We start from the raw sequence: 54412 nt of genomic DNA, 5'->3' as shown, positions 1-54412 counted from the left end.
CCAGCACAGCGCGCTATGCTCGACCACCCGCCACTGCACCACCGCGCCACCGAACCCCATTCATGACCGCCCGCCTGATCCGTTTCAACAAACCCTATGGCGTGCTGAGCCAGTTCACGGCCGAAGGCAAATGGCAGGGACTCAAGGACTACATCGCCCTGCCCGGCGTGTACGTGGCCGGGCGGCTGGATGCCGACAGCGAGGGCTTGCTGCTGCTCACCGACGACGGCAAGCTGCAGGCCCGCATTGCCGACCCGCGCTTCAAGATGGAGAAAACCTACTGGGTGCAGGTGGAGGGCGTGCCGGATGAAGCCGCGCTGGCCGCACTGCGCAGCGGGGTGCAGCTCAACGATGGCCCCACCCTGCCCGCCAAGGCGCGCCTGCTGGAGCCACCGCCGGCGGTGTGGGCGCGCAACCCGCCCATCCGCGAGCGCAAGGCCATTCCCACCGCGTGGATCGAGCTCATCATCCGCGAGGGGCGCAACCGCCAGGTGCGCCGCATGACGGCCGCCGTAGGCCACCCCACGCTGCGGCTCATTCGCGCGGCCATCGGGCCCTACACACTGCAGGGGCTGGCGCCGGGCACCTGGGCGGACGGAGAGAATGAGTCGGGCGAACCGGCACCACTGGCCCGCCCCCCGCTGCCGCCCTATTCCACCGTGGGCTCACCCAGGACCAGATAGCGCTTGATGAGGTCGAAAAAACTGTCGTAGAAGGCATCCGAGGCAATGGTTTCGCTGCCCACCTTGACCAAGGCTTCGTCGCTGGACAGCAGCGGCAGCGACACCGAGCCCACGCCCCCCACGCCCAGGCTGGCGGAGTTGTTGCTCTTCTTGAGGGTGTACTGCTCCTGCACGGCGGTCACAAACCCCAGGCTGACCTTGCCCTGGGCGCTTTCGGGCACGCACACCACGCGGATCATCATCTGCAGATGGGCGTCGGCCTCGGGCTGAAAGTTCTTCTTGCCCTCCACCATCTCGGCCAGATGGGTGTTGATGATGTACCCCTGGCTCAGCAGGGCGCGCCGGGCGGCCTCGCAGGTCTGCGCGGGCGAGGCGTCGAACAGGCGCGAATAGGTGGCCACCGAACCAAAACTTTCCTGCGGTGAGAACACCTTGGACGGTGCGGAGCACCCGGCCAGCAGGGCCGACAGGGCCACAAGGCACAGAGCAATCATCGGGCTCCAGCGCGCCACGGGCGCATGGGCAGCGGTGTGAAAAGGGGTGCGTTGGGGCATCCAGGGCAGACTCAAAACCGGGCACTCCTCGGGGCGAAAATTGTCTCGGGCATCGCAGGATCATGCCACCCCGATTCTCAAAATCTGTTCTGACAGCAAAGCGGGGCTCCGGTTCCCCGCAACGGGGGCCCAGGCCCACGGCATCGCACAATGGCGCCTTTGCCCGGGCGGACTGGTGCAGCGGGGCAAGGTGCCGCCGCCACCAGTGCCCGCCGGGCTTCCGACAGAGAGGGTTCCATGAAGATTGCCGTGATGGGCGCGGGCGCCGTGGGTTGCTACTACGGCGGCATGCTGGCGCGCGCAGGCCACGAGGTCACCTTGATTGCCCGCGCGCACCACGCCGAGGCCATGAACGCCCAGGGCCTGCTGCTCGAAACGCAGGCATTCACGCAGCGGATGCGCGTGGCGGCCGGCACCAATGCCAGCGCCGTGCGCGGCGCGCAGTGGGTGCTGGTGTGCGTCAAGTCCACCGACACCGAAAGCGCGGGCCGCGCGCTGGCCCCGCACCTGGCCGAGGGCACGGTCGTGCTCAGCCTGCAAAACGGCGTGGACAATGCCGAGCGCCTGCAGGCGGTTATTGGGCGGCTCGTCATCCTGGCCGTGGTGTACGTGGCCACCGAGATGGCCGGCCCCGGCCATGTGCGCCACCACGGGCGCGGCGAACTGGTCATTGCCCCTTCGCCCGCCAGTGCGGATATCGCCACCACCCTGGGCGCAGCGGGCGTGCCCGTGCAGGTGTCCGACGACGTGGCGGTCGCGCTGTGGGCCAAGCTGGTGCTCAACTGCGCCTACAACGCCTTGTCGGCCATCACCCGGCTGACCTATGGCGAGATCATGGACAGCCCCCTTGACGTGCCCCGGGTGATGCAGGACATCGTGCACGAATGCCAACGGGTGGCGCAGGCCAGCGGCATCGCGTTGCCCGCGGACACCCTGGATGCCGTGCTGCGGCTCGCAGCCACCATGCCCGCGCAGATGTCCTCCACCGCGCAGGACCTGGCACGCGGCAAACGCAGCGAGATCGACCACCTCAACGGCTTCATCGTGCGCCGGGGCGAGGCGCTGGGCATTGCCACGCCCGTCAACCGGCTGCTGCACACGCTGGTGCGGCTGCTGGAAAAAAACCTGCCCGCCGCGCAAGGCGGTGCCGCATGAGGGCCGGCGCACGCCATCCGCACTGGCTGCACCGGGGTCTGGTGGTGGGGTTCTGGGCCCTGGCGCTGTGCGTTGCGGTGCTGTCGCTGATGCCCATTGCCTACCTGCCGCCACCGGTCTTCAGCCTGTGGGACAAGGCCCAGCACGCCCTGGCATTTGCCGCGCTGGCCGCACTGGGCCTGCTGGCCTATCCGCGCCGGCCCTGGCGCCTGGCCGTGGGCTTGCTGGCTTTTGGCGGCGCCATCGAACTGGCGCAGGCCGCCACCGGCTGGCGCTATGGCGAATGGGGCGACTGGCTGGCCGACGCCGTGGGCCTGGTGGTGGGAAGCGCGCTGGCCTGGCGCACCTGGCACCGGAGGGCCCCACCGCCCCGTTGCACCCCTGCAGCTTCGCCGCGGGGGGGTACGCCGGGCTTATAGTCACCGCCTCGTGCGCACTGCCTGCGCCGGCCACCACACGCCCATCGCCATGGGCCTGATCTGCTCCACCCACGTACCCGTGTCCGTTTCTGTCCTGCTCTGCCTGGTCGTCGCCATCAGCGACGGCGATACCCTCACCGCCCGCTGCGGTGCACCCGGTGCCTACCAACAGGTGAAGGTGCGCATCGCGGCCATCGACGCCCCCGAGCGCAAGCAGGCCTTTGGCCAGAAGGCACGGCAGCACCTGGCGCAGATCTGCTTTCGGCAGCGCGCCACGCTGCACCGCCTGTCACACGATGCCTATGGCCGCACCGTGGCCACCGTGCGCTGCGGCACCACCGATGCCGCGGCGGCGCAGGTCAGCGCCGGCCTGGCATGGGTGTACACGCCCTATGCCGACCAGCACCCGCACCTGGCGCCATTGCAGCAGCAGGCCCGCGCCAGCCGCAGGGGTCTGTGGGCGCAGCCACGCCCGCAGGCACCGTGGGCCTATCGGCACCGGCACCAGCGTTGATCGCGCCGCGCCATGCCTTCGGGCAGGTTTCAATCGGTGGCCCCAGGCCGGGCGTTAAAAACGCCGCTGAGCAGTTCGGTGAGCCGCTCGGCCCCCATCTTGAAACCACAGGCCTGCGCATGGCCACCACCGCCCATGCTTTCGGCCAGCGCAATGCAGTCGAAATTGCGCTGCGCACGCAGCCCCACCTTCACACCCTTGGCGCCCGCGCTCCACATCAGCGCAAAGGTGCCCGTCTTGGCCGACAGCATGTCGCCCACCAGGCTGTGGAACATGCCGGGCGCGTTGACCATCAGGCCCTCGATGCCGTTGAACACCAGGGGCTGCGCGCCCTCGGCCAGATCAGCGGCGAGCTTGCGGTATTTTTCATCCATGGCCGCGCCCCGCGCCATGAAGGCCGCGATCTGGTCGGGGGTGAAGGCGGCAATCTCGCGCCAGCGCACAAAGCTCTGGGGTTCCATGTCGAGGGCAGACAGAAAGGCCGCGCTTTCGGGGAACTCCCATTTCCAGATGTCGCGGTCCTCGATGTATTTCAGCAGCTCCGGAACCGGCTGGTCGGGGTGAAAGAACTCCCACGCCAGGCGCGCGCCCGACTTGCCCATGTCAAAGTGCACCACGCCGCAGCGGCAGGCAAAGCCGGTGAGTTTTTCGGCGGCGCTTTTGTGGTGGTCCAGCATCACCAGCTTGGCGGCACGCGCTTCGATGGCGCGCAGGATGCCGGCCTCGAATGAAAAATCGAGAATATAGACAGCGCGCCCGTCCAGGGCCGGCAGGTCCTCCACCGACTGGACCTCGCCATGGTCCAGCCCCCGGTATTCAGCGCCGTCGCCGTAGTACAGCCATGCGGCCAGCGCGGCGCCAAAACCATCGGGGCAATTGCGGCCGTGGTACAGGACCAGGGGCGCGGGGTCGTTCTTGTCGGGGGCAACCAGCAGTTGCAGGGGGAGAATGGTTTTCATGGTGCCTGCGATTGTCGCGTGCGTGCATGGCGAAAGCGCCATGACCCGAATGCACGCCACGCAGGCAGCACAATGCCCAGCCACCGCCTTGCCACCATGACAATCCCCATGACGCCCCCCTTGCACATCCTCTGGCGCGACGCGCACCTGGTGGCCGTCTACAAGCCCGCGGGCTGGCTGGTGCACCGCACGGGGCTGGACGCGGGCGAGACACGTTTTGTGATGCAGACCCTGCGCGACCAGCTGGGCCAGCATGTGTACCCCGTGCACCGGCTCGACAAGGGCACCTGCGGCGTGCTGGTGATGGCGCTGCACAGCGATGCGGCCCGCGCGCTGTCGCAGGCCTTCGAGCACGGGGCCACCACCAAGCGCTACCTGGCCCTGGTGCGCGGCTGGGCACCCGAAGCCATCGAAGTGGACCACGCGCTCAAACCCGACGATGCCCCTTCGGATGCCGCCGTGCAGGACGCCCACACCCGTTTTCGCCGCCTGGCGCAGCTCACGCTGCCCGAGGCCAGCGACGCACGCTTTGCCAGCACCCGTGCCTCGCTGGTGGAGGCGGTGCCCACCACCGGCAGACGCCACCAGATCCGCCGCCACCTCAAGCACCTGGCGCACCCCATCATTGGCGATGCCACGCATGGCAAGGGCCCGCTCAACCGCTGGTGGGCCGAGCGGCTGGGCCAGCAAAGGCTGTGGCTGCATGCCTGGCAGCTCACGCTGCCCCACCCGGTGACGGGCGTGGCCCTGGCGCTGGACAGCGGCCTGCAATGGCCCACAGGCAACCACCCCGGCGCGGCCTGGGAGCCCCTCCATGCGGAGCCAGCGCACGACGACGACGCCCCCACCGCCGACTGGCAACGGCTGCTGGCACGCCTGCCGTGGAAGCCGTCAAGCCGCGCGCGCTAGCCGGTCTGCGCAGGCCTTCCGGGAGCGCCTTCAACCTATCGCTACATATTTAAGAGCACGCAGCGCTTTATCATCCAGCGCTACAAGCATATTCGACCAAAATTCCCACACCATGCAAGCCGAAGACATCCTCCATTTCTGGTTCGAAGAACTCTCGCCGGCGCAGCACTTTGCCCAGGAAGACGCGATCGACGCCATGATCCGCGTGCGCTTCGGCCCCACCTGGGAGGCGGCGCAGCGCTGTGCGCTGTGGAGGTGGCGTGCCACGCCGCAAGGCCGCCTGGCCGAGATCGTGGTGCTCGACCAGTTCTCGCGCAACATCCATCGCGGCACGCCGCTGGCGTTTGCACAGGATGCCCAGGCCCTGGTGCTGGCCCAGGAACTGGTGGCCGGCGGCCACGATGCGGCCCTGCCCCCGGCGCAGCGCGCCTTTGCCTACCTGCCCTACATGCACAGCGAATCCAGCGCCATCCACGCCCAGGCCATGGTGCTGTTCGACCAGCCGGGACTGGAGTCCAACCTGCGCTTCGAAGTGGCGCACCGCGACATCATTGCGCGCTTTGGCCGCTACCCGCACCGCAACGCCACGCTGGGGCGCGTGTCCACGCCGGGCGAGCTGGCATTTCTGGCCCAGCCGGGCTCGTCGTTCTGAGCGGGCGCCCCAGCATCACGGCCGGCGCGTGAACGACTCCGAGTCCCACCCCCAAGGCCCACCAGCGACCGCCCCGGCACAGGCCGGCCCTGCCGTTTTGTGACGTACCATCACCCCGAGGGGTCCCATCCCGAGACCCACCCAGGAGAATCCATGGCCAAAGGACAAATGCACAACAACAAGATGGCAAAAAAGCCGAAGAAAGACACATCGCCCCCCAAGGAGGGCCACGGTTCCGACCGCCCCATGCCGCCTGTCACGGCGGTCATTCCCCGCGGCAAGGACAAGAACAAATAGGCGACCGCAGGCGGGCGGCTGATCAGGGTTCGCGGGTGCCGCTGCCCTTTTTCTTGCGGTTTTCCCGCGCCTGCTTCCTGGCCTCGCGCTCGGCCTCCAGCAGTGCAGCGGCGGCCCGCCAGGCCTCGAACCCGGCCGGCGTTTCCAGCGTGATGCGCCCCAGAATGGCGGTGCGAAAGTCCGTCATCACGATCTCGGCGGTTTTTTGCAGGTTGACGCGCCCGCCGCCCAGCATGGCGCCGCGCTTTCGCCCAATGGCTTCGAGCAGTTCCTCGTCGTGCATCTCGGCCACCACGCCCGCAGGCAGGCCCAACTTGTAGCGGGCCTCCAGCAGCGGTGCGTAATTTTTCTGCAGACGCCGCAGCAGCTCTAGCGCCACCAGTTCCTCGTCGTAGGCATTGCGGCCAATGGCGCCGCTGGCGGCCAGGTTGTAGCCGCTCTCGACCACGCTGATGCGCGGCCAGAGCATGCCCGGCGTGTCCCACAGGTAGAAATCGTCGGCCAGCGTGATGCGCTGCTCCAGCTTGGTGATGCCGGCCTCGTCGCCCGTCTTGGCCTGGCGCTTGTTGGTGAGCGTGTTGATGAGCGTGGACTTGCCCACGTTGGGCACGCCGCAGATCAGCACGCGCATGGGCTTGGCCATGCCACCCCGGCCCGGGGCCAGCAGGTGGCAGGCGTCGATGAGCTTGCGCGCGGGCGCCGGGTCGGATGCATCGAGCGGCACGGCGCGCGTATCGCTCTGGGCGTTGTACCAGTCCACCCACAGCGCCGTGCACTCGGGGTCGGCCACGTCCTGCTTGTTGAGCACCTTGAGCGTGGGTTTGTGGCCCGTGAGTTCGGCCAGCAGCGGGTTGGCGCTGGAGCCGGGCAGGCGTGCGTCCAGCACCTCGATCACCACATCGATGTCCTTGATGCGTTCGGTGATGGCTTTTCGGGTCAGGTGCATGTGACCGGGGAACCACTGGATGGCCATGCGAGGGGTACTTTCTTGGAGTTTCGGTGCGGACTGAGGGTGGCAAGGATAATCGCGTCCCGTCTCCTCACGTTCCACGCCTGCCATGCCCTCACCATCCCACCGCCCCGCCAGCCCCGCCGACAAGGCCGACAAAGAGCTTTTGTTCAAGGGGGTCACCTGCGCACTGATCGGCCTGGTGGTGCTGATCGCGCCCTATGTGGCGCGCTCGCCCGGCGTGCAGGACATCATGGCGCAGTCGGCACTGGTGGGCTGGTTTGCGCTGGTGCTGGGCGGCGCGTTCCTGGTGCGCTATGCCATGCGCCGGGCAGCGGCGGCCAAGGCACGCGGCCGGCAGTGACGGCGGCCCTTCAGATGCTGGAACCCGCCCGCGCCACCGACGGCCCCTCGGCCCGCGCCATGTTCGCGGCGCTGCAGCAGCAGGCCCGGGCCCAGGGCCTGGCGCTGCGCGCGCCCCCGCCCGAGCCCACCACCTGCTGCGGACGCGGCTGCAACGGCTGCGTGTGGGAGGACTACCTCGATGCGGCCGAATACTGGCGGCAAGAGGTACTGCTGCAGATCACGCCCGTCATTTTTTAACGGAAATGGCATCCAGCGCTTGCCGAACAAGCGCTTGCAGCCATCATTTTTGCAAACCACCAACACCCGGCCGGCACCCCTGCGCCCAGGGTGGACCAGCGGTTCAGCCCAAGCCCTGCGCCGCCATGTAGTGCTGGCGCCATTCTTCAAAGGGCAGCGTGTCGGCTGCCTCGATGGCCTTTTGCGCCGCCACGGATTCGTCGGCCAGTGCGGCAAAACGTGCCTGCTGGGCAGCGCTCCAGGGCAAGGCCAGCAGCGCATCGCGCGCCAGGGCCGACTGCTGGGTGCTGAAGCCGGTGAAGCTGTTGCCGTGCGCTTGCGCCATGCGTTCGAGCACGCGGGCCGAAGGCGTCTGCTCCGGGTGGGCCAGGGTGGCGCGGGCGCTGGCCAGCGCGGCGCTGTAGTCGCTGCTGTGGTGCGTGGCGTCCAGCGCGGCGGCCAGCGGCGCGCACTCTTGCAGCACCTGGGCGGCCCAGTCCACCAACGGCACGCTGCGCCCGTTGCGCAGCAGGCACAGGCCCGACTCGCGGCCGCGCGCGGCCGTGAGGTGCTGGTTGTGCTTGAGCTCGGTGATCTCTTGCGGCGTGTCGGGCGGGCTGTCGGACAGCAGGCAGTGCAGCAGGAACACGTCGAGCAGCCGCATGGTTTCAGCCGTGATGCCCACGGGCACGAATGGGTCCAGGTCCATCAGGCGCACCTCGACATATTCGACGCCGCGCTCGCGCAGCGCGTGCAGCGGGCGCTCGCCGGGCTGGATCACGCGCTTGGGGCGGATGGTGCCGTAGAACTCGTTCTCGATCTGCAGCAGGCTGGTGCCCAGCTGGTTGTAGTCGCCACCCGGGTTGACGATGCCCACGGCCTCGTAGGCGGGGTAAGGCTTGGTCAGCGCCTCGTGCAATGAGTCGGCATAGCCGCTGAGGCCGTTGTAGCTCACGGCCAGCGTGGCCTGCGCGTCGCTCTGGTAGCCCAGGCGGCCCATGCGCAGCGAGGTGGCGTGCGGCAGGTACAGCGCCTGTTCACTCAGGCGCTGCATGGCGTGCGGGCGTCCCTGCGCAAAGCAGGGGCACAGCGCGGGCGAGGCGCCAAACAGGTACAGCAGCACGAAGGCATGGCGGCGGAAATTGCGGATCAGCGCGAAATACTGTTCGCTCGTCACGCCGGGCATCGACCAGTTGTAGTGGATGCCGCAAATGGTCTGCATGCGCCGGCCATAGCGGTGGCCCAGGCCCATGCGGTAGACGCTCTTGGCACGCCCGACGTTGGAGCTGCCATAGCGCGCCAGCGGAATGGTTTCGTCGGTGGGCAGGCGGCACGGCATGCTCGACACCCACAGCATCTCGTCGCCCTGCTCGTGCAGCGCGCGCAGGGCGAACTGGTGGATCTCGGTGAGTTCGTCCAGGCACTGCTGCACGCCCCGGTGGGCGCCCGTGACCAGTTCGATCTGCGACTCGCTGTAGTCGGTGGTGATGTGGGGGTGGGTGAGCGCCGAGCCCAGCGCCGCCGGGTGCGGCGTGAGGGCCAGATCACCCGTGGGCAGCACGCGCAGGCCCTCTTTTTCGATGCCGCGGCGGATGCCGGCCAGGGCCTCGGGGGGGCAGGCGGTGATGTGTTGCTGCAAGGTGCTCATATCTTGGTTATCGATTTTCGGGGTCGGCCCGGAACTTAGCACGGCGCCGCGCCGTCCGCCTGCCGCCAGATCAAGCCCTTGCGGCCAGGGCCTTGCCCACTTCGTTGCTGCCCTGGGCCGCGCCGCTTTGTGGTATCAGCTCGCCAGTGCGGTCGGTCACCTCGGCCAGGCGCGCGGCCAGTTGCTCGGGAACATCGGCGCCCAGACCCAGATGAACGCCCTGCGTGAGCGTGATGTGCGCCGCCTCGAAGGTGCCCGCGCCCGCGCACAGGATGGTGCGCGTGGGCGCGCTCTCGTGCGCCAGCACCAGCATGGCGGGCACCACGGCCTCGGGCTTGAGCGCGGCCAGCACCTCTTCGGGCATCAGGCCCTCGGTCATGCGGGTGGCGGCGGTGGGTGCCAGGGCGTTGACATGGATGTGGTGCTTGGCCCCCTCGATGGCCAGCGTCTGCATCAGACCCACCTGCGCCAGCTTGGCCGCCCCATAGTTGGTCTGGCCGAAGTTGCCGTACAGGCCGGTGGACGAGGTGGTCATGACGATGCGGCCGTAGTCCTGCGCCACCATGTGCGGCCAGACGGCCTTGCAGCAATGGGCGGCGCCCATCAGGTGCACGTCCACCACGAGGCGGAAGTCCGCCATGTCCATCTTGGCAAAGCTCTTGTCGCGCAGGATGCCTGCGTTGTTCACCAGAATGTCCACCCGACCCCAGGCGTCAATGGCCTGCTGCACCATGGCCTGCACGGCGGCCAAGTCGGTGACCGAGGCACCATTGGCCAGCGCCTCGCCGCCGGCGGCGCGGATTTCATCGACCACCGACTGGGCCGGACTGACCGAGCCACCCTCGCCATGCACGCCGCTGCCCAGGTCGTTGACCAGCACCTTGGCGCCGCGCGCCGCCAGTGCCAGCGCATGCTGACGGCCCAGGCCACCGCCTGCGCCCGTCACGATGGCCACGCGGCCCTTGAATTCGATCGCCATGCTGCAATTACCCCCCTGTGTTGTGAATGTGCAAAATAGGGTTGCACTCTACGCCACAACGCCCCGCCTGCCAGTCCGGCCCGTGACTGCCAGGCCCACTGAAAGCCCCCCATGCAGCCTGCCGCACCCGTTGATTCCGAAACTCCCCGCGCCGCCGCCACCGTGGTGCTGCTGCGCGAGGCCGACACCGGCCCCGAGGTGCTGCTGCTGCGCCGCCACGCCAAGGCATCGAACATGGCGGGGGTGTATGTGTTTCCCGGCGGCAAGCTGGATGCCGAGGACTCCACCCTCGATGCAGCCACCCACCTCGACCAGCCGCACGCCACCTTGCATGCCAGTCTGAACGAACCCGACACCGACGGCCCCATCGCCGCCGGCCTGTACGTGGCCGCGCTGCGCGAGGCGCTGGAGGAATGCGGCCTGCTGCTGGCCGAGCCGCTGGATGCCGGCACCCCCCTGGATGCCGACCAGGCGCGTACGCTGCTGCGCGCGGGCCAGCCTTTTGCCCAGGTGCTGTCGGCACTGCGGCTGCGCCTGCAAACGCGCCACCTCGCGCCCTGGTCGCGCTGGATCACGCCGCTGGCACCCACCATGGGCACGCGCCGCTTTGACACCCGCTTTTTTGTCGCCCAGGCGCCCGCCGGCCAGACCGCACGGCACGATGACGAGGAAACCACCGACAGCGTGTGGCTGGCACCGCGCAAGGCGCTGGAGCAATACCGCGACGGCGCCATCGACCTGGCCCCGCCGCAGATCATGAGCCTGGCCCATCTGGCGCGCCACGCCAGCGTGGCCAGCGTGCTGAGCGCCGCACGCAGCCAGCGCCCGCCGCTCATCCTGCCCGAACCGTTTGACCACGACGGCGTGCGCGTGCTCTGCTACCCCGGCGATGCCATGCACCCGGTGCGCGAGCGCGCCCTGCCCGGCCCCACGCGGCTGCACTACCGCGCGCGCCGCTTCACCCCCGAAGCGGGCTTTGACGCGCTGTTTGACTGACGCGTGAAAAGGCACCAGTGGCGCAGGTCAAACTATTTCATTGATAGCTTCAAACGCTTAATCAACAAGCGATTCAACCCATTTTTACGGAGAAAGGATTTCCCATGAAAGCCAGCTGGAAGGGCGTGGTCGTTGCCGAGAGCGATGACACCGTGGTGGTGGAAGGCAACCACTACTTTCCCGAGAGCGCGCTCAAGCGCGAGTACTTCACCTTCAGCAACCACAAGACCACCTGCGCCTGGAAAGGGCAGGCCAGCTACCTGTCGCTGCTGGTCGATGGCGAGATGAACACCGACGCGGCCTGGTTCTATGCCGACCCCAAACCAGAAGCTGAAGAAATCCGCGGCCGCGTGGCGTTCTGGAAAGGCGTGCAGGTCACCGCCTGAGCCGCCGGCAAGCCGCGCCGGTTATCCCTGCGTGCGCTGGACAATCATGTGGATAAGTGTGGACAAGCCCTGTATGGCAACGCCAAGTGCTTGATTTGTAAAGCGATCCCCTGCGCCGCCTGTTTTTTAGGCAGCGCCGGCCGCAGCAATACCGGCTTATCCCAGCCCGCACTGGACAATGGTGTGGATAACTTTTGACAAGTCCTGTATGGCGCCGCCAAGTCCTTGATTCGTAAAGAAATCCATCGCATTGCCCGATTTTTAAGCAATCACCGCGTGCACCGCCCATCGCCATTCACACTCCTTTTTCAATAGCTATTACTGCTTGCTGGAAAAGCGCTGCAACCTCTTTTGACCCCAACCATGCCCACCGATGCCCGTGCACACAGCCCTGCCGCCGAGCGCAACAGCGGCCCCATCCTGGCGGTGCTGCAGGCCCTGCTGCCCCAGCAGGGCGCCGCGCTGGAGATTGCCAGTGGCACCGGCCAGCACGCGGCCTGCTTTGGCGCAGCCTTGCCCGGCTGGACCTGGCAGCCCACGGATGCCACACCCCAGGGTTTTGCGTCGATAGCCGCCTGGAGCGCCGACGCCCCGAACGTGCGTGCGCCGCTGCTGCTGAATGTGCTGTCCGATGGCTGGCCCGGCACCGGCCCCGCCTTTGCCGCGCCCTTTGACCTGATCTACTGCGCCAACATGCTGCACATCGCGCCCTGGGCGTGCTGCGCCAGCCTGATGCAGGGCGCCGCACGCCACCTGGCGCCCACGGGGCAGCTCGTCACCTACGGTCCCTATCTCGAAGACGGCGTGCCCACCGCCCCCGGCAACCTGGCGTTCGATGCCAGCCTGCGCGCACAGAACCCGGCCTGGGGCATCCGCGCCCTCGGCGACGTGGCCCGCCAGGCGCAACACGCCGGCCTGCACCTGGCCGCACGCCACGCACTGCCCGCCAACAACCTGCTGCTGGTGTGGCAACGCACCGCCCCCAGCCACTGACCTGCCCTGGAACCATGAGCGATTCTTTTCTTTCCCCCATGACCGCCCCCTTTTTCACGGCCCGCGTCGCGCCCGGCGGCGCGCAGTGCGATGCCTGGCCCGACCAGCCGCTGCTGGTCTCGCTCGAACAGGGTGGCATCGACTGGCCCAGTTCCTGCCGCAACGGCACCTGCCGCACCTGCCTCACGCAGCTGCGCCAGGGCAGCGTGCGCTACGAGATCGAGTGGCCAGGGCTGTCGGCCGAAGAAATGGCCGATGGCTGCGTGCTGCCCTGCGTGGCCTATCCCGTGAGCGATATCGAACTGCAGGCCAGCCCGGACTGAACTAAAATCGCCGGCTTCGGAGTTCTGCGCACCGCGCCGACCTCTGCACCGTGCGGCGGCGCCGCATCGCATGTTCTTTGGGGCGGGCCTAGCGGGCCCGCACAGCCGTCTGGCCTCGGGAACCTGCGCTGCCGCCCGACCGCTCACTGCGGCCCCCAACGAAAGCCCTCCCAATGAACACCCCCCTCACCCCCGCGCACATCTCACCGGTGCAAGACATCGTGGCCGAGATGCGCGCCGGGCGCATGGTCATCCTGGTGGACGAAGAAGACCGTGAAAACGAAGGCGACCTGGTCCTGGCCGCCGAACATGTCACGCCCGAAGCCATCAATTTCATGGCGCGCTTCGGCCGCGGCCTGATCTGCCTGACGCTCACCCGCGAACGCTGCGAGCACCTCAAGCTGCCGCCCATGGCCACGCGCAACGGCACCGTGTACAGCACGGCCTTCACGGTCTCGATCGAGGCCGCCGAGGGCGTGACCACCGGCATCTCGGCCGCCGACCGCGCGCGCACCATCCAGGTGGCCGTGGCCAAGGGCAGCCAGGCCGCCGACCTGGTGCAGCCCGGCCATGTCTTCCCGCTGCAGGCGGTGGACGGCGGCGTGCTCATGCGCGCGGGCCACACCGAGGCCGGCTGTGACCTCTCGGCCATGGCCGGCTGCAGCCCCGCCGCCGTGATCTGCGAGATCATGAAAGACGACGGCACCATGGCGCGCCTGCCCGATCTGCAGATTTTTGCCGCCGAACACGGCATCAAGATCGGTACCATCGCCGACCTGATCGAGCACCGCAGCCGCAATGAATCGCTGATCGAGAAGATGGGCCAGCGCACCCTGCAGACGGCCTACGGCGAGTTCACCGCCCACGCCTACCGCGACAAGCCCAGCCGGGCCGTGCACCTGGCCCTGGTCAAGGGCGAGTGGAGCGCCGACGACGTGGTGCCCGTGCGCGTGCACGAGCCGCTGTCGGTGCTCGATGCACTCGAAGTGAACCGCTCCATGCACTCGTGGGGCCTGGACACCAGCCTGCATTACATCTCCAGCCAGGGCCAGGGCGTGGCCGTGCTGCTCAATTGCGGCGAAAGCGCCGCGCAGTTGCTGGAGCAGTTCGAAGGCACGGCGCGTGCCTCGCAGGCCCCCGAGCGCGGCCGCATGGACCTGCGCACCTACGGCGTGGGCGCCCAGATCCTGCGCGAAGTGGGCGTGCACAAGATGCAGCTCATGGGCCAGCCGCGGCGCATGCCCAGCATGGCCGGCTACGGACTCGAAATCACCGGCTACATCCCGAAGGAATAAACCATGTTTGGCGCAGACAAAGGAACAGCGGACAAGCTCGATGGCAAGAAACTGCACATCGGCATCGTCCAGGCCCGCTTCAACGAAGGCATCACCAACGCGCTGGCCCAAGCCTGCCTCGACGAGCTGCGGGCCCTGGGCGTGCCCGAAAAGCACATCCAGCATGTGCTGGTGCCGGGCGCCCTGGAAGTACCCGTGGCCCTGCAGGCCATGGCCGAAAGCGACAGCTTCGACGCACTGATCGCCCTGGGCTGCATCATCCGCGGCGAAACCTACCACTTCGAACTGGTGGCCAACGAATCCGGCGCGGGCGTGACCCGGCTGTCGCTCGACTACCAGCTGCCCATTGCCAACGCCATCATCACCACCGAGAACCTGGAGCAGGCGATTGCCCGCCAGACCGACAAGGGCCGCGATGCCGCCCGCGTGGCGGTGGAAATGGCCAATCTGCTGGAAGAACTGTCATGAGCGATCCCACCACCCCCGCCGCGCCCCCGTCTGCCAGCCCCCCGAAACAGGCCCGCACCGGGCTGAAAAGCAATGGCGTGCGCAAGGCAGCCTCCAAATCCAACCGCAGCCGCGCCCGCGAGTTTGTGCTGCAGGCGCTGTACCAGCACCTCGTGGGGCGCAACGAGGCCGCGGCCATTGATTCGTTCACGCGCGACCTGGCCGGCTTTCACAAGGCCGACGCCGCGCACTACAACGCCGTGCTGCACGGCTGCATCAACGCCTCCGCTGAACTCGATGCCCTGATCACGCCGCTGCTCGACCGCAAGATGGCCGAGATCTCGCCCATCGAGCACGCCGCCATGTGGATCGGCGTGTACGAGTTCCAGCACTGCCTGGATGTGCCGTGGCGCGTGGTGCTCAACGAGTGCATCGAGCTGGCCAAGGAATTTGGCGGCACCGATGGCCACAAGTATGTGAATGCCGTGCTCAACGGCCTGGCGCCCCGCCTGCGCGCAGCCGAGGTGGCGGCCGACAAGGGCGCAGCGCCCGCAGCCGCCGGCACCAGCGCCAGCGCCTGAAACGGCACCCCAGGGGCCGCCTGCGGCCCGCCCTTTTTCGCCACGCCGCCCCGCGCGGGCAGGACCTCTCCCCATGAAGTTTTCCAGGCGCGCCGAGCGCATTGATCCGTTTTATGTGATGGAAGTGGCCAAGGCCGCACAGGCCATGGCCCGCGAGGTGGCGGGCAGCAGCCAGCCCATGATCTTCCTGAACATTGGCGAGCCCGATTTCACGGCGCCCCCGCTGGTGCAGGAAGCCGCCGCACGCGCCGTGCACGACGGCGCCACGCAGTACACACAGTCGCTGGGCTACGAGCCCCTGCGCGAGCGCATCAGCGGCTGGTACCAGCAGCGCTTCGGCGTCAACGTGCCGGCCCGCCGCATCGTGGTCACGGCGGGCGCCTCGGCGGCGCTGCACCTGGCCTGCCTGGCACTGATCGAGGCCGGCGACGAGGTGCTGATGCCCGACCCCAGCTACCCCTGCAACCGGCATTTCGTGAGCGCCGCCGAAGGCAATGCCGTGCTGGTTCCCACCACCGCCGCCGAGCGCTACCAGCTGAGCGCCGAGAAGGTGCAAGCGGCCTGGAACAGCAAGACGCGCGGTGTTCTGCTGGCCTCGCCCTCCAACCCCACGGGCACGTCCATTTCGCCGGGCGAGCTGCGCCGCATCCACGGCGTGGTGCAGGAGCGCGGCGGCGTGACGATGATCGACGAGATCTACCTGGGCCTGTCGTACGACGACGCCTTCGGCCAGACGGCGCTGGCCATCGACGACCACGTCATCAGCATCAACAGTTTCAGCAAGTACTTCAACATGACCGGCTGGCGCCTCGGGTGGATGGTGGTGCCCGATGCCATGGTGCCCGTGGTCGAGCGCCTGGCGCAGAACCTGTTCATCTGCGCCAGCACCGTGTCGCAACTGGCGGCCATGGCCTGCTTCGAGGCCGAGAGCATCGCCGAATACGAACGCCGCCGTGCCGAGTTCAAGGCCCGCCGCGACTACTTCATCCCCGAACTGCAGGCCCTGGGCCTGGCCGTGCCCGTGATGCCCGACGGCGCCTTTTATGCCTGGGCCGATTGCACCCGCGCCTGCGAAAAACTCGGCGTGCAGGGCAGCTGGGATTTTGCGTATGAAGTCATGCGCCGCGCCCATGTGGCCGTGACGCCGGGGCGCGACTTCGGCACTGCCGAAACACAGCGTTTCGTGCGTTTTTCCACCGCCAATTCGATGGCGCAATTGCAGGAATCGGTGGCGCGCCTGCGCTCGCTGCTGGGCTGATGACCACCATGGCGTTCGAATTCCCCATCCGCATCTATTGGGAAGACACCGATGCCGGCGGCATCGTTTTCTATGCCAACTACCTCAAGTTCTTCGAGCGTGCCCGCACCGAGTGGCTGCGCTCGCTGGGCCTGGGCCAGCAGCGATTGCGGGAACAAACGGGCGGGATGTTCGTCGTAACCGATGCCCGCCTGCGCTATCTGCGCCCGGCCCGCCTTGACGATGCACTCATTGTTACCGCCCATTTGCAGGAAACAGGCCGTGCATCCTTGACAATAGTGCAGCAGGCGCTATTGAATAATGAGCAAATATCCAGCCAACCACCCATTCTGCTGAGCGAAGGCACCATCCGTATCGGCTGGGTGGACGCCGCGAGCATGCGTCCCGCAAGAATCCCGAACACCCTTCTGGAACAACTTTCATGAATTCCCAAGACATGTCCATCGTCTCCCTGGTGCTGCACGCCAGCTGGGTGGTACAACTCGTCATGCTGCTGCTGCTGGGCGTCTCCGTCGCCAGCTGGGCCGCCATCTTTCGCAAGCTGTTCGCCCTGAAGCGCGTGAAGGCGCTCAACGAGGATTTCGAGCGCGACTTCTGGTCGGGCACCAGCCTCAACGACCTGTACGCCAGCGCCGCGCAGAACGCCAAGAGCGCCGGGCCGATGGAACGCATCTTTGCCAGCGGCATGCGCGAACACCAGAAGCTGCGCGAACGCCGCATCACCGACCCCGGCACGCTGCTCGACGGTGCCCGCCGCGCCATGCGCGCCAGCTTCCAGCGCGAGATGGACGTGGTCGAATCCAGCCTGTCCTTCCTGGGCTCGGTGGCCTCGGTCAGCCCCTATGTGGGCCTGTTCGGCACGGTGTGGGGCATCATGCACGCCTTCACGGGCTTTGCCGGCATGGAGCAGGTCACGCTGGCCACCGTGGCACCTGGCATCGCCGAAGCGCTGGTGGCCACCGCCCTGGGCCTGTTTGCCGCCATTCCCGCCGTGATTGCCTACAACCGCTTCGCGCGCGACATCGACCGCGTGGCCACCCACCAGGAGACCTTCATCGAGGAGTTCTCCAACATCCTGCAGCGCAACCTGGGCGCCCACCCCGGCTCGCCCTCGGGCCACTGAGCCTGGAGACCGACATGCCCGCAATGGCCTCGCGCACCGGCAGCCGCCGCCGCTCCATGAACGAGATCAACATGGTGCCCTTCATCGACGTGATGCTGGTGCTGCTCATCATCTTCATGGTGACGGCGCCCATGCTCACGCCCAGTTCCGTCAATGTGCCCTCCGTCGGCAAAGGTGCCAAGGTGCCCAAGACACGCGCCGACGTGATCGTTGAAAAGGACGGCAGCGTGCGCTTCAAGGCCGACGGCAACGAGCGCCCGGTGCCGCTGCAAAGCCTGGGCGCCACGGCCAGGAACTGGCTCAAGGACCAGCCCGAGGACACGCCCGTGCTCATCAGCGCCGACAAGAACGTTTCCTACGAATCGGTCATGAAGGCCATGTCGGCCCTGCAACAGGCCGGTGTGCCCCGCGTCGCACTGGCCGTCAAGAGCGGCGGCTGAGCACCGACCCGCCCCCATCGAAATCGCATGCACGCCCACGACGACCGCGACCAGTTTGCCCCACCCCGCCCGCCGGCCCGCCTGCGCGCCATTGCGCTGGCCGTGCTGGCGCACGCCATCCTGATTGGCGCCCTGACATGGGGAGTGAATTGGAAAAGCAGCGCCGACATGCCGGCCGTGGAGGCCGAACTGTGGTCGGCCGTCCCGCAACAGGCAGCCCCCCGCGCGGTCGAACCCCCGGCGCCCCCACCCGAGCCGGTGCCCGTGCCACCCCGGCCCACCCCTGCCCCGCCGCCACCTCCACGGCAGGCTGCACCGGACACCCGCGAAGCCGACATCGCCATCGAGCGCGAGAAAAAGCGCCTGGAACAAGAAAAGAAAGAGCGCCAGCAGCAGCTCGACCGCGAGAAGCGTGAGCGCGAACGCAAGGAAGAGGAACGCCGCGAGCGCCTGGAGCAAGAAAAAAAGGACCGCCTGCAAAAGGAGAAGGCCGAGCGCGAGAAAGAGCGGCTGGAAAAGCAAAAGCAGCTGGCCGAGGACAAGAAGCGCCAGGCCCAGGAAGACCAGCGCAAGCAGGAAGCCGCCGAAAAGGCCAGCGCCAAGGCCGCCGAAGCCCGCCGTCAGGAAAATATCCGCCGCATGCAGGGCCTCGCCGGAGCGACCGGAGGCGAAACCGCCACGGGCACCGCCAGACAGAGCTCCGGCCCCTCGGGCAGCTATGGGGGCAAGGTGGCCGCCAAGGTCCGGCCCAACATCGTGTACCCCGACGCCGTGGCAGGCAACCCGCGCGCCGTGGTGCAGGTGCGCGCCGCCCCCGATGGCACCATCGTGGGCACGAAACTGATCCAGTCCAGCGGCAACAAGGCCTGGGACGACGCCGTACTGCGCGCACTCGACAAGACCGGGTCGCTGCCCCGCGATGTGGACGGGCGCGTCCCGTCCACGCTGGATATAGGTTTTCGCCCACAGGACTGAAAAACCCGGCGCACGGGCTGTGGCGCCGCTTCGGCGCACCCCGACCCCAACCTGCCGTTTTGCTGAGCCAGCGCAGAGCCGTTTTCATGGCCTCGGCCACAATCGACACATGACCCTGAAAAGCCCCGAACTTCTGCTGCCCGCCGGCTCGCTCGCCAAGATGCGCGCCGCCTACGACTTCGGCGCCGATGCCGTCTATGCCGGCCAGCCGCGCTATTCCCTGCGCGCGCGCAACAACGAGTTCCGCCTGGAGCAGATCCAGCAGGGCATCGAGGAAGCTCATGCGCGCGGCAAGAAGTTCTTTCTCACCAGCAACCTGCTGCCGCACAACGACAAGGTGCGCACCTACCTGCGCGACATCGAGCCCATCATCGCCATGCGGCCCGATGCCCTCATCATGGCCGACCCCGGCCTGATCATGATGGTGCGCGAGCGCTGGCCCGGGGCGGAAATCCACCTCTCGGTACAGGCCAACACCACCAACTACGCGGCGGTGAAGTTCTGGCAGCAGGTGGGCGTCAAGCGCATCATCCTGTCGCGCGAACTCTCTCTCGACGAGATCGCCAGGATCCGCCAGGAATGCCCCGACATGGAGCTCGAAGTGTTCGTGCACGGCGCGCTGTGCATCGCCTACTCGGGCCGCTGCCTGCTCTCGGGCTACTTCAACCGCCGCGACAGCAACCAGGGCACCTGCACCAATGCCTGCCGCTGGAACTACGCCACGCAACCCGCAGCGGTGGACCCCAACACGGGCGAAGCCATGGCCCAGCGCATGGACGGCGACTTCCACTTTCAGCAGGCCCAGGAAGACGACAACGCGGCCTTTGCCGCCTGCGGCGGCGGCGCGCGCCACCCGCTGGCCGACCAGGTCTATCTACTCGAAGAAAAAGAACGCCCCGGCCAGCTCATGCCCATCATGGAAGACGAGCACGGCACCTACATCATGAACAGCAAGGACCTGCGCGCCGTCGAGCATGTGCAGCGGCTGGTGGAGATCGGTGTCGACTCGCTCAAGATCGAGGGGCGCACCAAGAGCCAGTACTACGTCTCGCGCACGGCGCAGATCTACCGCCGCGCCATCGACGATGCCGTGGCCGGCCGCCCGTTCAACCCCGAGCTCATCACCGAGCTCCAAGGCCTGTCCAACCGCGGCTACACCGCGGGTTTCCTGGAGCGCCGCCCCGCCAACGACTACCAGAACTACGAGACCGGCAGCTCCGAAAACCAGCGCAGCCAGTTCGTCGGTGAAGTCAAGGCCGTGCAAGACGGCTGGGCCGAGGTGGAGACCAAGAACCGCTTTACCGTGGGCGACATGCTGGAGATCATCCATCCCAGCGGCAACCGCACGCTGCGGCTCACGCAGATGCGGAGCCTGGATGGGGAGCCGATGCAAGTGGCTTTGGGCAACCCTCTGCGCGTGCGCATTCCGTTGGATGGCTCTGTGGTGGGAGCCTTGATCGCGCGCTTGCTGCAACCTGCCGGGCTCAACGCCGGGCAGGGCTGATCCGCACCCTCATTTCAGCGTCCGATCACTCTCCGCCATGGGCAAGAAATCCTGCCCCTCGCTCAAGGGCGCGAACCGGTAGCTGGCCGGCGTGCGTCCCAGCTTCACGGGAGCTCCCAGGCCCTGGTAGCCGTCCATGCGCACCACCATGTCGCGGTGCAGGGTATGCGGATGCTGCAAGGCCTGCTCCACGTTCAGCACCGGGGCGGCGGGCACGCCGATAGCCATCAGCGCATCGGCCAGCGGCACACCGTCGTGGGCCGCGAACGCCTGCTCCAGCAGGGGCTTGAGCACGGCGCGATGCACCGAGCGCTGGCCCGCCGTGGCGAAACGCTCGTCGTCGGCCAGCGCTTCCTGGTCGATGTGCTTGCACAGCAGCCGGAACTGCCGGTCGTTCCCAACCGCCAGGAAAATAGGCGCGCTGCCCGTACGGATCACGTCGTAGGGGTAGATATTGGGGTGGGCATTGCCCGTGCGCTGCGGGATCTTGCCGCTCATGAACCAGTTGGCCGCGTGCGGGTGCAAAAGTGACAAGCCCGAGTCGTACAGCGCGGCATCCACCAGCTGCCCCAAGCCGCTCCTGGCGCGCTCGTGCAGCGCCAGCAGCACGCCGATCACGGCGTTCAGGCCCGTGACCATGTCCACCACGGGCAGTCCCACGCGCAGCGGGTCGCCGTCGGCATCGCCGTTGATGCTCATGAGCCCGGCCATGGCCTGGATGGCGGCGTCGTAGCCCGGCAGGTTGCCCAGCGGGCCGTCGGCGCCGAAGCCCGTCACCCGGCACCAGACCAGGTGCGGAAAGTCATGCCGCACCTGCTCGTAGCCGATGCCCCACTTCTCCATGGTGCCGACCTTGAAATTCTCCACCACCACGTCGGCCTGGGCCATGAGCTCGCGCACGCGCTGCTGGCCTTCTGCGGCCGACAGATCGAGGAACTGGATACGCTTGTTGCGGTTCAGGCCGAAGTAGTACGACGCCACGCCGTCGCGGAAGGGCGGCCCCCACGCGCGCGTGTCGTCGCCCTGCGGTGGCTCCACCTTGAGCACATCGGCCCCATGGTCGCCCAGGATCTGGCCACACAGCGGCCCGCCCAGGATGCGCGAAAGATCGAGCACTTTGATGCCTGCGAGCGCGCCCGCGCAAGAAGGTGTGGCACTGGTATTCATGGGTGTGGATTCATCGTGTCAAACGCACCGCCGCTCACTTGGGTTGCGTGCTGAAAGTGGATTTGAAACGCTCCATCCGGCCCTTCTCGCGGGTAAAAGTGTTCTTTGCGTACTGCGCGAACTCCTCCGAACTGCGGTAATTGAGCGGCTGGTTGAGCTGGTCGAGGATCTTGCGCCCCTCTGCCGATTCCAGTGCTGCCTTGAATGCGTCGTGCAGAATCCGTGCCCGCTCGGACAACAAACCTTCCGGCCCCGCAATACCATACGGAGACTCAATCACTACATCGACACCCTCCTCGCGCAGCGTGGGCACATCCGGGAACTGCGGCACCCGCTTGGGCGTGAACATCACCAGGTAGCGCATCCGGCCGGACTGGATGTGCGATGACGCCATACCGGAGAGCACACCCGCATCGATGTGGCCACCCAGCAAATCGGTCGCCTGCTCCGCATCACCCTTGTAGGGCACGCGGTTGAAATCGACGTTCACAGTCTGCACCAACTCGCTCAGCACAATGCTGGGTGTCTGCACCGGCCCGGCTGCGCCGACGGAGACCTTGCCTGGGCGCCTGCGTGCGTCGGCCAGAAAATCACTCCAGTTTTTCCAGGGCGCGTCCTGCCGCACGGCCAGCCCGAAGGTGTAATCCGTCATGCCCATGAGGTAGGTGAGCTTCATCGGATCGAAGTTCACGCGATTGAGGTAGGGCTCGCGGTACACACTGGCGGGCAGCACTGCGATGGTGTAACCATCGGGCTGCGCACGCGCAAGTTCAGCAGCGCCAAAGGTGCCGTTGGCGCCTGGCTTGTTGTCAATGATGACGGGCTGCTTGAGCAGCGCACCAGCCTGCTGTGCGATCACGCGCAGGTGCGTGTCGGTCGGACCGCCAGCTCCGTAAGGAACTACCAACCGAACTGGCTTGGCAGGAAATCCGTCAGGCTGCGCTGCTGCCACCGGATGCAGCGCTGTTGCCATCGAGCCCGCAATAGCTGCCGCCAGCATTTGGCGGCGCGAAAACTTGTCGTTGTGCATATTTGTCTCCTGTGTCGTCAGTGGATGGGCAAGGCGCGGGTCAATCAAGCCGCACGCCTGACTGCTCAACCACCCTGGCCCATTTGTCAACCTCGGTCTTGATGAAGTGCCCCAGGTGGGCTGGCGTTTGGTCAGGCGATGCCTCCAGCCCCTGCGCCGCAAAGGTCTGCTTGACCTTGTCTGTCGCCAACACGCGCGTGAACGCCTGGTTGAGCACCTTGAGGCGTTCGGCGGGCGTGCCCTTGGGGGCCACCACGCCGAAGAACACACTCACGTCATAGCCCTTCAGGTCGTTGCCGCCCTGCTCGGCGATGGTGGGGATGCCCGGCATGGCGCTGGAGCGCCTGGCCGTGGCCACGCCCAGGGCTTTCACCTTGTCGCTCTTGATGTAGGGCATGGCGGTGAGGATGTCGGTAAAGGTCATGTCCACCTGCCCCGCCAGCAGATCGTTGAGTGCCGGCCCCGTGCCCTTGTAGGGCACATGCACCAGCTGCGTGCCCGCCATGCCGTTGAACAGCACACCGGCCAGGTGCGAGGAAGCGCCATTGCCCGAGGAGGCGAAATGGAGCGTGCCGGGCTTGGCCTTCTCCTTGGCAATCAGCTCCTGCACGCTGTTCACGCCGAGATTGGGGCGCACCACCAGGACGTTGGGCAGGTAGCCCACGTAGATGATGGGCTCGAAGCTGGTGCGCGGGTCGTATTTGAGGCCCTTGTACAAGCTGTGGTTGATGGCCAGCGGCCCCGAGGTGCCGAACATGATGGTGTAGCCGTCGGGGGTGGCACGCGCCACGGCATCGGCGCCGATGTTGCCACCCGCGCCGGCACGGTTGTCCACTACCACGCTCTGGCCCAATTCGCGCGTCAGCTCGATGGCCAGGATGCGCGCCATGGCGTCGGTGGGCCCGCCGGGCGGGAACGGTACGACGAATGTGACAGGGCGCTCTGGAAATTTGTCCTGCGCCCCGGCGGGCAGGGCCGCCGCCAGGGCGGCACCCGCGATCAGGCCGAACACGGCACGTTTGGCAATCTGCATGGTCTGTCTCCTTCTGTGGTTTTATTAGCTGCTTGCGCTTGATGGAGAAGCGCTTCAATCGCATTCCCCCACTGAGGGGTGCCTGGGTTCCGGCCCCTATTCAGGCCAGCCAGTCGGCCGGCACACCGCCATCGGCCAGCGGGTCGCGCGGCAGCACGCGGTGCGCAAGCACCAGTTGCGACAGGCGCAGGCGCTCGGCCGAACCGGTCTGGCCCGCCTCCCAGGCCATGGCAATGGCCGTGGTGCAGTGGTACAGGCCGGAGGCGGCCTGGCGTGCCAGCCGCTCGCCCCCCTCCGCCGCGGCGCGTTCGCCCAGCCGGATCGCACGCGCCAGCGCCTGCTCCAGGGCCTGGCGGTAGGCAGCGGTGATGGCGCCGGTCTCGGCCAGCAGGCCGCGCAGGTAGTCGTTGAGCACCGGCAGCGAGCCCTCGCGCTTGATGGCGCGCACGACATCCAGCGCCACGATGTTGCTCGTGCCCTCCCAGATCGAGCCCAGATGGGCATCACGCACCAGGCGCGGGTCGGCCCACTCCTCGATGTAGCCGCAGCCGCCGCGCACCTCCATGGCATCGCCCGTGGCCTTGCGCGCGTCGCGGCAGGCGCGGAACTTGATCAGGGGCGTGAGGATGCGCAGGAGCGCGTAGGCCGTCTTGTCGCCCGCATCCGAACGCGCCAGCGTCTGCGCCGTCTGGAACACCATGGTGCGCGCCTGCTCGGCTGGCACGCGCAGCTTGTCCAGCTGCACCCGCATCAACGGCAGATCCTGCAGACGGCGACCGAACGCCCAGCGCTCGCGGGCGATGAACTCGGCCTCGGCCACGGCGCGGCGCATCATGCCGGCCGAGCGCATGCCGTTCGAGAGGCGCGAATTGTTCACCATGTCGGCCATCTGCACGAAGCCCCGGCCCTGCTCGCCCACCAGATAGGCCACGGCGCCGTCCATGCGGATCTCGCCGCTGGCCATGGAGCGTGTGCCCATCTTGTCCTTCAGGCGCACGATGTGGTAGTGGTTGGTGCTGCCGTCGTCCTTGATGCGCGGCAGCAGGAACAGCGAGATGCCCTTCATGCCGGGCGGCCCGCCATCGACGCGCGCCAGCACCATGCCAAAGCCCGCGTCGGGGTTGGAGCAGAACCACTTCTCACCATACAGGCGCCAGCTGCCGTCCTCCTGCGGGTAGGCCATGGTCAGCGTATTGGCGATATCCGAGCCCGCGGCCTGCTCGGTCATGAACATCGAGCCCTGCACGCTCGCGTCGAAATCCATGGCCAGCAGCGTGGGCAGGTATTTGTCCACCAGCTTCTGCTCGCCGTATTTTTTGAGCGTGCGCGTGAGCGAGTCCGTCATCGACAGCGGGCAGCACAGGCCGAACTCCGACTGCACGAACAGATAGGTCAGCGCGTACTTGACGATGGGCGGCATCTTGCCCTTCCAGCCCAGCATGTCCTCGCGGTGCGAGATCGCGGCCAGGCCGAACTGCTGGTAGGCGACCTTTTCCATTTCGATATAGGCCGGGTGCTTGACGATGCGCTGCACCTCCTTGCCGGCGCGCGAACGCATCTCCAGCGTCGGCGGGTTGCGGTCGGCCTCCAGCGCCCAATCGTCCACGGCGCCACCAGCCAGCTCACCCATGCGCTCGAAGTAGGGCTGCAGGTGGGCATACAGGTCGGCCGGCAGGTACAGCGCCAGCAGCTGCTGCAGCTCGGTGTCGCTGGTGTAGTAGTTCACGTGGCCGCGGTCGGGCACGGGGTGGGCGGCGGCGCTGGCCTGGGCCAGGGCGGTCATCTGGATCGAGTCATTGGCGGACATGGCAAGTCTCCTGAGCATTGTCGTGACCGCCATTGCACCCGCCTTAAGTATTCAAGTCCAATATCATTAAACACTTCTTCAATACTTATCTTGAATTCTTATGGCCATGGAACTGCGGCTGCTGCACTACTTCGTGACCCTGGCCGAGGAGCTGCACTTCAGTCGTGCGGCCCAGCGGCTGTGCATTTCCCAGCCGCCGCTGAGCGTGGCCATCAAGCAGCTGGAGGAAGAGCTCCAGGCGCAGCTGTTCGAGCGCAGCAGCAAGGGCGTGCGGCTCACGGCGGCGGGCGAACATCTGCTGGGCAAGGCGCGCCAGCTGCTGGATTTGAGCCACCAGGCGGCCCAGGAAACACGCGACGTGGCCCAGGGCACGCGCGGCCACCTGCGCCTGGGCTTCGTGGGCTCCAGCCTGTACCGCGGCCTGCCCCAGGCGCTGGAACAGTTGCAGCGGTCCCACCCCCAGGTGCGCGTGGACATGCTGGAGGCCAACAGCGCGGAGCAGATCCAGGGTCTGCTGCAGATGCGGCTGGACGTGGCGCTGGTGCACTCCATCCAGCCGCCCAAGGGCATTGCCAGCCAGCTGATCATGGAAGAACCTTTTGTGGTCTGCCTGCCCGAGCAACACCCACTGTGTGCCCGCGCCAACGTTGACCTCGCCGAGCTGCACAATGACCGGCTTATCCTGTTTTCCAACCTGGTCTCGCCCACCTACCACCAGCGCATCTACGAGATGTGCCTGGCCCACGGCTTCGCGCCCGAGGTGCGCCACGAGGTGCGCCACTGGCTGTCAGTGATCTCGCTGGTCTCGCTGGGCCAAGGCGTGGCCCTGGTACCTGCCGCGCTGGAACGCGTGGGCCTGCCGCGCCTGGTATTCCGGCCACTGCAGGGCACCCACCCATCCTCCGAAATGCTGGCGATGTGGCGCAGCGCGCCCGCTAATCCGCTGGTGCAGGCACTACTGACCCATCTGAGCGCAGCCGCGAAAACATAGCCCCCCTTCCCGATAGACCAGGACTACGCGCCCGGGGACATCCCCCGACACGAAAACCCATGCGGCGCTCACGCGACGAGTGTTCATCCTTTAGCAAGACGACACCCTTATTCGATAAGCGCCAATAAAGACAACAGCAAAAAGCCCGGTGCTCTTGCGAGCACCGGGCTTTTTTTCAACCGTGGAGGGCGGGAACCGCTCAGGCGGCCACGCCGTCGGCCACGTCCTTGTACTCGGCGATCTGGTCGAAGTTCATGTACTTGTAGATCTTGTCGCCGTTGGCGTTGATCACACCGATGTCGGCCAGGTATTCGGCCTTGGTCGGAATGCGGCCCAGCTTGGAGGCGATGGCCGACAGCTCGGCGGAACCCAGGTACACATTGGTGTTCTTGCCCAGGCGATTGGGGAAGTTGCGCGTGCTGGTGGACATCACGGTGGCGCCTTCCTTGACCTGTGCCTGGTTGCCCATGCACAGCGAGCAGCCCGGCATTTCCATGCGGGCACCGGCGGCACCGAACACGCCATAGTGGCCTTCTTCGGTGAGCTGGTGCGCGTCCATCTTGGTCGGAGGCGCCATCCACAGCTTGACCGGGATGTCCTTCTTGCCTTCGAGCAGCTTGGAAGCCGCGCGGAAATGGCCGATGTTGGTCATGCAAGAGCCGATGAACACTTCGTCGATCTTGGCGCCGGCCACGTCCGACAGCGTCTTGGCGTCATCGGGGTCGTTCGGGCAGCAGACGATGGGTTCGGTGATCTCGGCCAGGTCGATCTCGATCACGGCGGCGTATTCGGCGTCGGCATCGGGCGCCAGCAGCTCGGGCTTGGCCAGCCAGGCTTCCATGGCCTGGATGCGGCGGCCGATGGTGCGCGCGTCGGCGTAGCCCTGGGCGATCATGTTCTTGAGCAGCACGATGTTCGAGTTGATGTACTCGATGATCGGCTCCTTGTTCAGGCGCACGGTGCAACCGGCGGCAGAGCGCTCGGCCGAGGCATCGGACAGCTCGAACGCCTGCTCGACCTTCATATCGGGCAAGCCTTCGATTTCGAGGATGCGGCCCGAGAAGATGTTGACCTTGCCCTGCTTGGCCACCGTCAGCAGCCCTGCCTTGATGGCGTACAGCGGAATCGCGTGCACCAGGTCGCGCAGCGTGACGCCGGGCTGCATCTGGCCCTTGAAGCGCACCAGCACCGATTCAGGCATATCGAGCGGCATGACGCCCGTAGCCGCAGCAAAGGCCACCAGACCGGAGCCGGCCGGGAAGCTGATGCCGATGGGGAAACGGGTGTGCGAGTCGCCGCCCGTGCCCACGGTATCGGGCAGCAGCATGCGGTTGAGCCAGCTGTGGATGATGCCGTCGCCGGGCTTGAGCGAGATGCCGCCGCGCGTGCTGATGAAATCAGGCAGCTCGTGGTGCATCTTCACGTCCACGGGCTTGGGGTATGCAGCCGTGTGGCAGAACGATTGCATCACCAGGTCGGAGCTGAAGCCCAGGCAGGCCAGGTCTTTCAGCTCATCGCGGGTCATGGGACCGGTGGTGTCCTGCGAGCCAACCGAGGTCATGCGGGGTTCGCAGTAGGTGCCCGGCAGCACGCCCTGGCCTTCAGGCAGGCCGCAAGCGCGCCCGACCATCTTCTGCGCCAGCGTGAAGCCCTTGCCGGTAGCGGCGGGCACCTGCGGCAGGCGGAACATCGTGGAGGGCGCCAGACCCAGGGCCTCGCGTGCCTTGGTGGTCAGGCCACGGCCGATGATCAGCGGAATGCGGCCACCGGCGCGCACTTCGTCGAACAGCACATCGCTCTTGACCGTGAACTCGGCGATCACCTTGCCATCCTTGAAGGCCTTGCCTTCATAGGGACGCAACTCGATCTCGTCGCCCATGTTCATCTGGCTCACGTCGAGCTCGATCGGCAGCGCGCCAGCGTCTTCCATGGTGTTGTAGAAGATCGGAGCGATCTTGGAGCCCAGGCAGACGCCGCCGAAGCGCTTGTTCGGCACGAAGGGAATGTCTTCGCCGGTGAACCACAGCACGCTGTTGGTGGCGGACTTGCGGGAAGAACCGGTACCGACCACGTCGCCCACATAGGCCACGAGGTTGCCCTTGGCGCGCAGGTCTTCGATGAATTTCACCGGACCGCGCTTGCCGTCTTCTTCGGGCGTGATGCCGTCGCGCTTGTTCTTGAGCATGGCCAGCGCATGCAGCGGGATGTCGGGGCGGCTCCAGGCGTCGGGCGCAGGCGACAGGTCATCGGTGTTGGTTTCGCCCGTGACCTTGAGCACCGTGAGCTTGATGCTTTGCGGCACTTCGGGGCGGCTGGTGAACCACTCGGCATCGGCCCAGCTCTGCAGCACGGACTTGGCGAAGGCGTTGCCCTTGTCGGCCTTTTCCTTGACGTCATGGAACTGGTCGAACATGAGCAGCGTCTTCTTGAGCGCTTCGGCGGCCACCGAGGCCACGGCAGCGTCGTCCAGCAGATCGATCAGCGGCGTGAGGTTGTAGCCACCCAGCATGGTGCCCAGCAGTTGCGTGGCCTTCTCGCGGCCGATGAGGCTGCACACCTCCGTGCCATGGGCCACGGCGGCCAGGTAGCTGGCCTTGACCTTGGCGGCGTCGTCCACACCGGCGGGCACGCGGTGCGTGATCAGATCGACCAGAGTGGCTTCCTCGCCAGCGGGCGGGTTCTTCAGCAGCTCGATCAGTTCGCTGGTCTGCTTGGCGCTCAGGGGCAGTGGTGGAATGCCCAATGCAGCGCGTTCTGCCACATGGTCACGGTAGGCTTTCAACATCAATTTTCTCCGGTTGCGTTCTATTCAAAGTGGGGCGGGTGCGTGCCGGACACCGGACGCACCGCAATCGTTATTGCTTGGCGATGGGCAGGGGTTCCAGAACGCTGGGGGGCGGGTTCTTCTTGATGGCCTCGGCCACCAGGTTCTGCTCGGGGCTCATGCACTCGTCGGCCAGGCGCTGCCCGCGCTTCTGGTCCATGAGCATGGACTTGTTGGCAATCTGCAGCCAGACAGCGCCGCCCTTCTGGTCTTCCAGGCGCACGGCGCCAGTGGTGGTTGCGACCGGGGCCATGCGGTACTTGAAGCCCTTGCCTTCGACATCGAAATGGCCGGGCGAGGCAGGGTCGGCCTTGAGCGTGACGTGGGCACCCAGCTCGCACGCGATACGGCCGACATGCACGCGCTCGGCAATAGCCAGCTCGGCGGGCGACAGGGCGGCCTCGGCGGCCATGATGCCCGCTGCCACCTGCCCGGTGGCGGACCTGAGCTGGGTCCGGCTGCTGGGAGGTTCCGCCTTGACCACCTTGGTTTTGGCAGGGGCCTTGGCTGCGGACTTGGTGGCCTGCTTGGCTGCAGGCTTGGCTGCAGGTTTGGCTGCGGGCTGGGAGGGAGTCTGGGCCAGCACGAAAGCAGGCGCCAGCAGCATCAGGGCAGAAGCGATAAAGGTTTTCATCAGAGATCCTGCGGATAGGGGTTCAGGGGAGGAGCGGGACAAACCACGCGCGCACGGCCGGGGGCAAGCTGCGCCCGGTGCTGTGCGCACGTTCCAGGACCTGCCAGTAGTAACGGAAACTGGCACGGTCGTGCAATGTGCCATCAAAACTGATCGGAGCCCAATCAGCGTCTGCGGCAGAAGCTATTATTTTTGATGCAACTTCAATGTCATCCTGCGTGGGCGCAAAGGCCGCCAGGATGGGTCGGATCTGCGCCGGGTGGATGCTCCACATGCGCGTGTAGCCAAACTCGCGGGCTGCGCAGCTGGCTGCGGCCTGCATGGCCGCCATGTCGCTGAATTCGGTCACCACGCAATGCGAGGGCACCTTGCCGTGGGCATGGCAGGCAGAGGCGATTTCCAGCTTGGCACGCACCACCAGCGGGTGCGTGAACTGGCCCGAGGAGGTCATGGCCGAGGCGGGTATGGCGCCGCCATGGGCCGATACAAAATCCATCAGCCCGAAGCTCAGGCTTTGCACCAGCGGGTGCGCTGCGATCTCGAACGCACGGTGCACCGCGGCGGGCGATTCGATCAATACCTGCAGGGGCAGGTGGCCGGCCGATGCACGCTGCAAGGCCTTTTCAGCCCGCACAACGTCATCCACCGACTCGACCTTGGGTAGCATGATGTGGGTGAGCCGGTGGCCGGCTTCACCGGCGATGGTGGCCACGTCATGGGCAAATGCGGGGTGGTCCACGGGATGCACACGCGCACCCACACGGGCCGCCGGGGCGGCATCGCGCGCCAGCCGGGCCACCAGGGCCGCGTGCGCCGCTTCGTCGCCGACCGGGGCACCGTCTTCGCAATCGAGCGTCACGTCGAAGACGCAGGCGCCGAACTCTTCGGTCATCTGGGCCTGCAACTGCAGGCTCTTGAGCATGCGCGCCGGCGCACCGCTGTAGTGATCGCACACCGGCAAGGCGGCCGAAGCCGCCTGGGCGCCAAGCAGCACATCACGGGGATGGGCAGACCCGCCCCCTTGAGCGGCAGTGAGCGGGTCTGGGTGGCGCACAACGCTCATGGGATCACAGCAGGTGCTTGACGCCGTCTTGCTCGCCTTGCAGCTCTTCCAGCGTCTTGTTGATGCGTTCCTGGGAGAACGCGTCGATTTCCAGGCCTTCAACGATCTTGTACTCGCCGTTTTCGCAGGTGACAGGGAAGCCGAACATGGTGTCCTTGGGAATGCCGTACTGGCCATCCGAAGGAATGCCCATGGTGACCCATTTGCCGTTGGTGCCCAGGGCCCAGTCGCGCATGTGGTCGATGGCCGCGTTGGCTGCCGAGGCGGCCGACGACAGGCCGCGGGCTTCGATGATGGCGGCGCCGCGCTTGCCCACCGTGGGCAGGAACACATTGGCGTTCCATTCCTGGTCGTTGATCATCTTGGCGACGCTTTCGCCGTTGATGGTGGCGAAACGGTAGTCGGCGTACATCGTGGGCGAGTGGTTGCCCCAGACGGTGAGTTTTTCGATGTCGGCCACGGCCTTGCCGGTCTTGGCGGCGATCTGGCTGGCAGCACGGTTGTGGTCCAGGCGCAGCATGGCGGTGAAGTTCTTGCGTGGCAGGTCAGGAGCCGACTTCATGGCAATGTAGGCGTTGGTGTTGGCGGGGTTGCCCACGACCAGCACCTTCACGTCGCGCGAAGCCACGGCATTCAGGGCCTTGCCCTGTGCGGTGAAGATGGCGCCGTTGACGGCCAGCAGCTCGGCGCGCTCCATGCCGGGGCCACGGGGGCGCGAACCGACCAGCAGGGCGTAATCGGCATCCTTGAAAGCGGTCATGGGGTCGCTGTGTGCGGTCATCTCAACCAGCAGCGGGAACGCGCAGTCATCGAGTTCCATCATCACGCCCTTGAGGGCTTTTTGAGGGCCTTCCACGGGCACTTCGAGCAACTGCAGGATGACGGGCTGGTCCTTGCCCAGCATTTCGCCGGAGGCGATGCGGAACAACAGGGCGTAACCGATTTGACCAGCAGCGCCGGTAACGGCAACACGGACGGGCTTCTTGCTCATGGTGAAAACTCCAGGAAGTGGGAAAAAACAGGTAAGGGTGCAACGCAAGCACCAGCGCCTGTTACCAGCAGCCCGTGCCCCGCAAAACAGCCTTGGAGTGTACCGCCGATTGCTGCGATAGGTCAATTTGTCTTATGTCTTATATAAGATATGATCGACCCCGGTCATCCATCCGCGAGACCACCTCGCAAAGCCGATCCACCCCGCTCCCAGCCATGTCCTCGCCTCCATTCAACGTCGATGCACCCGCGCCACACCTCGGTGGTGCGGGCGCAGTGACACCGGCGTTCAGTCCGCTGTACCAGCAGATCAAGGCCTTGATCCTGCAGAGCCTGCAACAGGGCGAATGGAAGCCCGGCGAAGCCATTCCCAGCGAAATGGACTTGGCGGCACGGTTTCGCGTCAGCCAGGGCACGGTGCGCAAGGCGATCGACGAACTGGCGGCCGAAAACCTCGTGGTGCGGCGCCAGGGCAAGGGCACCTTCGTGGCCACCCATGCCGAGCAACATGTGCAATACCGCTTTCTGAAGCTGTTGCCCGACAGCGGCGATGCCCGGGTGGAGGGCCCGGCGCAACGCACCGTACTGGAGTGCCGGCGCGTGCGCGCCAGTGCCGATGTGGCACGCGCCCTGGCGCTGCGCAGCGGCGACCCGGTGGTGCAGGCGCGGCGCATCCTGTCGTTCGCAGGCGAACCCACCATTCTGGAAGACATCTGGCTGCCCGGCCAGGCCTTCAAAGGCCTGACGGCAGAACACATGGCCGGCTACCAGGGCCCGACCTACGCCATGTTTGAACTCGACTATGGCGTTCGCATGGTCCGGGCCGAAGAAAAAATCCGCGCCGTACTGCCCGATGGCGAGCAGGCACGGCTTTTGCAAACCACCGTGGGCACGCCCCTTTTGAGCGTGGAGCGCATCGCCTACACCTACAACGATGTTCCCATGGAGTTACGGCGGGGTCTTTACCGCACCGACACCCATCATTACCACAACGAATTGAGCTGACAGCACGCTGGCACTTGAGCAGAAACATCAAAATATTGCACCAATGGAAAACCCCACTTGTTGCGTTGCAATAGAATTTTGCGTTCTTTGCATCTCCCAATTACAAAGTCGTTACATCCACGAAAGCACCCCGCCATGACAGAGCTTGCCAAAAAACGGCCTGAATTCCGCAACATCAACGCCTTCAAGGACCTCACCACTTACCGCATGACGCCGGCTGCATGGGTTTCGATCCTGCACCGTGCCAGCGGCGCGGTCATGTTCCTGCTGCTGCCGTTCGTCCTGTGGATGTTCGACACCTCGGTGTCGTCCGAGATCTCCTTTGGCATCTTCAAGGCCGCGTTCAATACAGGCCTGGGTTTCGCTCCGGGCTGGTTCATCAAGCTCGTCGCGCTGGCGCTGATCTGGGGCTACCTGCACCACATGATCGCCGGCATGCGCCACCTGTGGATGGATGTGAGCCACGAGGCCGTCAACAAGCAGTTCGGCAAGACCTCTGCACTGACGACGCTGGTCATCAGCATTGCCCTGACGCTGGTACTGGCAGCCAAGCTGTTCGGCCTGTATTGATTCACCCCGCGGCAGCGCCGGTTCCGGCGCGCCGCGCCACGACTGAGAGGAAAACCACCATGTCCGACAACTACGGTTACAAACGCACCGTCGTAGGTGCCCACTATGGCCTGCGCGACTGGCTGAGCCAGCGCGTCACCGCCGTCCTGATGGCACTGTTCACGCTGATCGTGCTCGCACAGCTGGTCCTGACCAAAGGTCCCATCGGCTATGACCGCTGGGCCGCCATCTTTTCCAGCCAGTGGATGAAGGTGCTCACGTTCTCCGTGATCATCGCGCTCATCTGGCACGTCTGGGTCGGCATGCGCAACATCTGGATGGACTACATCAAGCCGCTGGGCCTGCGCCTGGTGCTGCAGATTTTCACCATCGTCTGGCTGGTCGGCTGCGCCGGCTGGGGCATCCAGGTTCTGTGGCGTCTCTGATTCCCGCGACTGAAGGCAAAAAACAATGAGCTACACCAACGCTAACATCACCAAGCGCAAGTTCGACGTCGTCATCGTCGGCGCCGGCGGCTCCGGCATGCGCGCCGCGCTTGAACTCTCCCGCGCAGGCCTGAACGTGGCCTCGCTGTCCAAGGTGTTCCCCACCCGTTCGCACACGGTGGCCGCCCAGGGCGGCGTGAGCGCCTCGCTGGGCAACATGTCCGAGGACAACTGGCACTACCACTTCTACGACACCATCAAGGGCTCCGACTGGCTGGGCGACCAGGACGCCATCGAGTTCATGTGCCGCGAAGCCCCCAAGGTGGTGTACGAGCTGGAACACTTCGGCATGCCGTTCGACCGCAACCCCGACGGCACCATCTACCAGCGCCCCTTTGGTGGCCACACCGCCAACTACGGCGAAAAGCCCGTGCAGCGCGCCTGCGCCGCCGCTGACCGCACCGGCCACGCCATGCTGCACACGCTGTACCAGCAGAACGTCAAGGCCAAGACGAACTTCTTCGTCGAGTGGATGGCCCTGGACCTGATCCGCGACGCCGACGGCGACGTGGTGGGTGTGACCGCCCTCGAAATGGAAACCGGCGACCTGTACATCCTGGAAGCCAAGACCGTGCTGCTGGCCACCGGCGGCGCCGGCCGCATCTTTGCCGCATCGACCAACGCCTTCATCAACACCGGCGACGGCCTGGGCATGGCGGCACGCGCCGGCATTGCATTGCAGGACATGGAGTTCTGGCAGTTCCACCCCACCGGCGTGGCCGGTGCCGGCGTGCTGCTGACCGAAGGCTGCCGCGGCGAAGGCGCCATCCTGCTCAACAGCAACGGCGAGCGCTTCATGGAGCGCTATGCGCCCACGCTAAAGGACCTGGCACCGCGCGACTTCGTCTCGCGTTCGATGGACCAGGAAATCAAGGAAGGCCGTGGCTGTGGTCCGAACAAGGACTATGTGATGCTCAAGCTCAGCCACCTGGGTGCGGACACCATCCACAAGCGCCTGCCTTCGGTGTACGAGATTGGCGTCAACTTCGCCAACGTCGACATCACCAAGGAAGACATCCCCGTGGTGCCGACCATCCACTACCAGATGGGCGGCGTGCCCACCAACATCAACGGCCAGGTCATCACCCAGGCCAACGGCATCCACAACGCCGTGGTGAACGGCCTGTATGCCGTGGGCGAGTGCTCTTGCGTGAGCGTGCATGGCGCCAACCGCCTGGGTACCAACTCGCTGCTGGACCTGCTGGTGTTCGGCAAGGCCGCCGGCCGCCACATCGTCGAGTTCAACAACAAGAACAAGGAGCACAAGCCCCTGCCCAAGGATGCAGCCGACCGCACACTGGAGCGCCTGAACCAGCTCGACCAATCCAGCGACGGCATCTACGCCCAGGCCCTGGCCGGCGACATCCGCACCACCATGCAGCAGCATGCCGGCGTGTTCCGCACCCAGGCCAGCATGGACGAAGGCGTCCAGAAGATCGCCGAGATCCGCAAGCAGGTCGCTGGCGTCACGCTCAAGGACAAGTCCAAGGTGTTCAACACCGCGCGCATCGAGGCGCTGGAAGTGGACAACCTGATCGAAGTGGCCCAGGCCACCATGGTGTCGGCCGCCGCCCGCAAGGAATGCCGTGGCGCCCATACCGTGTACGACTATGAGCACCCCGCCGACCACGCCGACTTCCCGCTGGGCCGCAACGACAAGGAATGGCTCAAGCACACGCTGTGGTACAGCGAAGGCAGCCGCCTTGACTACAAGCCCGTCAACCTCAAGCCTTTGACGGTGGACAGCGTTCCTCCCAAGGTCCGTACGTTCTAAATCGTCACGAGAGAAGAAACATGCAAAAACGCACATTCCAAATCTACCGCTACGATCCGGACAAGGATGCCAAGCCCTACATGCAGACCATCGAGATCGAACTCGACGGCCATGAGCGCATGCTGCTGGACGCGCTGATCAAGCTCAAGGAACAGGACCCTACCCTGTCGTTCCGCCGCTCCTGCCGTGAAGGCGTCTGCGGCTCCGATGCCATGAACATCAATGGCAAGAACGGCCTGGCCTGCCTGACGAACATGAACACCCTCACGGGCACCATCGTGCTCAAGCCGCTGCCGGGCCTGCCCGTGATCCGCGACCTGATCGTGGACATGACGCAGTTCTTCAAGCAGTACAACTCGATCAAGCCCTACCTGATCAACGAAGAACTGGCACCCGACCGCGAGCGCCTGCAGTCGCCCGAAGAGCGCGAAGAGCTCAACGGCCTGTACGAGTGCATCCTGTGCGCGAGCTGCTCCACGTCCTGCCCCAGCTTCTGGTGGAACCCCGACAAGTTCGTGGGCCCCGCCGGCCTGCTGCAGGCCTACCGTTTCATCGCCGACAGCCGCGACGATGCCACGGGAGCGCGCCTCGACAACCTCGAAGACCCCTACCGCCTGTTCCGCTGCCACACCATCATGAACTGTGTGGACGTGTGCCCCAAGGGCCTGAACCCCACGCGGGCCATCGGCAAGATCAAGGAACTGATGGTGCGTCGCGCCATCTGAAGCGAGCGTCAAGCCATGGGTGAAACTTCCACCACCGCCTGCGCAGCAGCCTCGCCGCTGCTGGATGAACGCGCACTGAGCAGGCTGCACTGGCGCTGCAGGCGGGGCTTGCTCGAGAACGACCTGTTCATCGAGCAGTTTTTCTCCCGCTTCGAGCCCCAGCTCACCCAACGCCACGCCGACGGCCTGATGGCCCTGATGGACCTGGCGGACAACGACCTGCTGGACCTGCTGCTGCGCCGACGCGAGCCCCAGGCCCCGCTGGACACCCCAGAAGTGCACGAAGTGCTGGGCATGCTGCGGCAAGGCGGCAGCACGGCGGTGCCATAGTGCCCTGGCACTGAATAGACAGCCCCGGATCGGATCATCGGAAACCCAAAGGAAAGTAACAATGAAGCTAGCAGACAACAAAGCCACCCTGTCGTTCAGCAACGGTAGTCCCAGCGTGGAAATGCCGGTCTACCAGGGCAGCATCGGCCCGGACGTGATCGACATCCGCAAGCTGTACGCACAGACCGGCATGTTCACCTACGATCCCGGTTTCCTGTCGACGGCATCGTGCCAGTCTGCCATCACCTACATCGACGGCGACAAGGGCGAACTGCTGTACCGCGGCTACCCTATCGAACAGCTGGCCACGCAGTGCGACTACCTGGACACCTGCTACCTGCTGCTCAAGGGTGATCTGCCCAACGCCACCCAGCGCGCCGACTTTCACAAGCTGGTGCTCGACCACACCATGGTCAACGAGCAGATGCAGTTCTTCCTGCGCGGTTTCCGCCGCGACGCGCACCCCATGGCGGTGCTCACGGGCCTGGTGGGCGCCATGTCGGCCTTCTACCATGACAGCACCGACATCAACAACCCGCAACACCGCGACATCGCCGCGATCCGCCTGATCGCCAAGATGCCCACGCTGGTTGCCATGGCTTACAAGTACGGCGTCGGCCAGCCCTACATGTACCCGCGCAATGACCTGTCGTACTCCGGCAACTTCCTGCGCATGATGTTCGGCACGCCCTGCGAGGACTACAAGGTCAACCCGGTGCTCGAACGCGCCCTGGACCGCATCTTCATCCTGCACGCCGACCACGAACAGAACGCCTCCACCTCCACGGTGCGCCTGTGCGGCTCGTCGGGCACCAACCCGTTTGCTGCCATCTCGGCCGGTGTGGCCTGCCTGTGGGGCCCTGCCCACGGTGGCGCCAACGAAGCCTGCCTGAACATGCTGGAAGACATCCAGCGCCAGGGCGGCGTGTCCAAGGTGGGCGAGTTCATGGAGAAGGTCAAGGACAAGAACTCCGGCGTGAAGCTGATGGGTTTTGGCCACCGCGTCTACAAGAACTACGACCCCCGTGCCAAGCTCATGCAGGAAACCTGCAACGAAGTGCTCAAAGAGCTGGGCCTGGAGAACGATCCGCTGTTCAAGCTGGCCAAGGAACTAGAAAAGATCGCCCTGGAAGACGACTACTTCGTCTCGCGCAAGCTGTACCCCAACGTGGACTTCTACTCCGGCATCGTGCAGCGCGCCATGGGCATTCCGGTGAACCTGTTCACCGGCATCTTCGCACTGGCCCGCACCGTTGGCTGGATTGCCCAGCTCAACGAAATGATCAGCGACCCCGAGTACAAGATCGGCCGCCCACGCCAGCTGTTCACCGGCTCGGTGCGCCGTGATGTTCCGCCCCTGACAGCCCGTTGATCGGCGGCGCCCCGCGCGCCCCGGCAACCCCAAAGCCCGCCGCGCTCCGGCGGGCTTTTTTGTGCCGGTGGTCACCACCGTCGGTGGCCCGTATAGTGCTGCGACACCGTCATCTGAGGAACCCCCATGAAAACCAAAGCCGCCGTCGCCTGGCAAGCAGGCCAGCCCCTGACCATTGAAACCGTGGACCTCGAAGGACCGAAATTCGGCGAAGTGCTGGTGGAGATCAAGGCCACCGGCATCTGCCACACCGACTACTACACGCTCTCGGGCGCCGACCCCGAAGGCATCTTCCCCGCCATCCTGGGCCACGAAGGTGCGGGCATCGTGGTGGACGTGGGGCCAGGCGTGACCACGCTCCAGAAGGGCGACCATGTCATCCCGCTCTACACCCCCGAATGCCGCCAGTGCAAGTTCTGCCTGTCGCGCAAGACCAACCTGTGCCAGCTGATCCGCGGCACGCAGGGCAAGGGCCTGATGCCCGACGCCACCAGCCGCTTCAGCATGGACGGCAAGCCCCTCTTCCACTACATGGGCACCAGCACCTTCAGCAACTACACGGTGGCGCCCGAGATCTCGCTGGCCAAGATCCGGGAAGACGCACCTTTCGACAAGGTCTGCTACATCGGCTGCGGCGTCACCACCGGCATAGGCGCCGTGATCTTCACCGCCAAGGTCGAAGCCGGCGCCAACGTGGTGGTGTTTGGCCTCGGCGGCATCGGCCTGAACGTGATCCAGGGCGCGAAGATGGTGGGTGCCGACAAGATCATCGGCGTGGACATCAACCCGGCCCGCCAGGAGATGGCGCGCAAGTTCGGCATGACGCACTTCATCAACCCCAAGGAGGTGGAGAACGTGGTGGATGCCATCGTGCAGCTCACCGACGGCGGCGCCGACTACAGTTTCGAGTGCATTGGCAACACCACCGTGATGCGCCAGGCGCTCGAATGCACGCACAAGGGCTGGGGCCGCAGCATCATCATCGGCGTGGCCGAGGCCGGCGCCGAGATCAGCACCCGCCCCTTCCAGCTGGTCACCGGCCGCAAGTGGGAAGGCTCGGCCTTCGGCGGCGCACGCGGCCGCACCGATGTGCCGAAGATCGTCGACTGGTACATGGAGGGCAAGATCAACATCGACGACCTGATAACCCACACCATGCCGCTGGAAGACATCAACAAGGGCTTCGACCTGATGAAGCGCGGCGAATCCATCCGCGGCGTGGTCATTTATTGATGAAATCAGCCGCTAACGCTTTGTCTCTAGGCACTTGCGGCTTCCAATTTGATATCCATGACCTTCACTGCCCTTGAACTGACCAGCGAACACGCCTGCTTTGGTGGCGTGCAGCGCTATTACAAGCACAACTCCTCCGAAATCGGCTTGCCGATGCGCTTTGGCCTGTACCTGCCCCCGCAGGCGCTGGCCGGGCAGAAACGGCCCCTGCTGACCTACCTGGCGGGCCTGACATGCAACGAGGAAACCTTTGCGATCAAGGCCGGCGCACAGCGCCTGGCGGCCGAGCTGGGGCTGGCCCTCCTCACCCCCGACACCAGCCCGCGCGGTGCGGGCATCCTGGGAGAAAGCAACCATTGGGAGTTCGGCGTGGGCGCCGGCTTCTATCTGGACGCCACCGAGATGCCCTGGGCCGGCCACTGGTGCATGGAAAGCTACCTCGTCAAGGAATTGCTGCCCGATGTGGCGGCGCAGTTTGCCCTCGACAACCAGCGCCTGGGCCTGTTCGGGCATTCGATGGGGGGCCACGGCGCCCTCACGCTCGCCTTGCGGCACCCCGGTGTGTTCCGCAGCGTCTCGGCCTTTGCACCCATTTGCGCACCCACCCAGTGCCCCTGGGGGCACAACGCCTTCACCGGGTATCTGGGCCAGGATGAAAGCACCTGGGGCGCCCATGACGCGAGCGTGCTGATGGGCCGGCAAGGCAGCGTGCCCTATCCCCAGGGCATCCTGATCGACCAGGGTCTGGCCGACCAGTTTCTGGCCACGCAGCTGCATCCGCATCGGTTCGAGGAGGCCTGCGCACAAGTCGGCCAGCCGCTCACGCTGCGCAAGCACGCGGGTTACGACCATGGCTACTATTTCGTCCAGACCTTTCTGGCCGACCACCTGCGGCACCACGCCACCGCGCTGGCCTGAGAAAGCAAACGCGTTCCGGGCATTAATGTTCACTTAAGCAGCGCTGCCAACAATGGGGCATGCCATTGTTATTGCAGCGCATGCAGCGCTTCGCATTCGGCCGTCACGCCGTTGCCCATCCCCCTCACGCATCCCGCGACATCCACCCCGCCGGGGTCGTGGTGCTGGCCAGTGCCTGGCTGGCCACCGCCTGCAATGTGCCGCTGTGGCGCGAAGTGGCGGCACTGCCCGGCCAGGGCACGCTGCGCGGCTGGGGCTTTGCGCTGGCTTTTGCCGTGATTGTTGCGGCGGGCAACGCCGCATTGCTCAGCCTGCTGGCCTGGCGCTGGACACTCAAGCCCGCCATCACCGTGATGCTGCTCATGGCCGCCTTCGGCGCCTATTTCATGCTTGCCTACGGCATTGCCATCGATGCAAGCATGCTGGTCAATGTGATGCAGACCGATGTGAAAGAGGCCGGCGACCTGCTCAACTGGCGCATGCTGGCGACCGTTCTGGCCCTCACGGCACCGCCCCTGCTGTGGCTCTACCGCCGGCCGGTGCGCCGCATGCATGCCTTTCGCCACATGGCCCACAACGGCGCGCTGCTGGTGGGGGCTATCGTGGTCATCGTGGTCTGCCTGCTGCTGGTGTTCCAGGACTTCGCCTCCACCATGCGCAACCACACCCGGCTGCGCTACCTGATCAACCCGCTCAACAGCGTATACGCCCTGGGCGATATTGCCAGCAAGCCACTGCGACTGGACACCAGCACGCTGATGCCGCTGGGTCGCGACGCCCGGCTGGGCGCCAGCTATGCAGGCCAGCAAAAGCCGCCCCTGCTGGTGCTGGTGCTGGGAGAAACCGGCCGCAGCGTGAACTTCGGGCTCAACGGCTACCACCGCCCCACCACGCCACTGCTGTCGGCCCGCAGCGACCTGGTCACGGCGCGCAATGCATGGTCGTGCGGCACCAGCACGGCGGCCTCGGTGCCCTGCATGTTCTCGCACCTGGGGCGCAGCGGCTTCGAGTCACGCAAGGCCAATTACGAAAGCCTGATCGATGTGCTGCACCACGCAGGTCTGGCCGTGCTCTGGCTGGACAACCAGGCCGGCTGCAAGGGCGTGTGCGATCGCGTCGGCCAGGTGCACACCACGGCCCTGCCAGACCCGGCCCTGTGCCCCGATGGGGAATGCCTCGACCCCATCATGCTCAAGGACCTGGACAAGCGCCTGGCCGAACTGCCCGCCGAGCAGCGCAACCGCGGCACCGTGCTGGTGATGCATGAGATGGGGAGCCACGGCCCGGCCTACTACAAGCGCTCGGCCCAGGCCCTGAAGAAGTTCCAGCCCGAATGCACCGCCACCGCCCTGCAGGAATGCACGCAGGAGCAGGTGGTGAATGCCTACGACAACAGCATCGTGCAGACCGACCAGTTCCTCGATTCCGTGCTCCATTGGCTTTCAACCCAATCCCAGCAAGCGCAAACAGCGATGATGTACGTCGCAGACCATGGAGAATCTCTGGGCGAGAACAACATCTACCTGCATGGCCTGCCCTATGCTATCGCGCCCGATGTGCAAAAGCATGTGCCCTGGATCACCTGGCTCTCGCCCGCCATGCAGTCACGCACCCATCTGACCACGGGCTGCCTGCAAAAGGACCTGACCGAGCGGCGCATCAGCCATGACCACTACTTCCATTCGGTGCTGGGCCTGATGGACGTGAAGACCAGCGCCTACAACCCCGCGCTGGACATGTTTGCCGGCTGCCGCCCGGCGGGCTGACAACGCGCGGTCTCACCGTGCCCCCTGCCACCCTATCGCCTCGCTCAGCAAGTGCCCCTGAAACACCTGGGCAATCGGTGACAGCTGCTTGCCCCGGGGCCAGACCAGGTGCCACTGCGACCGGATGGGAAAGCCCTGCACCGGGAGAACCGCCAGACCCGCGTGGTGCGCACCGAGCGCATGGCGGGAGAGGATGGAAACGCCCAGTTGCCCCTCGACGGATTCCTTGATGGCCTCGTTGCTGCCCAGCTCCAGCACAGCGGTCGGGGTAAAACCCCGCTGGCGCAGGTGCGCATCGGTGGCCATGCGGGTGCCCGAGCCTTTTTCGCGCAGGATGAAACGCTCTCCCTGCAGCTGCGCCAGCGTGACGCGCTTTCTGAGCGCCAGCGGGTGGGTGGCGGCGGCAATGACCACCAGCGGGTTGGGCATCAGGATCTGGTCCTCCAGCGGCAGGTCCGCCGGCGGCATGGACATGACGTAGAGATCGTCCAGGTTGCTGCGCAGGCGCGTGATGACGTGGTCGCGGTTGAGGATTTCAAGCGAAATGTCGATCTGCGGGTGCAGCTTGCAGAAACTGCCCAGCAGGCGGGGGATGAAGTATTTGGCGGTGCTCACCACGGCGACCTTCAGGCGCCCGCTGGTCAGCCCCTTGGCGCCCGCCACGCGCTGCTCGAACGCATCCCACTCGCCGGCAATGGCCCGCGCCGTGCGGGCCAGGACCTGCCCGGCCTCGGTAAGGTGAACCCGGCGCGAGACCACTTCGTACAGCGGCATGCCCACGGCCTGCGTCACCTCGCGCAGCTGCATCGATGCCGTGGGCTGCGTGACGTGCATGCGCCTGGCGGCGGCGCTGACACTGCCGGTTTCGGCCAGCGCCAGAAAAAGCCGCAACTGACGAAACGTGATATTCATTGATTTTTATCTATGGATGACTGCATTCGAATCGATTTTACTTTGCACTCCGGACTGCATAGCATTCCGACCAAAGGAGTTGAACGATGCAAAGCTTGCTGGACCCTGCGGTCCTATTTTTTGCCCTGGGGGTGTTTGCGGGCCTGGTCCGCTCCAACCTGGAGATGCCTGCGGCCATCTCGAAATTCTTGTCGATCTACCTGCTGATGGCGCTGGGCCTGAAGGGCGGTTTTGCGCTGGCGGCATCGGGCTTTACGTCCAGCGTGGCCAGCAGCCTGGGGCTGGCGGTGCTGCTGGCCGTGGTGGTTCCGCTGGCGGGCTATGTGGTGCTGCGGCGCGTGCTGTCGGGCTTCAACGCAGCGGCCGTGGCGGCCACCTATGGATCGGTGAGCGCGGTGACGTTTGTGACGGCCACGCAGTACCTGGAGTCGCAATCGGTGCCCTACGGCGGCTACATGGCAGCCGCCATGGCACTGATGGAGTCACCCGCCATCATCCTGGCAGTGATGCTGGCCAATGCACTGCGGCAGCGTCAGGCGGCGCCGGCAACTGCCGCAGTCCCCATCAGCCGCGTGCAGCCCGTGGTGGCGATGGCATCGATGGGTGGGGCAACCCTGGGCGCGGGGGCCATGGGCAACGGTGGCACAGCAACGGCCCCACCGGGACCGCGCCTGGCGATAGGCAAGATCCTGCACGAATCGTTTACCGATGGCACGCAATTGCTGCTGCTGGGTGCCATGGTGATTGGCCTGGTGACGGGCGATGCGGGCAAGGCAGCCATGCAGCCCTTCTCGGGCGACCTGTTCAAGGGCATGCTGTGCCTGTTCTTGCTGGACATGGGGCTCTCTACCGCGCGCAACCTGCCCGCCGTGCGCCGGCAATCGCCCTGGCTGCTGGCCTATGCGGTGTTGGGGCCGCTGCTGCATGCCAGCCTGGCAGTTGCGCTGGCCTGGCTGCTGCAGGTGCCCATGGGCGACGCCGTGCTGCTGGCGGTACTGGCGGCCAGCGCGTCGTACATCGCCGTGCCCGCGGTGGTGCGCTTTGCCATCCCCGAGGCAGAACCCTCGCTGTATGTAAGCCTGTCGCTGGGAGTGACGTTTCCGCTCAACATCGTGCTGGGCATCCCGCTGTACACGCAGGTGGTGCAGCGGCTGTGGCAAGGATAGTTCGCACCAGCCTTCACCCTCCCGGCGCCACAGCCGTGCAGCCGGCTCAGAACAGGCTGCCCTGCCCCCGCGCCAGCCCCGGGCGGAACTGGCCCAGGTCCAGTTCCACGCGCTCGCGGCTCAGCCCCAGCCTGCGACAGGCGCCGGTAAAGCGCTGGCGCAGCAGGTCAGCCCACAGGCCGCTGCCCTTCATGCGGGTGGTGTAGTCGCTGTCGTAGGTTTTGCCTGCGCCGCGCTGGGCGTTGCCGAGGTTGTGCAGATCTTGCACGCGGGCCATCACGCGGGCGGCGCGCTGCGGGTAATGCAACGCCAGCCATTCGCGAAACAGCGCATCCAGCTCCCAGGGCAGGCGCAGCACGGTGTAGAAGGCGCTGCGCGCACCCGCATCGCACGCGGCCTCCAGCACCTGCTCCATGTCTTCGGTGATGAAGGGAATCTGCGGCGCCACGCTCACCCCCACAGGCACGCCGGCCTCGGCCAGGGCGCGGATGGTGCGCAGGCGCCGGTGCGGCGCGGCCGCGCGCGGCTCCATGCGCCGGGCCAGCTGCGCATCCAGCGTGGTGATGGTCACATACACCGCCGCCAGGCGCTGCGCCGCCAGCGGCACCAGCAGGTCGAGGTCGCGCTCGACCCCACTGCTCTTGGTGAGGAGCGAAAACGGATGCCGCGCATCGCGCAGCACCTCGATCACACCGCGCGTGAGCCGCAGTTCGCGCTCCACCGGCTGGTAGCAATCGGTGGCCGAGCCGATATTCAGCAGGCGCGGCACATGGCCAGGGCGCGAAAGCTCGGAGCGCAACACCGCGGCAATGTTGTGTTTGGCAATGATCTGCGTCTCGAAATCGAGCCCTGGCGACAGGTTCAGATAACTGTGCGTGGGCCGGGCATAGCAATAGACACAGCCATGCTCGCAGCCCCGGTAAGGGTTGACCGAGTGGTCAAAAAAGATGTCGGGGGAATCGTTGGCGCACAGCGCGCTGCGTGCGGTTTGCAGGTGCACGCGGGTGGGTGGCGGCGCGGCCTGCTCCGCATCCTCCGGCGGCAAATCCCAGCCATCATCCACTGCCGCCCGGGTATCGTGCATGAACCGGTGGGGCATGAACGTGGCGGCACCCCGACCGCGAATGGCGTGGATGGAAATGCGCGCTTCTGGCGGCAAGCCGCCGGGCAGATCATCGGGGTGGATTTCACTTTGCATGGCTGTATGAATATACAGCCTTCAGGTTTTTCCGTGCAAGAAACCGCACCCGCTTTGACCACGCGATGCAGTGCGAGATTCGCGATCCACTACAGTCCCGGCCTTTACAACTAGCTTTCGAGGTACGGCATGGCGCGCAAACCCCAGATCATCCTGTCATCCCTGGACCTGGACCGCATTGAGGCATTGCTGGCGGCGATTCCGGCCAGCGTCTTCCCGGGCAAGGCCGATCTGCAGGCAGAGCTGGACCGCGCCGATGTGCTGGCGCCCGAGGAAATCCCGCCGAATGTGGTGACCATGAACTCCACGGTGCAGTTCACGATGCAGGAAACCGGCAAGGAGTTCTGCCTGACGCTGGTGTACCCACGCGACATGGACGGCAGCGCCGACCGCATCTCGATCTTCGCCCCCGTGGGCAGTGCCTTGCTGGGCCTGTCGGTGGGTGATGAACTGGCCTGGCCCGGCCCTGGCGGCAAGGCCATGACCGTGCGGGTGAAAAGCATCGTGTACCAGCCCGAGAGCGCGGGCGAACTGCACCGCTGACCGGCGCGCGCAATCAGGCCCAATGGTTGGTGGTCACGGCCACCAGCATCCCGGTGCCCACCAGCCCGGCCTGCCAGCGCAGCGCCGTGCTCCAGGACGGCACATGGCGCTCCACACGCTCATACAGCTGCCACCCCGCCATCAGCGACAAGGCAAAGGCCGCCAGCATGCCCAGCGCATTCCAGGCGGGCGTTTCCGGCCACAGGTGGCCGACCACCGCATTGACCAGCAGGCACACCGGAAAGTGCACCAGAAACACCGAATACGACCGCTGCCCGAGCCGCACCACCGGTGCGAGCCCCGGCCACTGCCGCCAGCGGGTTGACCGCAGCGCCCATGCCAGCGCCAGCGCCGTCACCAACGCCACGGCAATGCGCTCCCGGAAATCCAGCGCCAGGGCGGCGGCACCCAGCATGGCAATGGCCGCCATCCACCCACCGGCGCGCGGTGCGTGCACTGCCCAGCAGGCCATCATGCCCATGCCATAGGCGCCCAGGAAATACAGGGCCCACATATCGATTTGCGGCTGGCGGTTGAACAGCAGCAACGAGGCCGCCGTGCCGGCCACCACCAGCGCACGCCCCGCCCAGACGGTATGGCGCGCCCGCTCTCCGGTGCAAACCACCCGCACCAGCGCGAACAGCAGCGCGGAACACACGAAAAGCTGAAAGTCGATGGCAACGTACCATACGCCCGCGGACAGCGCCTCTTCGCCCACGATGTCCTGCAGCAGCAGCGCATTGGCCACCAGCTGGGCCAGATCGGGCGCACCGGGCACCGAGGGGTGATCCGTCCAGCGGCGCACCAGCGCCGCCACCACCACGGCCAGCACCAGCGCCACGGCATAGGGCACCACCAGCCGCACGAAGCGCCGTGCGATCTGCTGGCTGGCGCTGTCAAACCGCGCCAGCCCCCGGTGCGCCAGGCTGCTGGCTGCCAGATAACCGCCCAGCACCAGAAACACCTGCACGGCCATGCGCCCGTACTCGTACAGCCAGGCGATCAAATCCGGCGCCAGCGGCTGCGCGATGTCCGACATGGGGCCATAAAAAGCGAGGTGATGCCACACGATAACGGCGCAGGCAAGGCCCTTGGCCATGTCGATCAGCGGCGTGCGGGAGTGAGCAGATGTCATGCAGAAAAACGAAGCAGCGGCAGGGCGCCGGCCACGGCGCGCGGGGCCAAAAGCTTTCTATTGTCCACCTTCTAGCAAACGCGTGCCGGAGCCCGCACCGGAGCACACCCAGCGGGTGTCGAGCACTTCGTTTTTTGCACCCCTCGAATTTATCGAATTTTCAGTAATTACTGAAATTTCGATAAATCACAGGCACAATGCGTGTCCATGACCTATGTCAACCATTTACCTCCTTTGAATCGCCAGTTCGTGGCCCATTTCGGCGAAATGGGCAGCCGCTGGGGCATCAACCGCACCGTGGGCCAGATGTATGCGCTCATCTTCCTGTCGCCCCGCCCGCTGAATGCGGACGAGATTGCCGAAGCCCTGGAGTTTTCGCGCTCCAACGTGAGCATGGGCCTCAAGGAGCTGCAGTCCTGGCGCCTGGTCAAGCTCAGCCACCAACCCGGTGACCGGCGCGAGTACTTCGAGGCACCCAAGGATGTGTGGGAGATCTTTCGCGTGCTGGCCGAAGAACGCCGCCGCCGCGAGATCGAGCCCACGTTGTCGATGCTGCGCATGGCGCTGCTCGAAGCGCCCACATCGGACGAAGAGCGCCATGCCCAGGAGCGCATGCGCGACATGCACGAGCTGATCGACCGACTCATGACCTGGTTTGACGACGTGCAGCGCCTCGCCCCCGAAACGGCGATGCAGCTCATGGGCATGGGCACGGCCGTCACCCGCGTGCTTGAGTTCAAGGACCGGCTGACCGGCAAGGCCGCCAGCACAAAGGACAAGGGAGTTTGACGATGGACACCTTCATGCTGTCGCGGCTGCAATTTGCCGCCAACATCAGTTTCCACATCCTGTTTCCCACCATCACCATCGCGCTGTGCTGGTTCCTGGTGTTCTTTCGCCTGCGCCACAGCGCCACGCGCGGCACCCCTGCCGCTGCGGGCTGGGAGCAGGCCTACTACTTCTGGACCAAGGTGTTCGCACTGACCTTCGCCATGGGCGTGGTCTCGGGCATCACCATGAGCTTTCAGTTCGGCACCAACTGGCCGGGCTTCATGGAACACGCGGGCAACATCGCCGGGCCGCTGCTGGGCTACGAGGTGCTGACCGCGTTCTTTCTGGAGGCCACCTTCCTGGGCATCATGCTGTTCGGCCGCGGCCGGGTGTCCGACCGCGTGCACCTGGTGGCCACGCTGATGGTGGCGTTGGGCACCACGCTGTCGGCCTTCTGGATCCTGAGCCTGAACTCGTGGATGCAGACGCCCGCCGGCTACGAAATCATCGACGGTAAGTTCCATGCGGTCGACTGGCTGGCCATCGTGTTCAACCCTTCGTTCCCCTACCGCCTGGGCCACAAGCTGCTCGCCTCGGCCCTCACCGCGGGCTTCCTGATTGCCGGGGTGAGTGCATGGCAGCTCCTCAAGGGCACGGCCACCGAAGGCACGCGCAAGGCACTGCGCACCGCCATCCCGGCCGTGGCCCTCGTGATTCCGCTGCAGATCTTCATGGGCGACCTGCACGGCCTGAACACGCTGCAGCACCAGCCCGCCAAGATCGCCGCCATCGAAGGCATCTGGCACACCGAGAAGGGCGCTCCGCTCACGCTGTTCGGCTGGCCCAACGAGAAGGAAGGCCGCACCGACTACGCCCTGCAGATCCCCAAGGGGGCCAGCCTGATCCTGGCGCACGACGCCGATGCCGAACTCAAGGGTCTCAACGAATTTCCCGGCGCCCACCCGCCCGTGGCGCCCGTATTCTGGGGCTTTCGCGTAATGGTGGGGCTGGGCCTGCTGATGCTGGCCGTGGCCTGGGTGGCCGCCTGGGTGCTGTACCGGCGCCGCGCGCACGACCTTGCCACCCTGCCCCGCCCCTTGCTGTACACGCTGGTGGGCATGGCGTTCTCGGGCTGGGTGGCCACGCTGGCCGGCTGGTACGTGACCGAGATCGGCCGCCAGCCCTACCTGGTCTATGGCCTGTTCAGGACGGCAGACGCCGTGGCACCGCACGCACCCGCCATGGTGGCCGGCACGCTCGTGGCCTATCTCACGGTGTATGTGCTGCTGCTCGCGGCCTATGTCGGCGTGATCAAGTACATGGCCGAGCACTCGACCCTGCCCGTGCCTGCCGTGGCGCCCCCGGAACCCGCTCAAGCCAGTTAAGGAACCCCCATGGAAACGCTGACCTGGGCCACGGCCCTGCCCCTGATCTTCATGGCCGTGATGGGCCTGGCGCTGCTGGCCTACGTCATTCTGGACGGCTACGACCTGGGCGTGGGCATGTTGCTGCCCTTCGCCACCGATGCCGAAAAGGACGTGATGGTGTCCAGCATCGGCCCCTTCTGGGATGCCAACGAGACCTGGCTGGTGCTGGGCATTGGCGTGCTGCTGATCTGCTTTCCGATGGCGCACGGCATGGTGCTGTCGGCCCTGTACCTGCCCGTGGCGGTGATGCTGCTGGGCCTGGTGCTGCGTGGCGTGGCATTCGACTTTCGCGTCAAGGCCCGCGACGCCCACAAGGCCACCTGGAACCGCGTGTTTGCCGCCGGCTCGCTGGTCACCACGCTGTCCCAGGGCTGGATGCTGGGCGCCTACATCACGGGCTTTCAGCGTGACCTGTGGGGAATGCTGTTTGCCACCGGCATCGCGCTCACCCTGCCCGCCGCCTACGCCATGCTGGGCGTGGGCTGGCTCATCATGAAGACCGATGGTGAACTGCAGCGCAAGGCCGCCCGCTGGGGCCAGGGCGCCCTGTGGCCCATGGGCTTTGCGCTCATGGGGATCTCGCTGGCCACGCCGCTGATCAGCCGCACGGTGTTCGACAAATGGTTTGTGCTGCCCGAGCTGTTCGCCCTGCTGCCGATTCCGCTGGCGTGCGTGGCGGCGTTCTTCGCCATCCGCCATGTACTGGCCGCGCCGCGCGTGGTGGCGGCCGGCTATGGCTGGATCGTGTTCGCATCCACCGTGCTGATCTTCGTGCTGGCCTTCTTCGGACTGGCTTACAGCATCTACCCCTATATCGTGATCGAACGGCTGACGGTGTGGGAGGCGGCCAGCGCCACCGAATCGCTGGCGGTGATCGGGGTGGGGGTGGCGATCACGCTGCCGGTGATCATTGTGTACACCATCTTCATGTACCGGGTGTTCTGGGGGAAGGCGCGGGAGTTGACTTACGGGTTGTGAAGTTCTGGATTGAATTGGCCTCCAGCCCCTATCCCTACCACGCTAATAGCTATTGTTTTTTGCAGGTGATGGCTTGCTTGGGTTGAGGGTTGAGGCCGGGTCTCGCCCCGGCGGGCGAGGTACTTTTAAATCAACCCGCTGTACGGGTTGTCTTTGCCTCGCCAAAGGTGCGCTTTGCGCACGGTGCTCTCGCATGTTGCTTCGCAACCTACTCCAGCACCAAACGTACCCAAAAGAAAGGCGACCCTGCAGGCTGCGTCCCTGCGCTGCGCTGCGGGCAACCTGCGGTGCTCGCGTCCAGCGGGGTCTCGCTCGAACTCGCTGCGCTCAGACAATCGCGAGCCCTGATCCGCTGGCCGCTGCGCTCCTCGGCACATCCTGAAGGGAACCCGAGCAAACATCCCTTCGGGCCATCGCGGCGCTCGGCCCAGCCTGTTCAGCGCGTGGCGCTTGCGCCCGCGAGATGGGGCCGAGCACAGCGATGGCCCGTGGGTTGTTTGGATGTTTTTTCTCCCCCCCCCTCTGGCTGCGCCTGCGGCGGGGCGGTTGCGGGGTGGCATGCGCGTCGCAGCGCGCATGCTTCGTCAACTGGCTCGCCGTGGTTGTCCGAGCGGCGCGCGCAGCGCATAGCGAGTTCCACGGCGCACCCCGCAATCGCCCCGACGCAGGTTTGCCCCGAAGGGGTCACAGGCTGTGGGTCGCCTTTTCTTTGCTCACTTTCTTTTGGCGAAGCAAAAGAAAGTGAGGCGGCCGCCGGGCCGAGACCCGGCCTCCGCCCTCAACCAAGGCACAGTACAAACCACAAAAACAATAGCTGCCATCGCACTACAGACAAGCGCCACAGCCAAACAACAGCAAAAATTACAACTTCAACCGCGCCCGCACCGCTTCATACTCCCCCCGCAACCTGGCCACCAGCTGCGCCGTGCTGGTCACCGCATTGATCGCACCGATGCCCTGCCCACAGCCCCAGATATCCTTCCACGCCTTCTTGGCATCGCCGCCAAAGTTCATCTTGCTCGGGTCGGATTCGGGCAGTTTGTCCGGGTCCATGCCCGCCGCACGGATCGACGGCGCCAGGTAGTTGCCGTGCACGCCGGTGAACAGGTTGCTGTAGACAATGTCGTCCGAGCTGCCTTCCACGATGGCCTGTTTGTAAGCGTCCGAAGCGCGCGCCTCGTGCGTGGCAATGAAGGCCGAGCCGATGTAGCCAAAGTCTGCGCCCATGGCCTGAGCGGCCAGGATGGCGCCGCCTGAAGCAATCGAGCCCGACAGCGCCACAGGGCCATCGAACCACTGGCGGATCTCCTGGATCAGCGCAAACGGGCTCTTCACCCCCGCATGGCCGCCCGCACCGGCCGCCACGGCGATCAGGCCGTCAGCGCCCTTTTCAATCGCCTTGTGCGCGAACTTGTTGTTGATGATGTCATGCAGCACGATGCCGCCCCAGGCATGCACGGCCTGGTTCACGTCTTCGCGGGCGCCCAGGCTGGTGATGATGATCGGTACCTTGTACTTGGCGCAGACCTGCATGTCGTGCTCCAGCCGGTCGTTGCTCTTGTGCACGATCTGGTTGATGGCAAAGGGCGCCGCAGGCTTGTCGGGGTGGGCCTGGTTGTGGGCGGCCAGGGCTTCGGTGATCTCGGCCAGCCACTCGTCCAGCAGCTCGGCGGGGCGGGCGTTGAGCGCAGGCATGGCACCCACCACGCCGGCCTTGCACTGCTCGATCACCAGCTTGGGGTTGCTGATGATGAACAGCGGCGATGCGATCACGGGCAGTGACAGGTTCTGCAACACGGGGGGCAATTTCGACATGGCAACAACTTTCCGAAAAAATACGAATGAAAAATGCCTTTAGCGCTTATTCCAAAAGTGCTAGCAGCTATCATTTTTTAGCAAACAGTCCCTGCATCGCAGGGAGCTTTCACGGGGCCGGCAGTCTCAGAAGGCGTCCAGCGCCAGATCGGTCACGCTGGCGGCGCCTTCAACAATGCTGTCGCGCAGGCCCGGCGCCTTGACCAGGATGTGCTCGGCATAGAACTGCGCCGTGGTGATTTTTGCGCGCAGGAAGGCTTCATCCTGTCCCTTGGGCAACAGCTCCTCGGCCACCAGCAGGCTGCGCGCCAGCTGCCAGCCCGCCACGAGGTTGCCTGCCAGCAGGAGGTAAGGCACGCTGCCGGCAAAAACCGCATTGGGGCTGGCCTTGGCGCCCCCGGCGACGAAGTCCACCACATCCAGGAAGGCCTGGCGTGCCGCCGCGAGCCGGCGCGCCACGGTCTTGGCAGCGGGCGTGCCGCTGGCCAGCAGTTCGGCTTCGGTTTTTTCGATCTGCGCGGCAATCGCCCTGGCCGTCTGGCCGCCGTCGCGCGCGGTCTTGCGGCCCACCAGGTCGTTGGCCTGGATGGCGGTGGTGCCCTCGTAGATGGTCAGGATCTTGGCGTCCCGGTAGTACTGCGCCGCGCCCGTTTCCTCAATGAAGCCCATGCCGCCGTGCACCTGCACGCCCAGGCTGGCGACTTCCGGGCTCATCTCGGTGCTGTAGCCCTTGACCAGCGGCACCATGAATTCGTAGAAGGTGGCGTTCTGCTGGCGCACCTCGGCATCGGGGTGGTGGTGGGCGGCATCGTAGGCGGCCGCCGCCACGGTGGCCATGGCGCGGCAGCCTTCGGTGGTGGCGCGCATGGTCATGAGCATGCGGCGCACGTCGGGGTGGTGGATGATGGCTGCGCTGGCGTTGATGCTGCCGTCCACGGGGCGGCTCTGCACGCGGTCCTTGGCATACTGCACGGCCTTCTGGTAGGCGCGCTCGGCCACCGCGATGCCCTGGATGCCCACGCCGTAGCGCGCGGCGTTCATCATGATGAACATGTATTCCAGGCCACGGTTCTCCTGGCCCACCAGGTAGCCCACGGCGCCGGGTCCGGTGCCGTTCACATCTTGCGCCGCCGTGCCGTCGCCAAACTGCAGCACGGCCGTGGGGCTGGCCTTGATGCCCAGCTTGTGCTCGATGCTCACGCAATGCGCATCGTTGCGCGCGCCCAGGCTGCCATCCTGGTTGACGAGGAATTTGGGCACCACAAACAGGCTGATGCCCTTGACGCCCTCGGGCGCCCCCGCCACGCGGGCCAGCACGAGGTGGACGATGTTCTCGGCCATGTCGTGCTCGCCCCAGGTGATGAAGATCTTGGTGCCGAAAACCTTGTACGTGCCGTCGGGCTGCGGCTCGGCCCTGGTGCGCACGAGCGCCAGGTCGGAGCCGGCCTGCGGCTCGGTCAGGTTCATGGTGCCGGTCCACTGGCCGGAGATGAGCTTTTCGAGGTAGATGGCCTTGAGCTCGTCGCTGCCGGCGGTCAGCAGCGCCTCGATGGCGCCATCGGTCAGCAGCGGGCACAGCGCGAAGCTCATGTTGGCACTGTTGAGCATTTCCGTGCAGGCCGCGCCAATGGTCTTGGGCAGGCCCTGGCCGCCGAAGTCTTGCGGGTGCTGCAGGCCCTGCCAGCCGCCTTCGGTGAACTGGCGAAACGCGTCCTTGAAGCCGGGCGTGGCGGTGACCACGCCGTCCTTCCAGGACGAAGGGTTCTTGTCGCCCTCGAAGTTGAGCGGAGCCAGCACGCCCTCGGTGAACCTGGCGCACTCTTCCAGCACGGCAGCGGCGGTGTCCAGGCCGGCGTCCTCGAAGCCGGGGATCTGCGCGATCTGTTCAATATGGGCCAGGTGCTGCATGTTGAACAGCATGTCCTTGACGGGGGCGGTGTAGCTCATGGGGTTCTCCGAGAGGATGCAATGTCAAAAAAAAGGCATCGCAAGCGATGCCTTTGTGCGGGCGGACAGGCTTTAAAGCGCCTTGACCAGTTCCGGCACGGCCGCAAACAGGTCCGCCTCCAGCCCATAGTCGGCCACGCTGAAGATCGGCGCCTCCGGGTCCTTGTTGATCGCCACGATCA

The 54412-nt window shown here is 65.8% G+C and carries 56 protein-coding genes and 1 pseudogene; 38 read left to right on the top strand and 19 right to left on the bottom strand.

Features of this window, described 5'->3' with window-relative positions:
* Positions 1 to 62: 62 nt before the first annotated feature.
* Positions 63 to 683, top strand: a complete 621-nt coding sequence (locus AC1Q5S_RS11780) for a pseudouridine synthase (RefSeq protein ID WP_422202613.1) — start codon at positions 63 to 65, stop codon at positions 681 to 683.
* Here AC1Q5S_RS11780 and AC1Q5S_RS11775 read toward each other — a convergent pair.
* On the bottom strand, positions 650 to 1177 hold the full coding sequence (locus AC1Q5S_RS11775; protein WP_303837490.1) for a DUF2242 domain-containing protein: 528 nt from the start codon (positions 1175 to 1177) through the stop codon (positions 650 to 652). The two genes, AC1Q5S_RS11780 and AC1Q5S_RS11775, sit on opposite strands and share 34 nt — an antisense overlap.
* Positions 1178 to 1387: 210 nt before the next feature.
* On the opposite strand from AC1Q5S_RS11775, the gene AC1Q5S_RS11770 reads away from it, so the two are divergent.
* Genes AC1Q5S_RS11770 through AC1Q5S_RS11760 form a run of 3 tightly spaced genes read left to right on the top strand, consistent with a single transcriptional unit; the run spans position 1388 to position 3325 of the window.
* Entirely contained in the window at positions 1388 to 2392 is a 1005-nt protein-coding gene (locus AC1Q5S_RS11770) for a ketopantoate reductase family protein (RefSeq protein ID WP_422202612.1), read from the top strand.
* Positions 2389 to 2811, top strand: coding sequence for a VanZ family protein (locus AC1Q5S_RS11765; RefSeq protein WP_303837486.1), 423 nt, complete (start codon positions 2389 to 2391; stop codon positions 2809 to 2811). Before AC1Q5S_RS11770 ends, AC1Q5S_RS11765 begins: the two co-directional genes overlap by 4 nt.
* A gap of 49 nt (positions 2812 to 2860) precedes the next feature.
* Positions 2861 to 3325, top strand: a complete 465-nt coding sequence (locus AC1Q5S_RS11760; RefSeq protein WP_303837492.1) for a thermonuclease family protein — start codon at positions 2861 to 2863, stop codon at positions 3323 to 3325.
* 29 nt (positions 3326 to 3354) lie between these two features.
* Here AC1Q5S_RS11760 and AC1Q5S_RS11755 read toward each other — a convergent pair whose 3' ends face one another.
* The gene (locus AC1Q5S_RS11755) at positions 3355 to 4284 is read right to left on the bottom strand and encodes a DHH family phosphoesterase (RefSeq protein WP_422203713.1); all 930 of its coding nucleotides are present in this window, start codon (positions 4282 to 4284) and stop codon (positions 3355 to 3357) included.
* Positions 4285 to 4380: 96 nt separating this feature from the next.
* Here AC1Q5S_RS11755 and AC1Q5S_RS11750 point away from each other — a divergent pair, with 96 nt between their 5' ends.
* From AC1Q5S_RS11750 to AC1Q5S_RS11740, 3 genes are all read left to right on the top strand, one after another.
* Positions 4381 to 5193, top strand: a complete 813-nt coding sequence (locus tag AC1Q5S_RS11750) for a pseudouridine synthase (RefSeq protein ID WP_422203715.1) — start codon at positions 4381 to 4383, stop codon at positions 5191 to 5193.
* Positions 5194 to 5305: 112 nt separating this feature from the next.
* On the top strand, positions 5306 to 5845 hold the full coding sequence (locus AC1Q5S_RS11745; RefSeq protein ID WP_303838319.1) for a DUF924 family protein: 540 nt from the start codon (positions 5306 to 5308) through the stop codon (positions 5843 to 5845).
* Between the two features lie 153 nt (positions 5846 to 5998).
* Positions 5999 to 6142, top strand: a complete 144-nt coding sequence (locus AC1Q5S_RS11740; protein WP_167544077.1) for a hypothetical protein — start codon at positions 5999 to 6001, stop codon at positions 6140 to 6142.
* Between the two features lie 22 nt (positions 6143 to 6164).
* On the opposite strand, the gene ylqF is transcribed toward AC1Q5S_RS11740, so the two are convergent.
* Positions 6165 to 7115, bottom strand: coding sequence for a ribosome biogenesis GTPase YlqF (gene ylqF / locus AC1Q5S_RS11735; protein WP_303838317.1), 951 nt, complete (start codon positions 7113 to 7115; stop codon positions 6165 to 6167).
* Between the two features lie 85 nt (positions 7116 to 7200).
* Between ylqF and AC1Q5S_RS11730 the strand changes: the two genes are divergently transcribed.
* A complete protein-coding gene (locus AC1Q5S_RS11730) occupies positions 7201 to 7455 on the top strand; it encodes a hypothetical protein (RefSeq protein ID WP_303838316.1) in 255 nt (84 codons plus the stop codon).
* A 14-nt stretch (positions 7456 to 7469) separates the two neighbouring features.
* Positions 7470 to 7694 carry an oxidoreductase-like domain-containing protein gene (locus tag AC1Q5S_RS11725; protein ID WP_422203718.1) on the top strand — a complete coding sequence of 75 codons (225 nt, stop codon included), beginning with the start codon at positions 7470 to 7472 and terminating at the stop codon, positions 7692 to 7694.
* A 103-nt stretch (positions 7695 to 7797) separates the two neighbouring features.
* Here AC1Q5S_RS11725 and gshA read toward each other — a convergent pair whose 3' ends face one another.
* Together gshA and AC1Q5S_RS11715 are read right to left on the bottom strand one after the other, a co-directional pair.
* Complete coding sequence (gshA, locus tag AC1Q5S_RS11720; RefSeq protein WP_422203720.1) at positions 7798 to 9321, bottom strand: glutamate--cysteine ligase; 1524 nt, start codon at positions 9319 to 9321, stop codon at positions 7798 to 7800.
* Positions 9322 to 9391: 70 nt separating this feature from the next.
* On the bottom strand, positions 9392 to 10300 hold the full coding sequence (locus AC1Q5S_RS11715) for an SDR family NAD(P)-dependent oxidoreductase (RefSeq protein WP_303838239.1): 909 nt from the start codon (positions 10298 to 10300) through the stop codon (positions 9392 to 9394).
* 111 nt (positions 10301 to 10411) lie between these two features.
* Here AC1Q5S_RS11715 and AC1Q5S_RS11710 point away from each other — a divergent pair, with 111 nt between their 5' ends.
* From AC1Q5S_RS11710 to trhP, 13 genes are all read left to right on the top strand, one after another.
* Positions 10412 to 11296, top strand: a complete 885-nt coding sequence (locus AC1Q5S_RS11710) for an NUDIX hydrolase (RefSeq protein WP_303838241.1) — start codon at positions 10412 to 10414, stop codon at positions 11294 to 11296.
* A gap of 104 nt (positions 11297 to 11400) precedes the next feature.
* Positions 11401 to 11682: a DUF427 domain-containing protein gene (locus AC1Q5S_RS11705; protein WP_303838243.1), complete on the top strand. Its 282-nt coding sequence runs from the start codon at positions 11401 to 11403 to the stop codon at positions 11680 to 11682.
* 363 nt (positions 11683 to 12045) lie between these two features.
* Positions 12046 to 12675, top strand: a complete 630-nt coding sequence (locus tag AC1Q5S_RS11700) for a DUF938 domain-containing protein (protein WP_422203723.1) — start codon at positions 12046 to 12048, stop codon at positions 12673 to 12675.
* 14 nt (positions 12676 to 12689) lie between these two features.
* Positions 12690 to 12998 carry a 2Fe-2S iron-sulfur cluster-binding protein gene (locus tag AC1Q5S_RS11695; protein ID WP_492238919.1) on the top strand — a complete coding sequence of 103 codons (309 nt, stop codon included), beginning with the start codon at positions 12690 to 12692 and terminating at the stop codon, positions 12996 to 12998.
* A 173-nt stretch (positions 12999 to 13171) separates the two neighbouring features.
* The gene (ribBA, locus tag AC1Q5S_RS11690) at positions 13172 to 14293 is read left to right on the top strand and encodes a bifunctional 3,4-dihydroxy-2-butanone-4-phosphate synthase/GTP cyclohydrolase II (RefSeq protein WP_303834862.1); all 1122 of its coding nucleotides are present in this window, start codon (positions 13172 to 13174) and stop codon (positions 14291 to 14293) included.
* A 3-nt stretch (positions 14294 to 14296) separates the two neighbouring features.
* Complete coding sequence (gene ribH, locus AC1Q5S_RS11685; RefSeq protein ID WP_303834861.1) at positions 14297 to 14761, top strand: 6,7-dimethyl-8-ribityllumazine synthase; 465 nt, start codon at positions 14297 to 14299, stop codon at positions 14759 to 14761.
* A complete protein-coding gene (nusB, locus tag AC1Q5S_RS11680; protein WP_303834860.1) occupies positions 14758 to 15321 on the top strand; it encodes a transcription antitermination factor NusB in 564 nt (187 codons plus the stop codon). Before ribH ends, nusB begins: the two co-directional genes overlap by 4 nt.
* Positions 15322 to 15394: 73 nt before the next feature.
* A complete protein-coding gene (locus AC1Q5S_RS11675; RefSeq protein WP_303834859.1) occupies positions 15395 to 16579 on the top strand; it encodes a pyridoxal phosphate-dependent aminotransferase in 1185 nt (394 codons plus the stop codon).
* Between the two features lie 8 nt (positions 16580 to 16587).
* Positions 16588 to 17004 (top strand): tol-pal system-associated acyl-CoA thioesterase, encoded by a 417-nt coding sequence (ybgC, locus tag AC1Q5S_RS11670; RefSeq protein ID WP_303834858.1) that lies wholly within the window; start codon positions 16588 to 16590, stop codon positions 17002 to 17004.
* Positions 17001 to 17702: a protein TolQ gene (gene tolQ / locus AC1Q5S_RS11665; RefSeq protein ID WP_026436020.1), complete on the top strand. Its 702-nt coding sequence runs from the start codon at positions 17001 to 17003 to the stop codon at positions 17700 to 17702. Before ybgC ends, tolQ begins: the two co-directional genes overlap by 4 nt.
* Before the next feature lie 14 nt (positions 17703 to 17716).
* A complete protein-coding gene (locus AC1Q5S_RS11660) occupies positions 17717 to 18142 on the top strand; it encodes an ExbD/TolR family protein (protein WP_303834857.1) in 426 nt (141 codons plus the stop codon).
* Between the two features lie 27 nt (positions 18143 to 18169).
* A complete protein-coding gene (gene tolA, locus AC1Q5S_RS11655) occupies positions 18170 to 19117 on the top strand; it encodes a cell envelope integrity protein TolA (RefSeq protein WP_422203729.1) in 948 nt (315 codons plus the stop codon).
* A gap of 109 nt (positions 19118 to 19226) precedes the next feature.
* Positions 19227 to 20621, top strand: a complete 1395-nt coding sequence (trhP, locus tag AC1Q5S_RS11650; RefSeq protein ID WP_422203731.1) for a prephenate-dependent tRNA uridine(34) hydroxylase TrhP — start codon at positions 19227 to 19229, stop codon at positions 20619 to 20621.
* Between the two features lie 9 nt (positions 20622 to 20630).
* Here the strand turns inward: trhP and AC1Q5S_RS11645 are convergent, their stop codons facing one another.
* From AC1Q5S_RS11645 to AC1Q5S_RS11630, 4 genes are all read right to left on the bottom strand, one after another.
* Entirely contained in the window at positions 20631 to 21788 is a 1158-nt protein-coding gene (locus tag AC1Q5S_RS11645) for a CaiB/BaiF CoA transferase family protein (RefSeq protein ID WP_303834854.1), read from the bottom strand.
* A gap of 34 nt (positions 21789 to 21822) precedes the next feature.
* A complete protein-coding gene (locus tag AC1Q5S_RS11640; RefSeq protein WP_422203734.1) occupies positions 21823 to 22818 on the bottom strand; it encodes a tripartite tricarboxylate transporter substrate binding protein in 996 nt (331 codons plus the stop codon).
* Positions 22819 to 22858: 40 nt separating this feature from the next.
* Positions 22859 to 23851, bottom strand: a complete 993-nt coding sequence (locus AC1Q5S_RS11635; RefSeq protein ID WP_303834850.1) for a Bug family tripartite tricarboxylate transporter substrate binding protein — start codon at positions 23849 to 23851, stop codon at positions 22859 to 22861.
* Between the two features lie 100 nt (positions 23852 to 23951).
* The gene (locus AC1Q5S_RS11630; protein WP_303834849.1) at positions 23952 to 25658 is read right to left on the bottom strand and encodes an acyl-CoA dehydrogenase family protein; all 1707 of its coding nucleotides are present in this window, start codon (positions 25656 to 25658) and stop codon (positions 23952 to 23954) included.
* A 106-nt stretch (positions 25659 to 25764) separates the two neighbouring features.
* Here AC1Q5S_RS11630 and AC1Q5S_RS11625 point away from each other — a divergent pair, with 106 nt between their 5' ends.
* Entirely contained in the window at positions 25765 to 26649 is an 885-nt protein-coding gene (locus AC1Q5S_RS11625) for a LysR family transcriptional regulator (protein ID WP_303834847.1), read from the top strand.
* A gap of 199 nt (positions 26650 to 26848) precedes the next feature.
* Here AC1Q5S_RS11625 and acnB read toward each other — a convergent pair whose 3' ends face one another.
* From acnB to AC1Q5S_RS11605, 4 genes are all read right to left on the bottom strand, one after another.
* Complete coding sequence (gene acnB, locus AC1Q5S_RS11620) at positions 26849 to 29434, bottom strand: bifunctional aconitate hydratase 2/2-methylisocitrate dehydratase (protein WP_422203737.1); 2586 nt, start codon at positions 29432 to 29434, stop codon at positions 26849 to 26851.
* A gap of 70 nt (positions 29435 to 29504) precedes the next feature.
* Entirely contained in the window at positions 29505 to 30107 is a 603-nt protein-coding gene (locus AC1Q5S_RS11615) for a hypothetical protein (protein ID WP_303834842.1), read from the bottom strand.
* Between the two features lie 22 nt (positions 30108 to 30129).
* A complete protein-coding gene (locus AC1Q5S_RS11610) occupies positions 30130 to 31170 on the bottom strand; it encodes an HpcH/HpaI aldolase/citrate lyase family protein (RefSeq protein ID WP_422203739.1) in 1041 nt (346 codons plus the stop codon).
* 4 nt (positions 31171 to 31174) lie between these two features.
* The gene (locus AC1Q5S_RS11605) at positions 31175 to 32161 is read right to left on the bottom strand and encodes a malate dehydrogenase (protein WP_092700729.1); all 987 of its coding nucleotides are present in this window, start codon (positions 32159 to 32161) and stop codon (positions 31175 to 31177) included.
* A 215-nt stretch (positions 32162 to 32376) separates the two neighbouring features.
* Between AC1Q5S_RS11605 and AC1Q5S_RS11600 the strand changes: the two genes are divergently transcribed.
* The 10 genes from AC1Q5S_RS11600 (at position 32377) to AC1Q5S_RS11555 (ending at position 42338) form a co-directional block, all read left to right on the top strand.
* Entirely contained in the window at positions 32377 to 33165 is a 789-nt protein-coding gene (locus tag AC1Q5S_RS11600) for a GntR family transcriptional regulator (RefSeq protein WP_303834838.1), read from the top strand.
* A 135-nt stretch (positions 33166 to 33300) separates the two neighbouring features.
* Positions 33301 to 33735 (top strand): succinate dehydrogenase, cytochrome b556 subunit, encoded by a 435-nt coding sequence (sdhC, locus tag AC1Q5S_RS11595; RefSeq protein ID WP_303834836.1) that lies wholly within the window; start codon positions 33301 to 33303, stop codon positions 33733 to 33735.
* 59 nt (positions 33736 to 33794) lie between these two features.
* On the top strand, positions 33795 to 34160 hold the full coding sequence (gene sdhD / locus AC1Q5S_RS11590) for a succinate dehydrogenase, hydrophobic membrane anchor protein (RefSeq protein ID WP_303834834.1): 366 nt from the start codon (positions 33795 to 33797) through the stop codon (positions 34158 to 34160).
* A 25-nt stretch (positions 34161 to 34185) separates the two neighbouring features.
* Positions 34186 to 35994, top strand: coding sequence for a succinate dehydrogenase flavoprotein subunit (sdhA, locus tag AC1Q5S_RS11585; RefSeq protein ID WP_303834832.1), 1809 nt, complete (start codon positions 34186 to 34188; stop codon positions 35992 to 35994).
* Between the two features lie 20 nt (positions 35995 to 36014).
* Entirely contained in the window at positions 36015 to 36719 is a 705-nt protein-coding gene (locus AC1Q5S_RS11580) for a succinate dehydrogenase iron-sulfur subunit (RefSeq protein WP_092700718.1), read from the top strand.
* Between the two features lie 15 nt (positions 36720 to 36734).
* On the top strand, positions 36735 to 37049 hold the full coding sequence (locus AC1Q5S_RS11575; RefSeq protein WP_303834829.1) for an FAD assembly factor SdhE: 315 nt from the start codon (positions 36735 to 36737) through the stop codon (positions 37047 to 37049).
* Positions 37050 to 37110: 61 nt separating this feature from the next.
* Entirely contained in the window at positions 37111 to 38421 is a 1311-nt protein-coding gene (gltA, locus tag AC1Q5S_RS11570; RefSeq protein WP_092700712.1) for a citrate synthase, read from the top strand.
* A gap of 126 nt (positions 38422 to 38547) precedes the next feature.
* Positions 38548 to 39654: an S-(hydroxymethyl)glutathione dehydrogenase/class III alcohol dehydrogenase gene (locus AC1Q5S_RS11565; RefSeq protein ID WP_303834826.1), complete on the top strand. Its 1107-nt coding sequence runs from the start codon at positions 38548 to 38550 to the stop codon at positions 39652 to 39654.
* A 57-nt stretch (positions 39655 to 39711) separates the two neighbouring features.
* Positions 39712 to 40572 (top strand): S-formylglutathione hydrolase, encoded by an 861-nt coding sequence (gene fghA, locus AC1Q5S_RS11560; protein ID WP_303834824.1) that lies wholly within the window; start codon positions 39712 to 39714, stop codon positions 40570 to 40572.
* A gap of 59 nt (positions 40573 to 40631) precedes the next feature.
* On the top strand, positions 40632 to 42338 hold the full coding sequence (locus tag AC1Q5S_RS11555) for a phosphoethanolamine transferase (protein ID WP_422203745.1): 1707 nt from the start codon (positions 40632 to 40634) through the stop codon (positions 42336 to 42338).
* Positions 42339 to 42350: 12 nt separating this feature from the next.
* Here AC1Q5S_RS11555 and AC1Q5S_RS11550 read toward each other — a convergent pair whose 3' ends face one another.
* Positions 42351 to 43250: a LysR family transcriptional regulator gene (locus AC1Q5S_RS11550; RefSeq protein WP_303834820.1), complete on the bottom strand. Its 900-nt coding sequence runs from the start codon at positions 43248 to 43250 to the stop codon at positions 42351 to 42353.
* 86 nt (positions 43251 to 43336) lie between these two features.
* On the opposite strand from AC1Q5S_RS11550, the gene AC1Q5S_RS11545 reads away from it, so the two are divergent.
* Positions 43337 to 44416, top strand: a complete 1080-nt coding sequence (locus AC1Q5S_RS11545; protein WP_422203747.1) for a sodium-dependent bicarbonate transport family permease — start codon at positions 43337 to 43339, stop codon at positions 44414 to 44416.
* A 46-nt stretch (positions 44417 to 44462) separates the two neighbouring features.
* Here the strand turns inward: AC1Q5S_RS11545 and AC1Q5S_RS11540 are convergent, their stop codons facing one another.
* Positions 44463 to 45614, bottom strand: a complete 1152-nt coding sequence (locus AC1Q5S_RS11540) for a PA0069 family radical SAM protein (RefSeq protein ID WP_422203749.1) — start codon at positions 45612 to 45614, stop codon at positions 44463 to 44465.
* A 129-nt stretch (positions 45615 to 45743) separates the two neighbouring features.
* On the opposite strand from AC1Q5S_RS11540, the gene rnk reads away from it, so the two are divergent.
* On the top strand, positions 45744 to 46157 hold the full coding sequence (rnk, locus tag AC1Q5S_RS11535; protein ID WP_303834814.1) for a nucleoside diphosphate kinase regulator: 414 nt from the start codon (positions 45744 to 45746) through the stop codon (positions 46155 to 46157).
* A 13-nt stretch (positions 46158 to 46170) separates the two neighbouring features.
* On the opposite strand, the gene AC1Q5S_RS11530 is transcribed toward rnk, so the two are convergent.
* Positions 46171 to 47292 (bottom strand): acyltransferase family protein, encoded by a 1122-nt coding sequence (locus tag AC1Q5S_RS11530; protein ID WP_303834812.1) that lies wholly within the window; start codon positions 47290 to 47292, stop codon positions 46171 to 46173.
* 207 nt (positions 47293 to 47499) lie between these two features.
* Here AC1Q5S_RS11530 and AC1Q5S_RS11525 point away from each other — a divergent pair, with 207 nt between their 5' ends.
* From AC1Q5S_RS11525 to AC1Q5S_RS11515, 3 genes are read left to right on the top strand one after another with little or no spacing between them, the layout of a single operon-like run.
* Positions 47500 to 48081: a GbsR/MarR family transcriptional regulator gene (locus AC1Q5S_RS11525; RefSeq protein ID WP_303834810.1), complete on the top strand. Its 582-nt coding sequence runs from the start codon at positions 47500 to 47502 to the stop codon at positions 48079 to 48081.
* A gap of 2 nt (positions 48082 to 48083) precedes the next feature.
* Entirely contained in the window at positions 48084 to 49448 is a 1365-nt protein-coding gene (locus tag AC1Q5S_RS11520; RefSeq protein WP_303834808.1) for a cytochrome ubiquinol oxidase subunit I, read from the top strand.
* Positions 49449 to 49457: 9 nt separating this feature from the next.
* Complete coding sequence (locus tag AC1Q5S_RS11515; RefSeq protein ID WP_422203753.1) at positions 49458 to 50468, top strand: cytochrome d ubiquinol oxidase subunit II; 1011 nt, start codon at positions 49458 to 49460, stop codon at positions 50466 to 50468.
* Between the two features lie 861 nt (positions 50469 to 51329).
* Here the strand turns inward: AC1Q5S_RS11515 and AC1Q5S_RS11510 are convergent.
* The 3 genes and pseudogenes from AC1Q5S_RS11510 to AC1Q5S_RS11500 form a co-directional block, all read right to left on the bottom strand.
* Positions 51330 to 52283: an NAD(P)H-dependent flavin oxidoreductase gene (locus AC1Q5S_RS11510; RefSeq protein ID WP_303838428.1), complete on the bottom strand. Its 954-nt coding sequence runs from the start codon at positions 52281 to 52283 to the stop codon at positions 51330 to 51332.
* Positions 52284 to 52409: 126 nt separating this feature from the next.
* Positions 52410 to 54230, bottom strand: a complete 1821-nt coding sequence (locus tag AC1Q5S_RS11505) for an acyl-CoA dehydrogenase (protein WP_422202782.1) — start codon at positions 54228 to 54230, stop codon at positions 52410 to 52412.
* Between the two features lie 72 nt (positions 54231 to 54302).
* Positions 54303 to 54412 (bottom strand): annotated as a pseudogene (locus AC1Q5S_RS11500) (electron transfer flavoprotein subunit alpha/FixB family protein); the annotation flags it as partial.

The sequence above is a fragment of the Acidovorax sp. GW835-FHT14B10 genome (assembly GCF_058793725.1).
This window is presented reverse-complemented; position numbering and strand designations above follow the sequence as displayed.

Coding starts and splice junctions, on each gene's coding strand:
- AC1Q5S_RS11715 (WP_303838239.1), bottom strand. CDS start 10,300: ATGGCGATCGAATTCAAGGGCCGCGTGGCCATCGTGACGGGCGCAGGC.
- AC1Q5S_RS11630 (WP_303834849.1), bottom strand. CDS start 25,658: ATGTCCGCCAATGACTCGATCCAGATGACCGCCCTGGCCCAGGCCAGC.
- AC1Q5S_RS11615 (WP_303834842.1), bottom strand. CDS start 30,107: ATGAAAACCTTTATCGCTTCTGCCCTGATGCTGCTGGCGCCTGCTTTC.
- AC1Q5S_RS11515 (WP_422203753.1), top strand. CDS start 49,458: ATGGAAACGCTGACCTGGGCCACGGCCCTGCCCCTGATCTTCATGGCC.
- AC1Q5S_RS11505 (WP_422202782.1), bottom strand. CDS start 54,230: ATGAGCTACACCGCCCCCGTCAAGGACATGCTGTTCAACATGCAGCAC.
- AC1Q5S_RS11640 (WP_422203734.1), bottom strand. CDS start 22,818: ATGCACAACGACAAGTTTTCGCGCCGCCAAATGCTGGCGGCAGCTATT.
- AC1Q5S_RS11580 (WP_092700718.1), top strand. CDS start 36,015: ATGCAAAAACGCACATTCCAAATCTACCGCTACGATCCGGACAAGGAT.
- AC1Q5S_RS11545 (WP_422203747.1), top strand. CDS start 43,337: ATGCAAAGCTTGCTGGACCCTGCGGTCCTATTTTTTGCCCTGGGGGTG.
- AC1Q5S_RS11750 (WP_422203715.1), top strand. CDS start 4,381: ATGACAATCCCCATGACGCCCCCCTTGCACATCCTCTGGCGCGACGCG.
- gltA (WP_092700712.1), top strand. CDS start 37,111: ATGAAGCTAGCAGACAACAAAGCCACCCTGTCGTTCAGCAACGGTAGT.
- AC1Q5S_RS11540 (WP_422203749.1), bottom strand. CDS start 45,614: ATGCAAAGTGAAATCCACCCCGATGATCTGCCCGGCGGCTTGCCGCCA.
- AC1Q5S_RS11775 (WP_303837490.1), bottom strand. CDS start 1,177: ATGATTGCTCTGTGCCTTGTGGCCCTGTCGGCCCTGCTGGCCGGGTGC.
- AC1Q5S_RS11635 (WP_303834850.1), bottom strand. CDS start 23,851: ATGCAGATTGCCAAACGTGCCGTGTTCGGCCTGATCGCGGGTGCCGCC.
- AC1Q5S_RS11625 (WP_303834847.1), top strand. CDS start 25,765: ATGGAACTGCGGCTGCTGCACTACTTCGTGACCCTGGCCGAGGAGCTG.
- gshA (WP_422203720.1), bottom strand. CDS start 9,321: ATGAGCACCTTGCAGCAACACATCACCGCCTGCCCCCCCGAGGCCCTG.
- AC1Q5S_RS11645 (WP_303834854.1), bottom strand. CDS start 21,788: ATGAATACCAGTGCCACACCTTCTTGCGCGGGCGCGCTCGCAGGCATC.
- AC1Q5S_RS11575 (WP_303834829.1), top strand. CDS start 36,735: ATGGGTGAAACTTCCACCACCGCCTGCGCAGCAGCCTCGCCGCTGCTG.
- AC1Q5S_RS11510 (WP_303838428.1), bottom strand. CDS start 52,283: ATGTCGAAATTGCCCCCCGTGTTGCAGAACCTGTCACTGCCCGTGATC.
- AC1Q5S_RS11725 (WP_422203718.1), top strand. CDS start 7,470: ATGCTGGAACCCGCCCGCGCCACCGACGGCCCCTCGGCCCGCGCCATG.
- AC1Q5S_RS11695 (WP_492238919.1), top strand. CDS start 12,690: ATGAGCGATTCTTTTCTTTCCCCCATGACCGCCCCCTTTTTCACGGCC.
- AC1Q5S_RS11740 (WP_167544077.1), top strand. CDS start 5,999: ATGGCCAAAGGACAAATGCACAACAACAAGATGGCAAAAAAGCCGAAG.
- AC1Q5S_RS11555 (WP_422203745.1), top strand. CDS start 40,632: ATGCCATTGTTATTGCAGCGCATGCAGCGCTTCGCATTCGGCCGTCAC.
- ylqF (WP_303838317.1), bottom strand. CDS start 7,115: ATGGCCATCCAGTGGTTCCCCGGTCACATGCACCTGACCCGAAAAGCC.
- ribBA (WP_303834862.1), top strand. CDS start 13,172: ATGAACACCCCCCTCACCCCCGCGCACATCTCACCGGTGCAAGACATC.
- AC1Q5S_RS11600 (WP_303834838.1), top strand. CDS start 32,377: ATGTCCTCGCCTCCATTCAACGTCGATGCACCCGCGCCACACCTCGGT.
- AC1Q5S_RS11730 (WP_303838316.1), top strand. CDS start 7,201: ATGCCCTCACCATCCCACCGCCCCGCCAGCCCCGCCGACAAGGCCGAC.
- sdhD (WP_303834834.1), top strand. CDS start 33,795: ATGTCCGACAACTACGGTTACAAACGCACCGTCGTAGGTGCCCACTAT.
- AC1Q5S_RS11745 (WP_303838319.1), top strand. CDS start 5,306: ATGCAAGCCGAAGACATCCTCCATTTCTGGTTCGAAGAACTCTCGCCG.
- AC1Q5S_RS11705 (WP_303838243.1), top strand. CDS start 11,401: ATGAAAGCCAGCTGGAAGGGCGTGGTCGTTGCCGAGAGCGATGACACC.
- AC1Q5S_RS11530 (WP_303834812.1), bottom strand. CDS start 47,292: ATGACATCTGCTCACTCCCGCACGCCGCTGATCGACATGGCCAAGGGC.
- AC1Q5S_RS11760 (WP_303837492.1), top strand. CDS start 2,861: ATGGGCCTGATCTGCTCCACCCACGTACCCGTGTCCGTTTCTGTCCTG.
- sdhC (WP_303834836.1), top strand. CDS start 33,301: ATGACAGAGCTTGCCAAAAAACGGCCTGAATTCCGCAACATCAACGCC.
- AC1Q5S_RS11660 (WP_303834857.1), top strand. CDS start 17,717: ATGCCCGCAATGGCCTCGCGCACCGGCAGCCGCCGCCGCTCCATGAAC.
- rnk (WP_303834814.1), top strand. CDS start 45,744: ATGGCGCGCAAACCCCAGATCATCCTGTCATCCCTGGACCTGGACCGC.
- acnB (WP_422203737.1), bottom strand. CDS start 29,434: ATGTTGAAAGCCTACCGTGACCATGTGGCAGAACGCGCTGCATTGGGC.
- AC1Q5S_RS11565 (WP_303834826.1), top strand. CDS start 38,548: ATGAAAACCAAAGCCGCCGTCGCCTGGCAAGCAGGCCAGCCCCTGACC.
- AC1Q5S_RS11605 (WP_092700729.1), bottom strand. CDS start 32,161: ATGAGCAAGAAGCCCGTCCGTGTTGCCGTTACCGGCGCTGCTGGTCAA.
- AC1Q5S_RS11755 (WP_422203713.1), bottom strand. CDS start 4,284: ATGAAAACCATTCTCCCCCTGCAACTGCTGGTTGCCCCCGACAAGAAC.
- nusB (WP_303834860.1), top strand. CDS start 14,758: ATGAGCGATCCCACCACCCCCGCCGCGCCCCCGTCTGCCAGCCCCCCG.
- AC1Q5S_RS11520 (WP_303834808.1), top strand. CDS start 48,084: ATGGACACCTTCATGCTGTCGCGGCTGCAATTTGCCGCCAACATCAGT.
- ybgC (WP_303834858.1), top strand. CDS start 16,588: ATGGCGTTCGAATTCCCCATCCGCATCTATTGGGAAGACACCGATGCC.
- tolA (WP_422203729.1), top strand. CDS start 18,170: ATGCACGCCCACGACGACCGCGACCAGTTTGCCCCACCCCGCCCGCCG.
- trhP (WP_422203731.1), top strand. CDS start 19,227: ATGACCCTGAAAAGCCCCGAACTTCTGCTGCCCGCCGGCTCGCTCGCC.
- tolQ (WP_026436020.1), top strand. CDS start 17,001: ATGAATTCCCAAGACATGTCCATCGTCTCCCTGGTGCTGCACGCCAGC.
- AC1Q5S_RS11765 (WP_303837486.1), top strand. CDS start 2,389: ATGAGGGCCGGCGCACGCCATCCGCACTGGCTGCACCGGGGTCTGGTG.
- AC1Q5S_RS11700 (WP_422203723.1), top strand. CDS start 12,046: ATGCCCACCGATGCCCGTGCACACAGCCCTGCCGCCGAGCGCAACAGC.
- fghA (WP_303834824.1), top strand. CDS start 39,712: ATGACCTTCACTGCCCTTGAACTGACCAGCGAACACGCCTGCTTTGGT.
- AC1Q5S_RS11550 (WP_303834820.1), bottom strand. CDS start 43,250: ATGAATATCACGTTTCGTCAGTTGCGGCTTTTTCTGGCGCTGGCCGAA.
- AC1Q5S_RS11675 (WP_303834859.1), top strand. CDS start 15,395: ATGAAGTTTTCCAGGCGCGCCGAGCGCATTGATCCGTTTTATGTGATG.
- AC1Q5S_RS11710 (WP_303838241.1), top strand. CDS start 10,412: ATGCAGCCTGCCGCACCCGTTGATTCCGAAACTCCCCGCGCCGCCGCC.
- ribH (WP_303834861.1), top strand. CDS start 14,297: ATGTTTGGCGCAGACAAAGGAACAGCGGACAAGCTCGATGGCAAGAAA.
- AC1Q5S_RS11780 (WP_422202613.1), top strand. CDS start 63: ATGACCGCCCGCCTGATCCGTTTCAACAAACCCTATGGCGTGCTGAGC.
- AC1Q5S_RS11610 (WP_422203739.1), bottom strand. CDS start 31,170: ATGAGCGTTGTGCGCCACCCAGACCCGCTCACTGCCGCTCAAGGGGGC.
- AC1Q5S_RS11525 (WP_303834810.1), top strand. CDS start 47,500: ATGACCTATGTCAACCATTTACCTCCTTTGAATCGCCAGTTCGTGGCC.
- AC1Q5S_RS11770 (WP_422202612.1), top strand. CDS start 1,388: ATGGCGCCTTTGCCCGGGCGGACTGGTGCAGCGGGGCAAGGTGCCGCC.
- sdhA (WP_303834832.1), top strand. CDS start 34,186: ATGAGCTACACCAACGCTAACATCACCAAGCGCAAGTTCGACGTCGTC.